Origin of the sequence: Colwellia sp. TT2012 (assembly GCF_001440345.1) — a bacterium.
In the GTDB taxonomy this organism is placed as follows: Bacteria; Pseudomonadota; Gammaproteobacteria; order Enterobacterales; family Alteromonadaceae; genus Colwellia.
This window is the reverse complement of the sequence record NZ_LJYX01000009.1, coordinates 57672-115342: the sequence shown is the minus strand read 5'-3', so window position 1 is coordinate 115342 and position 57671 is coordinate 57672. Positions and strand designations below refer to the sequence as shown.

At 37.3% G+C, this 57671-nt stretch carries 51 protein-coding genes, 1 tRNA gene and 2 pseudogenes (2 of these 54 cut by a window edge); 24 read left to right on the top strand and 30 right to left on the bottom strand.

Annotated elements, in window-relative coordinates:
* Together clpA and clpS are read right to left on the bottom strand one after the other, a co-directional pair.
* A protein-coding gene (clpA, locus tag ASU03_RS06655) for an ATP-dependent Clp protease ATP-binding subunit ClpA (RefSeq protein WP_057831103.1) crosses the window boundary here: on the bottom strand, positions 1–1797 show its 5' portion. The gene continues 459 nt to the left of window position 1, outside the view; only the first 1797 of its 2256 coding nucleotides appear in the window; its start codon is at positions 1795–1797; its stop codon lies beyond the left edge, outside the window.
* Between the two features lie 19 nt (positions 1798–1816).
* Positions 1817–2137: an ATP-dependent Clp protease adapter ClpS gene (clpS, locus tag ASU03_RS06650; RefSeq protein WP_057831102.1), complete on the bottom strand. Its 321-nt coding sequence runs from the start codon at positions 2135–2137 to the stop codon at positions 1817–1819.
* 253 nt (positions 2138–2390) lie between these two features.
* Between clpS and cspD the strand changes: the two genes are divergently transcribed.
* A complete protein-coding gene (gene cspD, locus ASU03_RS06645) occupies positions 2391–2609 on the top strand; it encodes a cold shock domain-containing protein CspD (protein ID WP_057831101.1) in 219 nt (72 codons plus the stop codon).
* A gap of 75 nt (positions 2610–2684) precedes the next feature.
* Here the strand turns inward: cspD and icd are convergent, their stop codons facing one another.
* Together icd and ASU03_RS06635 are read right to left on the bottom strand one after the other, a co-directional pair.
* Complete coding sequence (icd, locus tag ASU03_RS06640) at positions 2685–3935, bottom strand: NADP-dependent isocitrate dehydrogenase (protein WP_057831100.1); 1251 nt, start codon at positions 3933–3935, stop codon at positions 2685–2687.
* A gap of 253 nt (positions 3936–4188) precedes the next feature.
* Entirely contained in the window at positions 4189–6420 is a 2232-nt protein-coding gene (locus ASU03_RS06635) for an NADP-dependent isocitrate dehydrogenase (protein ID WP_057831099.1), read from the bottom strand.
* Between the two features lie 179 nt (positions 6421–6599).
* Here ASU03_RS06635 and ASU03_RS06630 point away from each other — a divergent pair, with 179 nt between their 5' ends.
* The 5 genes from ASU03_RS06630 to purB all read left to right on the top strand — a co-directional run bounded on the left by ASU03_RS06630 (position 6600) and on the right by purB (position 11081).
* Positions 6600–7205: a pseudouridine synthase gene (locus tag ASU03_RS06630; RefSeq protein ID WP_057831098.1), complete on the top strand. Its 606-nt coding sequence runs from the start codon at positions 6600–6602 to the stop codon at positions 7203–7205.
* A complete protein-coding gene (locus ASU03_RS06625) occupies positions 7195–7686 on the top strand; it encodes an NUDIX hydrolase (protein WP_231731511.1) in 492 nt (163 codons plus the stop codon). The genes ASU03_RS06630 and ASU03_RS06625 overlap by 11 nt, the downstream gene beginning before the upstream one ends.
* Before the next feature lie 115 nt (positions 7687–7801).
* A complete protein-coding gene (mnmA, locus tag ASU03_RS06620) occupies positions 7802–8944 on the top strand; it encodes a tRNA 2-thiouridine(34) synthase MnmA (protein WP_057831096.1) in 1143 nt (380 codons plus the stop codon).
* 45 nt (positions 8945–8989) lie between these two features.
* Positions 8990–9622 carry a high frequency lysogenization protein HflD gene (hflD, locus tag ASU03_RS06615; RefSeq protein WP_057831095.1) on the top strand — a complete coding sequence of 211 codons (633 nt, stop codon included), beginning with the start codon at positions 8990–8992 and terminating at the stop codon, positions 9620–9622.
* Between the two features lie 88 nt (positions 9623–9710).
* On the top strand, positions 9711–11081 hold the full coding sequence (gene purB / locus ASU03_RS06610; RefSeq protein WP_057831094.1) for an adenylosuccinate lyase: 1371 nt from the start codon (positions 9711–9713) through the stop codon (positions 11079–11081).
* Between the two features lie 264 nt (positions 11082–11345).
* Here purB and ASU03_RS06600 read toward each other — a convergent pair whose 3' ends face one another.
* A complete protein-coding gene (locus ASU03_RS06600) occupies positions 11346–11753 on the bottom strand; it encodes a DUF4826 family protein (protein ID WP_057180764.1) in 408 nt (135 codons plus the stop codon).
* 231 nt (positions 11754–11984) lie between these two features.
* Between ASU03_RS06600 and ASU03_RS06595 the strand changes: the two genes are divergently transcribed.
* The gene (locus ASU03_RS06595; protein WP_057831092.1) at positions 11985–13019 is read left to right on the top strand and encodes a Leu/Phe/Val dehydrogenase; all 1035 of its coding nucleotides are present in this window, start codon (positions 11985–11987) and stop codon (positions 13017–13019) included.
* 100 nt (positions 13020–13119) lie between these two features.
* Positions 13120–13977, top strand: a complete 858-nt coding sequence (locus tag ASU03_RS06590; protein ID WP_057831091.1) for a hypothetical protein — start codon at positions 13120–13122, stop codon at positions 13975–13977.
* A gap of 60 nt (positions 13978–14037) precedes the next feature.
* Here the strand turns inward: ASU03_RS06590 and ASU03_RS06585 are convergent, their stop codons facing one another.
* The 5 genes from ASU03_RS06585 to thrS form a co-directional block, all read right to left on the bottom strand.
* Positions 14038–15141 (bottom strand): phosphoribosylaminoimidazolesuccinocarboxamide synthase, encoded by a 1104-nt coding sequence (locus ASU03_RS06585; protein WP_057831090.1) that lies wholly within the window; start codon positions 15139–15141, stop codon positions 14038–14040.
* A 216-nt stretch (positions 15142–15357) separates the two neighbouring features.
* Positions 15358–15717, bottom strand: a complete 360-nt coding sequence (gene rplT, locus ASU03_RS06580; RefSeq protein WP_057831089.1) for a 50S ribosomal protein L20 — start codon at positions 15715–15717, stop codon at positions 15358–15360.
* A gap of 16 nt (positions 15718–15733) precedes the next feature.
* Positions 15734–15928: a 50S ribosomal protein L35 gene (gene rpmI, locus ASU03_RS06575; RefSeq protein ID WP_019029135.1), complete on the bottom strand. Its 195-nt coding sequence runs from the start codon at positions 15926–15928 to the stop codon at positions 15734–15736.
* 190 nt (positions 15929–16118) lie between these two features.
* Positions 16119–16676 carry a translation initiation factor IF-3 gene (gene infC, locus ASU03_RS06570; protein WP_057831088.1) on the bottom strand — a complete coding sequence of 186 codons (558 nt, stop codon included), beginning with the start codon at positions 16674–16676 and terminating at the stop codon, positions 16119–16121.
* Between the two features lie 120 nt (positions 16677–16796).
* Positions 16797–18710, bottom strand: coding sequence for a threonine--tRNA ligase (gene thrS, locus ASU03_RS06565; RefSeq protein WP_057831087.1), 1914 nt, complete (start codon positions 18708–18710; stop codon positions 16797–16799).
* Between the two features lie 612 nt (positions 18711–19322).
* On the opposite strand from thrS, the gene ASU03_RS06560 reads away from it, so the two are divergent.
* Positions 19323–20051: a hypothetical protein gene (locus tag ASU03_RS06560; RefSeq protein ID WP_057831086.1), complete on the top strand. Its 729-nt coding sequence runs from the start codon at positions 19323–19325 to the stop codon at positions 20049–20051.
* 48 nt (positions 20052–20099) lie between these two features.
* Here ASU03_RS06560 and ASU03_RS06555 read toward each other — a convergent pair whose 3' ends face one another.
* On the bottom strand, positions 20100–21791 hold the full coding sequence (locus ASU03_RS06555; protein WP_057831085.1) for an NAD(P)/FAD-dependent oxidoreductase: 1692 nt from the start codon (positions 21789–21791) through the stop codon (positions 20100–20102).
* 146 nt (positions 21792–21937) lie between these two features.
* Between ASU03_RS06555 and fdxA the strand changes: the two genes are divergently transcribed.
* From fdxA to ASU03_RS21085, 6 genes and pseudogenes are all read left to right on the top strand, one after another.
* On the top strand, positions 21938–22273 hold the full coding sequence (gene fdxA, locus ASU03_RS06550) for a ferredoxin FdxA (RefSeq protein WP_057180754.1): 336 nt from the start codon (positions 21938–21940) through the stop codon (positions 22271–22273).
* An 80-nt stretch (positions 22274–22353) separates the two neighbouring features.
* Positions 22354–23274 carry a fructosamine kinase family protein gene (locus tag ASU03_RS06545; RefSeq protein WP_057831084.1) on the top strand — a complete coding sequence of 307 codons (921 nt, stop codon included), beginning with the start codon at positions 22354–22356 and terminating at the stop codon, positions 23272–23274.
* A gap of 134 nt (positions 23275–23408) precedes the next feature.
* On the top strand, positions 23409–23615 hold the full coding sequence (locus ASU03_RS06540) for a CPXCG motif-containing cysteine-rich protein (RefSeq protein WP_057831161.1): 207 nt from the start codon (positions 23409–23411) through the stop codon (positions 23613–23615).
* 177 nt (positions 23616–23792) lie between these two features.
* Positions 23793–25160, top strand: a complete 1368-nt coding sequence (locus tag ASU03_RS06535; RefSeq protein WP_057831083.1) for an MATE family efflux transporter — start codon at positions 23793–23795, stop codon at positions 25158–25160.
* A 164-nt stretch (positions 25161–25324) separates the two neighbouring features.
* Positions 25325–25401 (top strand) — tRNA-Val (locus tag ASU03_RS06530).
* 302 nt (positions 25402–25703) lie between these two features.
* A pseudogene (locus tag ASU03_RS21085) lies at positions 25704–25850 on the top strand (IS630 family transposase); the annotation flags it as partial.
* Between the two features lie 113 nt (positions 25851–25963).
* Here ASU03_RS21085 and ASU03_RS21080 read toward each other — a convergent pair.
* The 5 genes and pseudogenes from ASU03_RS21080 to ASU03_RS20630 all read right to left on the bottom strand — a co-directional run bounded on the left by ASU03_RS21080 (position 25964) and on the right by ASU03_RS20630 (position 27484).
* Positions 25964–26122, bottom strand: coding sequence for a hypothetical protein (locus ASU03_RS21080; RefSeq protein ID WP_197410269.1), 159 nt, complete (start codon positions 26120–26122; stop codon positions 25964–25966).
* A gap of 13 nt (positions 26123–26135) precedes the next feature.
* Positions 26136–26855, bottom strand: coding sequence for a zeta toxin family protein (locus tag ASU03_RS06525; RefSeq protein ID WP_057831082.1), 720 nt, complete (start codon positions 26853–26855; stop codon positions 26136–26138).
* Between the two features lie 74 nt (positions 26856–26929).
* Positions 26930–27076: a hypothetical protein gene (locus ASU03_RS20635; protein WP_157465836.1), complete on the bottom strand. Its 147-nt coding sequence runs from the start codon at positions 27074–27076 to the stop codon at positions 26930–26932.
* Positions 27077–27091: 15 nt separating this feature from the next.
* Positions 27092–27325, bottom strand: a pseudogene (locus ASU03_RS06520) (DUF6979 family protein); the annotation flags it as partial.
* A 12-nt stretch (positions 27326–27337) separates the two neighbouring features.
* Complete coding sequence (locus ASU03_RS20630; protein ID WP_157465835.1) at positions 27338–27484, bottom strand: hypothetical protein; 147 nt, start codon at positions 27482–27484, stop codon at positions 27338–27340.
* 146 nt (positions 27485–27630) lie between these two features.
* On the opposite strand from ASU03_RS20630, the gene ASU03_RS06515 reads away from it, so the two are divergent.
* The 7 genes from ASU03_RS06515 (at position 27631) to dndE (ending at position 36123) form a co-directional block, all read left to right on the top strand.
* Positions 27631–27948: a hypothetical protein gene (locus ASU03_RS06515; RefSeq protein ID WP_057831080.1), complete on the top strand. Its 318-nt coding sequence runs from the start codon at positions 27631–27633 to the stop codon at positions 27946–27948.
* Complete coding sequence (locus ASU03_RS06510) at positions 27945–28130, top strand: DNA-binding protein (RefSeq protein ID WP_057831079.1); 186 nt, start codon at positions 27945–27947, stop codon at positions 28128–28130. Before ASU03_RS06515 ends, ASU03_RS06510 begins: the two co-directional genes overlap by 4 nt.
* Positions 28130–30214 (top strand): DNA phosphorothioation-associated putative methyltransferase, encoded by a 2085-nt coding sequence (locus ASU03_RS06505; RefSeq protein ID WP_057831078.1) that lies wholly within the window; start codon positions 28130–28132, stop codon positions 30212–30214. The genes ASU03_RS06510 and ASU03_RS06505 overlap by 1 nt, the downstream gene beginning before the upstream one ends.
* 174 nt (positions 30215–30388) lie before the next feature.
* Entirely contained in the window at positions 30389–31477 is a 1089-nt protein-coding gene (dndB, locus tag ASU03_RS06500) for a DNA sulfur modification protein DndB (protein ID WP_057831077.1), read from the top strand.
* Positions 31478–31479: 2 nt separating this feature from the next.
* Positions 31480–33750 (top strand): DNA phosphorothioation system sulfurtransferase DndC, encoded by a 2271-nt coding sequence (locus ASU03_RS06495; protein ID WP_231731510.1) that lies wholly within the window; start codon positions 31480–31482, stop codon positions 33748–33750.
* Between the two features lies 1 nt (position 33751).
* Positions 33752–35773 (top strand): DNA sulfur modification protein DndD, encoded by a 2022-nt coding sequence (gene dndD / locus ASU03_RS06490; RefSeq protein ID WP_057831076.1) that lies wholly within the window; start codon positions 33752–33754, stop codon positions 35771–35773.
* A complete protein-coding gene (gene dndE / locus ASU03_RS06485; protein ID WP_057831075.1) occupies positions 35773–36123 on the top strand; it encodes a DNA sulfur modification protein DndE in 351 nt (116 codons plus the stop codon). Before dndD ends, dndE begins: the two co-directional genes overlap by 1 nt.
* 49 nt (positions 36124–36172) lie before the next feature.
* Here the strand turns inward: dndE and ASU03_RS06480 are convergent, their stop codons facing one another.
* The 7 genes from ASU03_RS06480 to dptF all read right to left on the bottom strand — a co-directional run bounded on the left by ASU03_RS06480 (position 36173) and on the right by dptF (position 49773).
* A complete protein-coding gene (locus ASU03_RS06480) occupies positions 36173–37174 on the bottom strand; it encodes an O-methyltransferase (protein WP_057831074.1) in 1002 nt (333 codons plus the stop codon).
* A 1-nt stretch (position 37175) separates the two neighbouring features.
* Positions 37176–38438 (bottom strand): ATP-binding protein, encoded by a 1263-nt coding sequence (locus ASU03_RS06475; protein ID WP_057831073.1) that lies wholly within the window; start codon positions 38436–38438, stop codon positions 37176–37178.
* 73 nt (positions 38439–38511) lie between these two features.
* Complete coding sequence (locus ASU03_RS06470) at positions 38512–39381, bottom strand: phosphorothioated DNA-binding restriction endonuclease (RefSeq protein WP_057831072.1); 870 nt, start codon at positions 39379–39381, stop codon at positions 38512–38514.
* Complete coding sequence (locus ASU03_RS06465; RefSeq protein ID WP_057831071.1) at positions 39371–39622, bottom strand: hypothetical protein; 252 nt, start codon at positions 39620–39622, stop codon at positions 39371–39373. Before ASU03_RS06465 ends, ASU03_RS06470 begins: the two co-directional genes overlap by 11 nt.
* The gene (gene dptH / locus ASU03_RS06460) at positions 39619–46845 is read right to left on the bottom strand and encodes a DNA phosphorothioation-dependent restriction protein DptH (protein WP_197411211.1); all 7227 of its coding nucleotides are present in this window, start codon (positions 46843–46845) and stop codon (positions 39619–39621) included. Before dptH ends, ASU03_RS06465 begins: the two co-directional genes overlap by 4 nt.
* Positions 46826–48178: a DNA phosphorothioation-dependent restriction protein DptG gene (gene dptG / locus ASU03_RS06455; protein WP_057831069.1), complete on the bottom strand. Its 1353-nt coding sequence runs from the start codon at positions 48176–48178 to the stop codon at positions 46826–46828. The genes dptH and dptG overlap by 20 nt, the downstream gene beginning before the upstream one ends.
* Positions 48179–48180: 2 nt before the next feature.
* On the bottom strand, positions 48181–49773 hold the full coding sequence (gene dptF / locus ASU03_RS06450; RefSeq protein WP_057831068.1) for a DNA phosphorothioation-dependent restriction protein DptF: 1593 nt from the start codon (positions 49771–49773) through the stop codon (positions 48181–48183).
* Positions 49774–50824: 1051 nt separating this feature from the next.
* Between dptF and ASU03_RS06445 the strand changes: the two genes are divergently transcribed.
* Positions 50825–51052 carry a YeeE/YedE thiosulfate transporter family protein gene (locus ASU03_RS06445; protein WP_082627179.1) on the top strand — a complete coding sequence of 76 codons (228 nt, stop codon included), beginning with the start codon at positions 50825–50827 and terminating at the stop codon, positions 51050–51052.
* Between the two features lie 215 nt (positions 51053–51267).
* Here the strand turns inward: ASU03_RS06445 and ASU03_RS06440 are convergent, their stop codons facing one another.
* The 5 genes from ASU03_RS06440 to ASU03_RS06425 form a co-directional block, all read right to left on the bottom strand.
* A complete protein-coding gene (locus tag ASU03_RS06440) occupies positions 51268–52053 on the bottom strand; it encodes a hydroxyacylglutathione hydrolase (protein WP_057831066.1) in 786 nt (261 codons plus the stop codon).
* A 653-nt stretch (positions 52054–52706) separates the two neighbouring features.
* Positions 52707–53681, bottom strand: coding sequence for a transposase (locus ASU03_RS06435; protein WP_057831065.1), 975 nt, complete (start codon positions 53679–53681; stop codon positions 52707–52709).
* A gap of 189 nt (positions 53682–53870) precedes the next feature.
* Entirely contained in the window at positions 53871–54764 is an 894-nt protein-coding gene (locus ASU03_RS06430; RefSeq protein WP_231731509.1) for a tyrosine-type recombinase/integrase, read from the bottom strand.
* A 35-nt stretch (positions 54765–54799) separates the two neighbouring features.
* On the bottom strand, positions 54800–54964 hold the full coding sequence (locus tag ASU03_RS21400) for a hypothetical protein (protein ID WP_231731508.1): 165 nt from the start codon (positions 54962–54964) through the stop codon (positions 54800–54802).
* A gap of 48 nt (positions 54965–55012) precedes the next feature.
* Entirely contained in the window at positions 55013–55444 is a 432-nt protein-coding gene (locus tag ASU03_RS06425; protein WP_197411210.1) for a helix-turn-helix domain-containing protein, read from the bottom strand.
* 255 nt (positions 55445–55699) lie between these two features.
* Here ASU03_RS06425 and ttcA point away from each other — a divergent pair, with 255 nt between their 5' ends.
* On the top strand, positions 55700–56644 hold the full coding sequence (gene ttcA, locus ASU03_RS06420) for a tRNA 2-thiocytidine(32) synthetase TtcA (RefSeq protein WP_057831064.1): 945 nt from the start codon (positions 55700–55702) through the stop codon (positions 56642–56644).
* Between the two features lie 109 nt (positions 56645–56753).
* Here the strand turns inward: ttcA and ASU03_RS06415 are convergent, their stop codons facing one another.
* The gene (locus tag ASU03_RS06415; protein WP_057831063.1) at positions 56754–57644 is read right to left on the bottom strand and encodes a glucosaminidase domain-containing protein; all 891 of its coding nucleotides are present in this window, start codon (positions 57642–57644) and stop codon (positions 56754–56756) included.
* Between the two features lie 25 nt (positions 57645–57669).
* A protein-coding gene (locus tag ASU03_RS06410) for a hypothetical protein (RefSeq protein WP_057831062.1) crosses the window boundary here: on the bottom strand, positions 57670–57671 show a 2-nt sliver of it. The gene runs 826 nt beyond the window's last position; just 2 of its 828 coding nucleotides fall inside the window; its start codon lies off the right edge, out of view; its stop codon straddles the right edge of the window (only 2 of its three bases are visible, at positions 57670–57671).

The following is a 57671-nucleotide window of genomic DNA, read 5'->3' as shown; positions in this document are numbered from 1 at the left end:
CACTAAAATAATATTTCTAAAGTCAGCTTTTCTACCATTATTATCCGTTAAAGTGCCATGGTCCATGACTTGTAGCAAAATGTTGTATACATCTTCATGTGCTTTTTCAATCTCATCTAACAAGACAACGGCATATGGATGTTTTAACACAGCATCGGTAAGTAGACCACCCTGTTCATAACCAACGTACCCAGGAGGCGCTCCAATAAGGCGGCTAACGGCATGTTTCTCCATATATTCCGACATATCAAAACGGAGCAATTCAACGCCTAAAATTTTAGCCAATTGTTGAGTTACTTCTGTCTTCCCCACTCCAGTAGGACCAGCAAAGAGGAAAGAGCCAACGGGCTTTTCTTCACTGCCTAGGCCAGCTCGAGATAAACGAATAACGGATGAAAGTTCACTAATAGCTTGGTCTTGACCAAAAACAACAAGCTTCAAGTCACGATCAAGATTTTTAAGACTATCCTTTTCAGTGAGTGATACTGATTTTTCAGGAATTCTAGCCATTTTAGCGACAATGCTTTCAATATCAGTATTATCAATGACTTTTTTCCGCTTATTAGCCGGAACAAGTTGCTGCTTGGCTCCCGCTTCATCAATGACATCAATGGCCTTGTCTGGCAAAAATCTTTCGTTAATATATTTAGCAGATAGTTCCGCAGCAGCCTGTAGCGCTTTATTGGTATAACGAATACCATGATGGTTTTCATACTTCTCTTTTAGGCCGTGCAGTATTTTAGTGGTATCGGCAACGCTAGGCTCGCTAATATCAATTTTTTGGAAGCGACGAGCTAATGCGCGATCTTTTTCAAAAATACTTTGATATTCTTGATAAGTAGTAGAGCCTAAACAGCGAACCTTACCAGCAGAAAGTAGCGGTTTGAGCAGATTAGAGGCATCCATCATGCCACCAGAGGCTGCTCCCGCACCTATAATAGTATGGATTTCATCAATAAACAGTACCGCATTTTTCTCTGCTTCAAGTTCTTTCAATAAAGATTTAAAGCGTTTCTCGAAGTCGCCACGGTATTTAGTACCGGCTAATAAAGCGCCCATATCAAGAGAGTAAATGGTCGCATCGGCTAAAAACTCAGGCACCTGTTTATTGACAATCATATTGGCTAAACCTTCAGCAATGGCGGTTTTACCAACACCTGCTTCACCAACCAAAAGAGGGTTATTTTTTCGCCTTCGACTCAATACTTGTAATGTACGTTCAAGCTCCTCATCACGACCGATTAAAGGGTCTATATTGCCTTTGCGAGCTTCTTCGTTAAGGTTAACTGAAAAGTTTTCAATAGTACGGGGTTCATCTTCACTTTGTGGTTCACCATCGAATGCTTGGGTGGAACTTTCATCAATTTTCGCGATGCCGTGAGAGATATAATTAACAATATCAAGGCGACTAATATCTGATTTTTTCAAAATATAAGCGGCTTGCGATTCTTGTTCGCTGAAAATAGCGACTAATACATTCGAGCCACTGACTTCATTTTTACCCGAGGATTGCACATGAAAAACAGCTCGTTGGAGCACACGTTGAAATCCTAACGTTGGCTGGGTTTCACGTTCTTCTTCCCCTACAGGGATCATTGGCGTTGTTTCGCCAATAAAGTCTAATAAGCTTTTACGAAGTTTAGCCAAATCAGCACCGCAAGCTCCAAGTGCTTCAATCGCTGAGGGGTTATCTAATAATGCCAGCAGTAAATGTTCTACTGTCATAAATTCGTGGCGAGATTCTTTAGCTTGGCGAAAAGCTAAATTAAGTGATATTTCTAAGTCTTTGTTTAGCATAACTACTCCAACTTTTACTTTAGGCTTTTTTCATCACACACTTTAATGGGTGCTGATGTTCAAAAGCGTACTGGACAACATGTTCTACTTTTGTTTCTGCTATCTCTGCAGTATATATGCCGCAAAGACCCTTTCCTTGATTGTGAATGGTTAACATAATATCTGTTGCTTGTTCTGCTGTTTTGTTAAAAAAATTACACAATACATCTACAACAAAGTCCATCGGGGTATAGTCATCATTAAGTAAAAAAACATGGTATTTAGCCGGTTCTTCTATTTGCTCTTTAACTGCCTCTTCAACAATGGTTTGGGTATCAAATAACTCTTTCCTGTTGCTCATATATTTATCTTAGTCTCTGCTTTTCACTTTTGCTGTAACTTTTTGTGGAATTAAGCCTAAAAAACGGTAATAAAACATCTTTTTAACTTGACAAATTCCATAACTTATCTACGATTCTATAGGTGACTAATATGTAGTCGCTTAGTTTGTGGTCTATGCACTAATTTATCCTTTGCTTATCCCTCTGGGATATACGCTGCAAGGATAAGTTAAACATAATTAAATACTAAAGGATATAGAAGGAAGTTGAAGTATGGCACACGGTACAGTTAAATGGTTTAATAATGCAAAAGGTTTTGGCTTTATTCGTCCAGATAGTGGTGGAGAAGATATTTTCGCGCACTATTCAACAATCGACATGGATGGGTATCGAACATTAAAAGCCGGACAAGACGTCAATTACGAACTAAATGAAGGCGCTAAAGGTCTCCACGCAGCTAGCATTAAATTAGCTGAAGACGAAATAGAATAAAAAGCCTTAGCGCTAAAGTAACATAAAAAAACACAGCTATTTAGCTGTGTTTTTTTATTCTCTTACAGCCTTCAGCTACATATGTTCAATAATACAATCACCAAATGCTGAACAAGAAACTAAAGTGGCATCATCCATCAATCGCTCAAAATCGTATGTTACTGTTTTCGCTTTAATGGCTCCCGACATCCCTTTAAGGAGTAGATCAGCCGCATCAAGCCAGCCCATATGTCTTAACATCATTTCAGCGGAAAGAATCACTGAGCCAGGGTTTACTTTGTTTTTACCGGCGTATTTTGGCGCTGTGCCATGAGTGGCTTCAAACACCGCAACTTCATCGCCCAAATTTGCCCCGGGAGCAATACCTATACCACCAACCTGAGCCGCAAGAGCATCTGATAAGTAATCACCATTCAAATTTAAAGTAGCAATTACACTATACTCTGCTGGTCGTAATAATATTTGCTGTAACATAGCATCGGCTATAACATCTTTAATGATGATATCTCGACCTGTATTAGGGTTTATAAGGGTGCACCAAGGACCACCATCGATTAAGCTTGCGCCGAATTCTTCTCGCGCCAGTTCATAACCCCATTCTTTAAACGCGCCCTCGGTAAACTTCATAATATTACCTTTATGAACCAGAGTTACCGAATCTTTATCATTATCAATTGCATATTGAATTGCTTGTCTGACCAGACGTTGAGTGCCTTCTTTAGATACTGGCTTTATACCAATACCACAATTTTCAGTAAAACGAATATTACTAGCGCCCATTTCATTAATCAGAAATTCAATCATGGCTTTAGCCTTATCACTCCCGGCTTTAAATTCAATACCGGCATAAATATCTTCAGTGTTTTCTCTAAAGATAACCATATCGACTTCAGCCGGTCTTTTTACCGGGCTTGGCACACCGGTAAACCATCGTACTGGACGTTGACAAACATAAAGGTCAAGCATTTGTCTTATGGCGACATTTAAAGAGCTCATGCCACCCCCTACAGGTGTTGTCAGCGGTCCTTTTATGGAAACCTTATATTCCTGTAGTATGGCAAGTGTCTCATCTGGCAGCCACGTTTCACTATCATACATTTTGGTCGCTTTCTCACCAGCATAGACTTCCAGCCATACTATCTTCCTATCGCCACCGTAAGCTTTAGCGACAGCAGCATTTACAACTTTTAACATAGGTGGTGTCACATCCACACCTATACCATCGCCTTCGATGAACGGGATTATCGGATTATTTGGCACTATTAACTTACCGTCAATAAAAGTTATTTTATCTCCAGCGGTTGGAATGGTGATTAGATTCGTCATAAAGTTAGCTCCACATTAAGCAAGAATGAAAATGTTGCACTACTAAACTAAATCAAAAAAGTTCAAGTCACTAATCACTTTTGGATTATATCCGTTATCACTAAAATGAATAAATAGCCTTTAGACCAAAGTCTAATAAGGAATATCGGTAAAAAAAAACAAAAAAAAGCTAAGTATTACTACTTAGCTTTTTATTTCGGTACGCTTGGTAAGCAGCTTAACTCTTTGTTTACCCTAAATTTTGCTAACTATTTTATAACAGTGCCGATAAAATAGTATTAAAGGTCTCACTAGGACGCATTGCTTTTTCGACCAGCTGAGTATCCGCAAAATAATAACCATTGAGATCAACCGCTGGACCTTGAACGGCATTTAACTCAGCAATAATCTTTTCTTCCTGCTTGGTCAGCGCTTGCGCTATACCGGTAAAGTTGTCTTTAAGCTCAGTATCCGTTGTTTGCTCTGCTAGTGCTTGCGCCCAAAACATGGCAAGGTAAAAATGGCTACCGCGGTTATCTAATTCACCCACTTTACGTGATGGTGATTTGTTGGTAGCTAAAAACTTACCCGTGGCTGCATCTAGTGTATCAGCTAATATTTGTGCTTTAGCATTACCCGTCGTTACCGCAACATGCTCTAGTGAGGCAGCAAGTGCTAAAAATTCACCTAAAGAGTCCCAACGTAAATGGTTTTCTTTTTCGAATTGTTGTACATGTTTAGGTGCAGAGCCACCAGCACCCGTTTCGAATAAACCACCACCATTCATTAATGGCACGATCGAAAGCATTTTGGCACTAGTACCAAGCTCAAGAATTGGAAATAAATCCGTTAAATAATCACGTAATACATTACCGGTAACAGATATTGCATCTTCACCTTTAGCAATACGGGCAAGGGTATATTGACAGGCTTTTACTGGCTCAAGAATTTGGATATCTAAACCGCTAGTATCATGGTCAGCTAAATAAGTATTAACTTTTTTGATCATTTGTGCATCATGGCCGCGATCTTCATCTAACCAAAATACCGTCGGAATTCCCGTTGCTCTAGCACGAGTTACCGCTAATTTAACCCAGTCTTGAATAGGGGCATCTTTAACCTGACACATTCTGAAAATATCACCTTGAGCAACATTTTGTTCAAGCAGTGTTTCACCCTTATCATTTACAACACGAACAACACCGGTACCTGACATGGTGAACGTTTTATCGTGTGAACCATATTCTTCCGCTTTTTGCGCCATTAAACCAACATTAGGTACTGTACCCATTGTTGTTGGATCGAAAGCACCATTTTCACGACAAAAATCAACTACAGCCGAGAAAACACCCGCATAGTTACGGTCGGGGATCATAAATTTAGTGTCTTTTTGCTTTCCATCAGGTCCCCACATCATACCTGAGGCACGAATTGCTGCCGGCATTGACGCATCAATAATGACATCACTTGGCACATGTAAGTTGGTAATGCCTTTATCTGAGTCAACCATGGCTATTTCTGGGCGAGTAGCATAAACAGCTTGTATGTCTGCTTCAATTTCTGCTTTTTGCTCAGCCGGTAAACGGGCGATTTTAGCGTAAACATCACCAATACCGTTATCAGCGTCAACACCTAACTGTTCAAAAGTAGCCGCATGTTTAGCAAAGACATCTTTATAGAATACTTTTACTGCGTGGCCAAACATGATTGGGTCTGAAACTTTCATCATGGTTGCTTTTAAATGTAATGAAAGTAAAACATCTTCTTCTTTGGCTTTATTTATTTCCGTTTCAAAGAATTCGACCAATGCAGATTTACTCATCACTGAAGTATCAATAATTTCTTTATCCAGTAATGGCAACTTTGATTTTAATAAAGTCACCTCACCGTTTTCAGCAACAAATTCAATATTTACCTCGGTTGCACCAGCAAGTGTTACTGACTTTTCACTGCCATAAAAATCACCTGAGCTCATATGAGCCACATGAGATTTTGACTCGCTAGACCAAACGCCCATTGAGTGAGGGTTATTACGCACGTATTGCTTAACAGAAGCCGGAGCACGACGATCAGAGTTACCTTCACGTAATACCGGATTAACCGCTGAGCCTAATACTTTAGCGTAAGTTAACTTAATCGACTCTTCCGCTTCATTTTGTGGCTCAGCCGGGTAATTAGGTAAGTCGAAACCTTTTGTTTGTAATTCTTTAATAGCCAATTCTAACTGGGGAATAGATGCTGAAACATTTGGCAATTTGATAATATTTGCTTCTGGTTTTTTCGCTAATTCACCTAACTCAGCCAATGCATCATCAACACGTTGCTCTTCAGTTAAGTATTTTGGAAAGTTAGCTAAGATACGAGCCGCTAGTGAGATATCACGTGTTTCAACATTAATGCCTGAAGAAGCGGTATAAGCTTGAATGATTGGCAATAAAGAATACGTTGCTAAGGCAGGCGCTTCGTCGGTAATAGTATAAATGATTTTTGAGTTATCAGTGCTCATTGAGATTCCTACGTTAATTAGCTAAACGCTCGAGTGTTCGTATAAAAATTCACTAAAAATTAATTAAAATTCACTCAAGCTAAAATTTATTTTTCGCGCGCATAGTATAGTAATTCAAAGCGTATTAATATAGCCAAGCAGAAAGCCATCACATATTTTTAAGGATATTTAGTCTAAAAATGAAGCAGAGCAAAGGCTATACAAGACATAGCGCTAAAAACCAACAGAAGGTACGACCACTTAGCGAAAAGCGAATAATTGTGCTTTTCAATAAACCCTTTGATGTGTTATGCCAATTTACCGATGAGCATAATCGCAAAACCTTAAAAGATTTTATCACTATACCTAATGTATATGCAGCAGGACGACTTGATAGAGACAGTGAGGGTTTATTGTTATTAACCAATGATGGTAAGTTACAGCATCAAATAGCCAATCCGGTTAAAAAAACAGAGAAAACTTATTGGGTGCAAGTTGAAGGTGCGCCAACAGAGCAAGATTTAGTAAAACTACGACAAGGCGTTGAATTAAAAGATGGTATGACTAAACCAGCTAAAGTGGCCATTATGCTGGCACCTAAAATTTGGCCACGTATTCCCCCGATAAGGGAACGTGCCAATATTGCCACCACCTGGCTGGAAATCACCATAACTGAAGGTCGTAATAGGCAAGTTAGACGCATGACGGCAAACATTGGTTTTCCTACCTTGCGACTCATTAGATATCGCATTGGCAATTGGACCTTAGATAATATAGCCAATGGGGATTTTAAAGTTGAAGAGTAACGCCGATATATCAACGAGCAATGAGCACGGCTCAAGCCAATTTAAGCCCAATACCACAGTTGCCGCGGTTATTCATCACCAAGGTAAATTCTTATTTGTTGAAGAGTATGAAAATAACCAAGTCGTTTTTAATCAGCCTGCTGGGCACTTAGAGGCGAATGAGAGCCTTACAACCGCCATAAAAAGAGAAATACTTGAAGAAACGGGCTTAACATTAACGCCTGATTATCTGTGCGGCATTTATTATTTTCATCGACCAGATCTGCAACTGTATTTTTTACGTTTTTGTTTTGTCATCGAATTGGATCAATATTTAACCGGCCAGCCACAAGATAGCGAAATAATAGCCACTCATTGGCTTACCCTTGAGCAAATAAAAGCAAAAGGTCTGCAATTGCGTAGTTCCATGGTATTAGAGTGCATTGAAGATTACTTAGCGGGTAATAAAATCCCCTTATCACAACTAAAATCTAATCTTTAATCTATATCCTGTTAGTTGTGCGTGTTATAATTTTGCGCCTCTTATTTTAGTACACTTATTTTTAGTTATAGATAGTTAGTACGCTTAATTTTTAAAGTCTATTGGTCAAACAAACATGTTAACAGCTACAAATAATAAAGCCCCAGAGCAAACAAAAGTCATTGTCGGTATGTCTGGTGGTGTCGACTCATCGGTCTCTGCTTACTTGCTTAAGGAGCAAGGTTATCAAGTAGAAGGTTTGTTTATGAAAAACTGGGAAGAAGATGATACTGATGAGTATTGTGCTGCTGCTCAAGACTTAGAAGATGCCCAAGCTATTTGTGACAAACTAGATATTAAATTACACACCATCAATTTTGCTACCGAATATTGGGATAATGTATTTGAGTATTTTCTTGCTGAATATAAAGCCGGACGTACCCCTAATCCCGATATCATGTGTAATAAAGAAATAAAATTTAAAGCTTTTTTAGAGTTTGCTTGTGAAGATTTAGGCGCCGACTATATTGCCACTGGCCATTACGTGCAACGTGAGTTTCGTGATAATGGCTGGAAGATGATACGAGGCCTCGATAGTAATAAAGATCAAAGTTACTTTCTTTACACTTTAGACGAAAAGCAATTATCTAAAACCTTGTTTCCGGTCGGCCATATTGAAAAACCGAAAGTACGCGCTATCGCCGAAAAGGCTGGCTTAGTTACCCATAATAAAAAAGATAGCACGGGTATTTGTTTTATCGGTGAGCGTAAATTCAAAGATTTTCTTGGTCAATATCTACCGGCAAAACCAGGCATTATTGAATCAGCCGAAGGCGTTGCTATCGGCCATCACGACGGCCTTATGTATCATACCCTAGGTCAACGAAAAGGCTTACGTATCGGCGGTTTAGCTGATGCAGGTGAAGCACCTTGGTACGTGGTTGAAAAAGATTTATTACGTAATGTTTTAATTGTTGGTCAAGGTCACAACCACCCTCGCCTATTTTCTAAAGGTGTCATAGCAAATCAATTACACTGGGTTGATAGAAAAGCACTCAGTAACAGTATCCAATGTACCGTTAAAACGCGTTATCGCCAAGAAGATGTCTCTTGTACGGTAACCCCTTTAACGAGTGACGTAAATGTTAGTGTAGAAAAGCAAGAATACCAAATTGATTTTAATGAAAAACAAAGCTCAGTTACCCCTGGGCAATCGGTGGTATTTTATCAAGGTGATGTCTGTTTAGGTGGTGGTATTATTGATACCCTCATTCGTTAAAATTAACATCGTTTAAGCCAATATAAGCCAAAAACTAGAGATAAAATGAAAGATCAAACCATTACTTTTGCCGCTATTTGCCAAGTTGCTTATCAAGTACAACAAGTCTCACGCTCTGGTCATATCACGGATGAAGAATTCCGTGTGTTACTGCAAAGTATTATAGAAACCTCCCCCGATAATACCTTAGCGGTTTACGGTGGCAAACTCAGTAATATTAAAAAGGGTCTAGAGTTGTTAATTCAGCATCTAGGCAGTGATAAAGAGACAACCAGTGCTAGCAAACAAAAAGATCCTGAGTTTACTCGCTATATCATTAGCTTAATAAACTTAGAAAGACGCCTTGCTAAACAACCTAAACAGCTCAATGCCTTGGGTGAACGTATCAATGCAACTGAGCGACAGCTTGCCCATTATGCAATAACAAGCGAGACCTTAATTGCTAGTTTTGCCAGTATTTATAGTGATATTATTAGTCCCTTAGGTCATAAAATTCAGGTCACTGGCGAGCCCAGTATTTTAAAGCAAAGCGCAAATCAATATAAAATTCGAGCGTTATTGTTAGCCGGTATACGTGCGGCAGTCTTATGGCGACAAACGGGCGGTAAAAGACGTCATATATTATTTAGTCGTAAAAAAATAGTTGATACCGCTAAAGGCTTACTCAACAGAATTTGATAAAAATCACCCTCTATTTAGCTCTGTAACTTAACAGCTTAGTTACAGAGCATATTAATATAACCTACATATAACCTAGGAAAAGATTATGGAACTTTCAGCATTAAGTGCAATATCACCAGTAGATGGTCGTTATGGCAGCAAAGTAAAATCATTACGCCCTATTTTTAGTGAATTTGGCCTAATTAAATACCGCGTAACCGTAGAAGTACGTTGGTTACAAAAGCTTGCTGAAACAAGTGCTATTGTTGAAGTTCCAGCATTTTCCACCGAAGCGAATGCTGCTTTAAATGCCATTATCACTGACTTCAGTGAAGAAGATGCGTTAAGCATTAAAAAAATTGAAGCGATAACCAATCATGATGTTAAAGCGGTTGAATACTTCTTAAAAGACAAAATTGCTGATAATGCTGAATTGCATGCAGTCACTGAATTTATTCACTTTGCTTGTACCTCTGAAGACATCAACAACTTATCCCATGGTTTAATGTTGAATGACTGTCGTGAAAAAGTATTATTACCAGAAATGGACAAAATTCTAGCTGCTATCAAAGGGCTAGCGGTTGAATACAAAACTATACCTATGATGTGTCGTACTCACGGACAACCTGCTTCGCCAAGCACCCTAGGTAAAGAAATGGCTAACGTATATGTACGTTTACAGCGTCAACGTGAGCAAATCGCCAAGGTGGAGTTGTTAGGTAAAATTAACGGCGCCGTAGGTAATTACAATGCTCACCTTAGCGCTTACCCTGACATTGACTGGCATGAATACGCTAATGAATTTGTTACCTCATTAGGTTTATCATTCAACCCGTTTACTACCCAAATTGAGCCACATGACTATATTGCTGAGCTATTTGATGCTATCGCTCGTTTTAATACCATTTTAATCGATTTTGATCGTGATATCTGGGGTTACATCGCTCTAGGTCACTTCAAGCAAAGAACTATTGCCGGTGAAATTGGCTCATCAACCATGCCACATAAAGTTAACCCGATTGATTTTGAAAACTCAGAAGGTAACCTAGGTATTGCTAATGCACTTTTCACTCACCTAGCACAGAAATTACCTATTTCTCGTTGGCAACGTGACCTAACTGACTCAACAGTGTTACGTAACCTAGGCGTTGGTTTTGCCCATGCGATGATCGCTTACGGCGCAACCCTAAAAGGTATTAGCAAGTTACAAGTTAACGAAGCAAATCTAGCCGCAGAATTAGACAATAACTGGGAAGTATTGGCTGAGCCAGTACAAACAGTAATGCGTCGTTACGGCATTGAAAAGCCTTATGAAAAACTAAAAGAATTAACACGCGGCAAACGTGTCAATGGCGATTCAATGCGTAAATTTATTATGACGCTTGATTTACCAGATCAAGCTAAAGCGCAGTTATGTGAAATGACTCCGGCTAGCTATATTGGCCGTGCCGTTGCTTTTATTGATGAGCTAAAATAAGTTATTTTTAAGCACTGACATTAAAAAGAAGGCGCTATGCCTTCTTTTTTGCTTCTAGCCCCATGCTCAAGGAAGTATTTATTTCCAATCTATTAGAGAAAGTATATTACTTTACTCAACATGATTTTTACCCGATTGGCTCAGTTTATATGGTGGCTGGCATGCCAAAACAACGGATGGCATGCGCGATCACTAAGGCCGCCGTCCCGGCAGAAAAAGGCAAGTGCTACCTAAATCATTAATGTTTTTTCTTTGATGTTATAACTATTTAGCTTGCCACAGAGACTCATCTTCATACAATTTATACAAGCCATCGGCGCGGCCAATTAATAACTGAGCAAAGTCATGCTGCTCTTCACTTTTTGCTTGTAAAAGATTTTCTGCCTGCATTTGCCATTTTAGCGAGAAATGTCTCAAGGCATCACGTGCATTAGTGGCAATCTCAGCACTGCTGTGATCACTTGGTAAATCACCACATAAGACCCAATAGCTTTTCCCTTCAAGGGAGGTTAATTTCCACAGTGCTAACAAAGGCACTAAGTAACGGCTATCTTCCGTTTTAACGCTATTGGTGACAATACCTTTCTCCGCTAGATACTTAGTGGCTGTTTGATATTGCTCTCTTATCCATTGCTGCTGTTGCTCTTCTGTCATCTTTACTGCTTCGTTCATTTTATCCCTCTACTTATTCAAATTCATCTTGGATTATTGATTTATAGCCGGGGGCAAGTAGGTCACCAATAATGTGCAGTTGTAGCTTTTCGCTTACAGCTAGCATCCTAATATTAAATACTTAATGTTACTCGTGACTAGCTTGGCTATTTTCTAGGTGCTATGGTTCGGTTAAAACATTACAACACATTTAAATTGCCTTTTCTAGCAAGAAAAAATGGAGATAAAAAGATGGCTTTATTTGATTTACCTGATTTTGACGATCACGAACAAGTTGTTTATTGCAGCGATAAAGCAAGTGGACTAAAGGCAATTATTGCCATCCATAGCACTAAACTTGGTGCTGCCGTCGGCGGCTGTAGAATGTGGGATTATGCTAGTGATGAAGAGGCTCTCATTGATGTTTTAAGACTATCTAAAGGCATGACTTATAAAAATGCTTTAGCGGGCTTAAGTATGGGCGGTGGTAAGTCGGTCATTATTGGTGATGCAAAAACACTTAAATCAGAAGCGCTATTTAAAGCCTTTGGTGCAGCATTAAATAACCTAAATGGCCGTTACTTAAGTGCAGAAGATGTCAATATCACCACAAGTGATATTGCTATTGCTAATACCGTCACCCCTTTTGTCACCGGCACTGAAGGGAAAAGTGGTAACCCGGCTCCCTTTACCGCCCACGGAACTTTCCTCGGCATCAAAGCGTCGGTCAAACATAAACTTAATCGTGATGATTTAACTGGCCTCAAAGTTGCCGTACAAGGCCTAGGCAGCGTTGGCTATCTTTTATGCGAACACCTCCATAATGCTGGGGCAAAACTTGTCATCACGGATATCAATCAAGCGGCTTTAGATATTGCCGCAACTCAGTTTAATGCCAAGGTGGTTGGTTTAGATGAAATTTATGATCAAGATGTCGATATATACGCCCCTTGTGCATTAGGAGCTACCATTAATGATGAAACCATCAGCCGTTTAAAAGCCGTAATTGTTGCTGGTTGTGCAAATAATCAATTAGCCGAGCCGCGCCATGACCAAGCTTTAGTAGACCATGGCATATTATACGCACCTGATTATGTTATTAATGCCGGTGGTATCATCAATGTCTCCTTTGAAGAGGATTACGATGCTAAAAAATCGACTCTAAAAGTTAAAGAAATCTATCATACCCTATTAGATATTTATGCTAAGGCGGATGCACAAAATAGACCTACCGGTATTATTGCTGATGAAATGGCCCGAAAAATAATTAAAAATGGTGGTAAATAGCTGTTAGTTTTTCAAGCTACATCCAAGTAATCAACAAAGTAATCAACAAAGTAATCAAGGCTACACTATAATTGCTACAAGCCATTCATAGGGGATAGCAATGAAAGCTTTGCTCATTTTGTTGTTACTTGTTTCAGCCCATTGTTTTGCTATAACAACAGTAACAACAACGGGAAAACAAAAACCTGATGATGCCAGTCACGATTATTTTACCGGCTTACTCCGCCTTGCCTTAATTGAAACGGCAGATGAGTATGGTTACGCGGTTTTGCAAACAGTACCCTACCCTGGCCAAGAGCGAATGTTAAAGTTATTAGCATTAGGTGCTTTTTACGATGTTGTCTGGGCTGGTAATTCAGATATTCGTCAGTCTAACCTTCATAAGGTAGCTTTTCCTTTATTCCGTGGCGGTTTAGGTTGGCGCGGTATGATAATACGTCAACAAGACAAAAATAAGTTTTCAGCTTATCATTCCGTCGAAGATTTAACTAAGTTAATTGCTTGCCAGGGTCTACACTGGCCAGATGCAGATATATTAGAGCATGCTGGTCTTGCTGTAGCACGTGTTGGCTACTTCGATGCTATGTTACATATGGTCGAGTTAAAGCGTTGTGATTATTTACCCTTAAGTATTTTTGAAGGCCAAGCTGAACTTGACCTAGTTCATAGCAGTTTTCCAAACCTTATCTTTTATCAAGACTTAATTATTCAATACCCACTTACCATGCATTTTTTTGTCAAAAATAATAATAAACAGTTAGCCAACAGGTTAACTTTAGGCTTACAACGCCTTTATGATTCCGGCGCGTATGATAATTATATGCAAAAACATCAATTAACCCAATATGCTTTTCCTTTAAGTAAATTTAAAAATTCAAGAGTAATCAAATTAGAGAACCCTAATAATAAACAAACAGAATTGGCCAAGTTTAGTTTATCTTGGCCCAGTGATAAATAACAAAAACCCAGCGACAAGCTGGGTTTTATTTTCTTGAGTAAGTATTTTTTAAATGAAAAACTAATCAATCAACTGATATTGCTCACGTAATATTGTAATTATTTCTGCTTTTGGGTTATCAGATAAGATAATTTTTTCACCGGTAATTTTCTCAGCAATATCTATATATGTTTTAGAAACGTGCATTAAGACATCTACTGGTAATTCATTATCCGCAGCAAGTGCTAAACGCTCGTTCATACGATCTTTATTGAGTAAAACATCTGCATCTGCAAAGTGATTCAATAACCACTGACGGAAACCTTCTTTGGAGTTTTCGACGACGTTACCCGCGCGGTATTGTGCACCATCCCATATACGTGATGAGTCTGGTGTGCCTACTTCATCCATATAAATCAATTTATCATTACCATCAATATCTTTCACATAACCAAATTCAAACTTAGTATCGACAAAGACTTGGTCTATGTTAGCTAACGCCGTGGAAATAACATCAAAACCTTCGGTAAGTAGTTTTTCATATAAGGCTATATCATCAACCGACTTAAAATTAAAGGCGGCAAAATTATCTTCGATATTTTTACGCGTTATATTAACATCATCAACCGCTGGCACACCGGGTATGCCTTGCAATACGCCCTTGGTTGAAGGGGTTTGTAGCAGTTTGGTTAGCTTACTATCTTTTACTAAGCCATCAGCAAGCTCAATGCCACAAAATTCACGTTCGCCTTTAACATAACTGCGCCACATAGAGCCGGTAATATACTGACGACAAATGGCTTCAATCATGACCGGTTTAGCTTTTTGTACAATCCAGACAAAGGGATGAGGTATATCTAAAATATGACTATCGGCAAGTCCTTGCGCTTTAAACAGCTTAAACCAATGATTTGAAATGGCATTCAAGGCCGCACCTTTACCGGGTACGCCGCGCATGCCATCTTTACCCGTCCAAATGCAATCAAAAGCTGAAATTCGATCGCTGATCACCATAATAGCTAAAGCTGTATCACTCGGGACATCATAGCCTTTCTCTTTAATAAGGCGCTTGCTATCAGCTTCAGTTAACCAATAAACAGAGCGTACTTTACCACTGTGTACTGGAGCATCCGTACGGATTGGCAAGTCGTTATTAACGGCTAAAACTTTATCAGCTAGGTTCATAATTAATTCTCTTATATATTCACAAATATTTTCAGCTTTTTAAAAAAACTACCACTTAACTAAAATAACTTTTATTCATCACTCTTATCCATAACCAAGCAATTTTACCATAAGTATATTTTAGTTAAATCGTAATCGCTTAAAAGTAAAAAGGACGCTATAAAGCGTCCTTTTTTCAAGCTTAACTAAACATTAGTTAAGCTTACATTCTTCTGCTTAAGCAGCTAAAGAAGCTTGCGCTTTTTCAACTAAGAAAGTGAATGCTACTTTATCGTATACTGCGATGTCAGCTAGGATCTTACGATCAATTTCAATAGCAGCCTTTTTAAGACCATTAATGAATTTGCTGTAAGATAAACCATTTATACGAGCTGCTGCGTTAATACGAGCAATCCAAAGTTGACGGAATTGACGTTTACGTTGACGACGATCGCGGTAAGCGTATTGACCTGCTTTAGTTACTGCTTGGAAAGCAACACGATAAACACGACTACGTGCACCGTAATAACCTTTAGCTTGCTTTAGAACTTTTTTGTGACGTGCACGAGCTTGTACACCACGTTTTACTCTAGCCATTTTCTATATCTCCTAATTAACCGTGACGTAAAAGTTTTTTAACTGACTTAATGTCAGCTGCGGCGATCATGCTTTTAGCACGAAGATGACGCTTAACTTTAGTACGACGCTTAGTCAGGATATGACGAAGGCCAGCTTGTTTGAACTTGTAGCCATTGGCTGTTTTTTTAAAGCGCTTTGCAGCACCTTTATTGGTTTTCATTTTAGGCATGTGAATAACTCCGCATTTATACCCTTCTAGAAGAAGTGGTATATGCCAAATATTAAGTAGCGAGGGCGAAAGTGATTTTCTTTAGTTAACTAAAGTCGGTCACTTTACTTGCAAGCCTTTACTACCAGCGTAAAGATAAAGTTGGTGAATAGAAAATCCGAAAATCTCCTATTACTTGTCAAACCAAGTTTTATCTATTTTTAGGGGCTAAGACCATCACCATTTGACGCCCTTCCGCACGACGCGGGAAGAACTCAAGCACAGTAAGCTCAGCTAAATCGTTTTTAACACGAGTTAACAAATCTAAACCGAGTTGTTGGTGGGCCATTTCACGGCCACGGAAACGTAATGTAACCTTGACCTTATCGCCGCCTTCTAAAAAGCGTTTCAGGTTGCGTAGTTTTACCTGATAATCGCCTTCATCTGTACCAGGACGGAATTTAATTTCCTTAACCTGAATTTGTTTCTGATTTTTACGTTGTTCTTTCTGCTCTTTAGCTTTTTCATAGATAAACTTGCCGTAATCCATCACACGACAAACGGGTGGCTTAGCAGTAGGGCTAATTTCAACAAGATCTACACCAGCATCATATGCTTGGTCCATTGCTTCATTTAATGTAACGATGCCACCGGCTTCTCCGTCAAATTTAATTAAACGAACTTCATTGCCTGAGATATCTGTAATTAACTCATTTAAACGATGAGCTGGCTCTTTACGCCCGCCTCGTTGTCCACCTTTAATAGCCATGTTCCTCCAAAGAACTCTTATTTAGCTGTTTATTAAATCTCTGCCTTTTAATGTCTAATTACAAAAAAGGCAGACTAGTTTATGTTTTTACTATCCGTTTAAAATTTATCGCTGCTTTAACTATGACTGACGCGTTTTCACTTCATCAGATAACTTAGCGATAAAGTCATCAACAGACATTTTCCCTAAATCTTCACCACTTCGAGTCCGAACGGAAATTTCGCCGGATTCCATTTCTTTGTCACCAATAACCAACAAATAAGGAATACGCTTCAAAGTATGTTCGCGGATTTTAAAGCCTATCTTCTCATTTCTCAAGTCTTGTTTTGCTCTAAAGCCATTTTCTTTCAGTTTTTTAACGATTTCTTTACAATAATCACCTTGTTTATCGGTAATATTCATAATTATGGCTTGAGTGGGTGATAACCATGTTGGGAATTTACCCGAATACTCTTCAATTAAAATACCAATAAAGCGCTCTAATGAACCTAAAATGGCTCGATGAATCATCACCGGAGTATATCTTTCGTTGTCTTCACCAACATAAGTGGCACCTAAACGCTCTGGCAAAGCAAAATCAAGTTGCACAGTACCACATTGCCAAGCTCGTCCTAAACAGTCCATTAAAGTAAATTCAATTTTAGGACCGTAAAAAGCACCTTCACCGGGTAAGTATTCAAATTCAATATTACTGTCGGTTAATGCTTTTGCTAAGCCCGCTTCCGCTTTATCCCAAATCTCATCACTACCAATACGACTTTCTGGACGTGTTGATAATTTAACAATAATATCTTTAAAACCAAATGAACCATAAATATCGTAAACCATCTCGATACACTTTTTCACTTCGTCTTGAACTTGCGATTCCATACAGAAAATATGGGCATCATCTTGAGTGAAACCACGTACGCGCATTAAACCGTGTAACGAGCCTGAAGGCTCATTACGATGACAACAACCAAACTCGGCAATACGTAAAGGTAAATCGCGGTATGATTTTAAACCTTGGTTAAAGATTTGTACATGACCTGGACAATTCATTGGTTTAATCGCGTATTCACGCTTTTCAGAGGTAGTGGTAAACATACCATCTTTATATTTTTCCCAATGACCGGACTTTTCCCACAAACTTCTGTCCATCATCATCGGCGCTTTTACTTCGTCATAATCGTACTCGCGTAATTTCTCACGCATAAACTTCTCTAACTCAGTATAAATAACCCAACCATCATTATGCCAAAACACCATGCCCGGCGCTTCTTCTTGCCAATGAAATAAGTCTAAGGCTTTACCAATTTTACGGTGATCACGTTTTTCCGCTTCCGCTAAACGCACGATATAGGCTTTAAGTTGCTTTTTATCTGCCCATGCTGTGCCGTAGACACGCTGCAACATTTTATTGTCGCTATTGCCACGCCAATAAGCACCGGCGAGCTTCATTAATTTAAAGTGATGACAGTGACGCATGCTCGGCACATGTGGGCCTCGACACATATCTATATATTCTTCATGATGATACAAAGCAGGCATATCATCTTGAGAGATATTTTCATCTAAAATTTCAATTTTGTAACTCTCGCCGCGCTCAGCAAAGGCATCACGAGCGGTTTGCCACGACCCCACTTTTTTCACCACTTGATAATTAGTACGGGCAAGTTCAGTCATACGCTTTTCAAGTTTAAGCAAATCATCTGTAGTAATGGTGTGCTCTAAATCGACATCATAATAAAAACCATTGTCGATAGTAGGACCAATCGCCATTTTCGTATCTGGCCATAGTTGCTTAATAGCATGCCCTAATAAATGTGCACAAGAGTGACGAATAATTTCTAAACCTTCGCTATCTTTACTGGTGATAATTTGTAAGGACGCATCTTCTGTTATCAATTCACACGCATCAACTAATTCACCATTGATACGGCCAGCAATGGTCGCTTTAGCAAGACCTGGGCCGATATCAAGCGCGACGTCCATTACAGAGACGCTATTATCAAATGAACGAGTTGAACCATCAGGGAGAGTAATTACAGGCATGTGTTTCCTTATCAGTGGCGGCGCACACAAAGCGTCGCTTGAATTTTAATAGTGTATTTAAATGATTAAGCCATGACAAAGGCATAACTTATATGTGCTCATAGTGAACATGACAGCACCTTGCTCAGGAGAATGTGCTCAGGATAATTGCTCCTGCATTATCTAATAAGGTACTTCCTGTACCGTCTGCATTCTCTATTAAGTGACATCCATGCCACGTCTGCATGTGCTTCGCTAACTTAAAAGAGCTATGAGCTCTTTTTTAATGTGCTGATTGTAAAAGCCTTGCCCTGTTAAAACAAGGATTTTCAACAAGATCTCAACACTTTTTTATCTTAAAAAAGATAAAAAAAGTCTTTGGCCATACCAATAAAAGTTTTACCGCCCTAACAGCACAGTCTATACCGGGCACTCGTGTTATTGAAAGGATTGAAACTCAGCAAAGAATTGAGTCATAAAAATGCTTTAATTGAGATTTTGCAATCGATTTCCTATAGTAGCAAACCGATTGCGGCTAAAGCGATGACCCTGCTATTAAAAGAAATCTGCATGGCACTTTACCGCTAAATCAGTAATAATCTTGTTAATGCAATTAACAACTAGTTAATTTAAATGAAAAGATTACTATTCCTTACCGCTCTTATTATGTGGCCAGCTCAACATTTTGTCCATGCATCACAACCCCCTTGGAAAATATGGAAACAGACTAGTAGCCAAAGTGTTAGTTATCGTACAGCTGCCCACACAGGTAAAACTGATAAAAAACTTATCGAAATTAGAGCCACCACGACAGTCCATTCAAGCATTGCTGGATTCTTATTATTTTTACAAGATGTCAGTAACACGCCAAATTGGTTAGTGAATGCCAGTGCAAGTGAAATTATTAAGCAATATTCAGCCAAAGAACATAGCTTTTATATAAAATTAGCAAAAATATGGCCATTTAAGCCCAGAATCTTAATACTCAATTCCCGCTATTGGCAAAACGATGATCTCAGTGTTGAAATCAACATAACCGATATAAGCGCTATGACGACTGATAAAATAAGTCCGCTAGCGCTTACCAATATAGCAGGTTATTTAAAAGTGAAAGTTCATCATGCCCATTGGAAAATTACACCTAAACTAGCAGAAGATAATGATTCACTAAAACTAACCGAACTATATATTGAGTATATTTTTACCGCCGATGGTCGGGGTGACACACCAAAATGGCTGGCGGATCATATAGCGCTTAAATCAATTTGGAAAAGTATGCGCAATATTAGGCGTCAGTTGCCCGAAGAAAAGTGGCAACAACAAGCAATTAAAGGTATTACTGAATTATCGGTAATACCTTAATAAATAGACCTTAACTAATATTCCTTCAACATTAAAAAACCATTACTTTTATTGTTCAGCGGTAATCGCTAACGCCATCGCTTCTGCGATTTTAATACCGTCAATAGCGGCAGATAAAATACCACCGGCATAACCGGCCCCTTCGCCCGCTGGATACAATCCTTGGCTATTAAGACTTTGCATGGTTTCTTTATCACGAGTAATTTGAATAGGTGATGAAGTTCGAGTTTCTACTGCCGTTAGTGTTGCCTCTGCCATGGAAAAACCCTTAATTTTCTTTTCAAAAGCAGGTAATGCTTCTCTAATGGCTGCGATGGCATAATCGGGTAACGATTCACTTAAATCGCAATAAGTAACCCCTGGTTTGTACGACGGCGTGACACTGCCGTGTTTACCGCTTTTACGCCCGGCGAGGAAATCACCCACCAGTTGTACTGGCGCGTCATAGTTTTCACCGCCAAGTTTAAAGGCTTTTTCTTCTAATTTCCGCTGAAAATCGATGCCAGCAAGAACGTGATCACGTTCACTAGCAAATTCGCCACTTTCATTCTTATTACTAAAATCTGCCGGTTCAATACCAACAACAATCGCACTATTTGCATTACGCTCATGACGAGAGTATTGACTCATACCATTAGTCACTAGGCGACCTTCTTCAGATGCAGCTGCAACAACGGTGCCGCCAGGGCACATACAAAAGCTATAAACCGAGCGACCATTACTACAGTGATGAACTAATTTATAATCGGCAGAGCCTAAAATTTCATTACCGGCATTATCACCAAAGCGTGCTTCATCAATGACCGATTGCTCATGTTCAATACGAAAACCAACGGAAAATGGCTTAGGTTTAATGTAAACACCTGCATCAAATAACATTTCAAAGGTATCACGAGCGCTATGACCAATCGCTAAAGCGATATAACTCGTTTCAATATGATCACCGCTAGAGAGAGTTACACCAGTGACTTTTTTATTTTGGTAGCCTTCAATACCTTGGGTTGTACAGGCATTACCGTCAACATCGGTAAAGTGAATTTTATCTACCCGCTGGTTAAATCGAACTTCGCCGCCGAGTGCAAAAATTTCAGCGCGCATTTTCTCAACCATAGTCACTAGTTTAAAGGTACCTATATGCGGTTTGCTGACAAAAAGGATTTCTTCCGGTGCACCTGCTTTAACAAATTCATGCAGAACTTTACGACTGTAATGCTTCGGGTCTTTAACCTGACTATAGAGCTTACCATCTGAAAAAGTTCCGGCACCACCTTCACCAAATTGCACATTAGATTCAGTATTTAAAATCTTTTTCCGCCAAAAGCCAAAGGTATCTTTGGTACGTTGTCGCACATCTTGGCCGCGCTCAAGGATAATGGGCTTAAAACCCATTTGCGCTAATAATAAGCCGACAAACAAGCCACACGGTCCCATACCGATAACAACAGGACGACTGGTAAGCTCTTTGGCAGCTTGGCTAACAAATTTATAGGCCATATCTGGCGTTTCTTTTACCTGAGTATCATCAGAAAATTGTACCAGCAGCTCTTCATTAAACGTCGTTTCCACATCTAAGGTATAAATAAGAAAAATATTATTTTTCTTACGGGCATCATAACCACGTTTAAACACAGTAAAATTGACTAACTGAACCTTTTTAATGGCTAATTTAGTTAAAATAGCTTGTTCAATTTCGTGCTCTTGATGGTCAAGGGCGAGTTTAATATTAGTTAAACGAATCATTCTTTAAGATCCAGCATAGGAAGAGTAATATTTTTCACTATTTTACCTGTACGCTATCATTTTAGAAACAAGAGATTGAAATTGCGCTCAACAAAGGTATGATCAACACCACTTTATGACCAACATTAACGATTTTAGATAACACTATGACATTTGTGGTAACCGATAACTGTATTTTATGTAAATACACTGACTGTGTAGCAGTGTGCCCTGTTGATGCTTTTTATGAAGGGCCTAATTTTTTGGTTATTAACCCCGATGATTGTATTGATTGTGATTTATGTCCGGTTGAGTGCCCTGTTGATGCTATTTTTCAAGAAGATGCTGTGCCCGAAGATCAGAAAGAATTTATTGAGCTTAATGCTGAATTATCCAAAAACTGGCCGAGAATTACCGAAGTAAAGCCTGCTTTAGCACAAGCAGAAAAATGGGATGGAGTAACCGATAAAATCCAGTATTTAGCAACACAAGCAGATGACTAATGCTAGCCCCCCTTAAGTAAGCTACAGTCGATAGGAAAGCAGCTATACTAAAAAAGATATTACAACCCTTGGGGATAACTATGTGGCATTGCATTGAACAAGCCATTAGCATTGAAACTGGGCAGCCATTTCATATTTCAGAAACGCAAGAAATTTCTATTAGTGGTACTAGAGCCTCTTCATTCACTAGTTTACTTGATAATAAAGAGCCACCATTAAATCTCTCTTTTAAAATTTCTGATGGCCAGCGTTGTTATTTTTTAAAAATAAATAGCAAAGATTATCTAGATAATTTTCAAGCCGAAGCCTATTCATTAAAGCAACTGAACACACTAACCAATATTGCCAGTCCAAGCGTAACGACCCTAGGAACCAGCTTAGATAAAAGTTTTTTAGTGCTCGATTATATCGACTTTAGTACCGCTAAACCTATGCTTTGGTACCAACTAGGTCAACAACTTGCACAAATGCATTATGAAACTCGCCATGGTCAGTTTGGTTGGCAACATGATAATTACATTGGTAGCACAATTCAGCCTAATCATTGGAGCAGTAACTGGACCACCTTCTTTGCTGACCAACGCATTGCTTGGCAATTACAATTACTGTCCGAACGTTCCATTATGCTAGGGAATATTGAACACATAGCCCAAGTTTGTCACGATGCCTTACTTCATCATCAAGTGACCCCCTGTTTAGTTCATGGTGACTTATGGCAAGGTAATACCGGTTTTACCGGTGAGCAAGCGATGATTTTTGATCCCGCTTGCTATTATGGTGACCGAGAAGTAGATATTGCTATGACAGAATTATTTGGTCATTTTCCTGACGATTTTTATCATGGCTACCAAGCAGAGTACCCGTTAGATGATGGCTATAGCCAAAGAAAGCTAGTCTATAATTTTTACCATATTCTAAATCATGCTAATATTTTTGGTGGTATCTATATAGACCAAGCCAAAGCAGCGTTATCACGAATTATGTCTCTACCCTTACACTAATAATTTAAGATATAGAGCAAAGTTTTAGTTAATAAGCACTAAAATTAACCGCTATTTTTGGTAATTTAATTAAAAATAGTCATACTTAATAAAGAAGATATAAAACCCTTTCCCCTTTTGTTATGGCAGGCTATATGATTAATAAACTCACTGAAAAACGCATTTCTTGTCCCCACTGTGGCCACCACTTACACGCGACCCTAGATGCTTCAGCGGGCGATCAAGACTATTACGATGAATGCCCATCTTGTTGCATGGAAATTCACTACCATTTACACGTCGATGAATATAGAAAAAAAATTCACTTAACCATTGATAGTGATGATGAACAAGTATTCTAACCACTCCTTAAACACGTAAATTCACTACTCACTAAACAGCTCACCTATAAACTAGTTTGACTTTATTTTAAGACATTTTTTGCCTTGTTTGCACAAGCTATCTCCTCTATCATGCTTGAATTTAACGATAGTTAATATTCGTTTCCCCCTGCCCCCTTTATTTAAGTTACCGATAACATGAACTTAGCTGACTTCCGTACCCATAGCAAAAGCTTATTAAAATTGACTTACCCCATTTTAATAGCCCAATTAATTCAAAACTTAATGGGCTTTGTTGATATTGTCATGGCGGGACGTGTTAGTGCGACTGATTTAGCCGCCGTTGCCGTGGCCAATAGTATTTGGCTGCCACTGATATTGACCATTTACGGGTTAATTATGGCTCTGGCAGCTATTGTTTCTCAGCTTGCCGGTGCCAACAAGTATAAGGATGTGGTCGAACAAACCTATCAAACAGCCTGGATAGCTGTGCTGCTCGGTATATCGTTAATCGGCCTTTACTACATTCTCACCCCTATTTTAGCGCCACTCGTTACCTTAGAGGGTAACCTTGAAGCATTGATGTTTGACTACCTAGGCTACATTGTTTGGGGCGCACCAGGCTATTGCATCTATTTAGTACTAAGAAACTACTCTGAAGGTCTGTCGTATACTAAGCCAACCATGATTATTAGTATCATTGGTTTACTGGTAAATATTCCAGCAAACTATATATTTATCTATGGTAAGTTTGGTATGCCGGCCCTTGGTGGTGCTGGATGTGGACTAGCAACCGCGTTAGTCTACTGGTCTATGTGTATCAGTATGCTTATTTATTGCTTTTATTCAAAGGTGCTAAAACAAGCCAATTTATTTAGTACTTTTTATTGGCCAGTGTTAGCTGAGATAAAAACCATCCTTGCCTTGGGTATTCCAATTGCATTGTCATTACTGTTTGAAGTCAGTCTCTTTGCCATTGTCGCTATCATATTGGTCCCTTTTGGCGCACAAGTTGTCGCCAGTCACCAAGTTGCCTTAAACTTTACTGGTCTAGTGTTTATGGTGCCGCTAAGCATTGCCATGGCGACAACCATCAAAGTAGGTTACGCCATTGGCCATGGCAATTTCAAACAAGCTCGAGACTATACCAAGTATTCGATAGTGCTTGGCCTAGCACTTGCCTGCTTTACTGCGTTAATAACCGTGCTTTTTAGAACACAAATCGCCGGTATTTATAGTACAGAGGCCCCCGTGATAGAATTAGCGGCCAGTTTAATGTTACTTGCTAGCCTTTATCAATTCTCAGATACCATTCAAGTCATTTCAGCAGGTGCCTTACGCGGTTATAAAGACACTAAGTCCATTTTATATATTACCTTTGTTTCTTATTGGGTCGTTGGTTTATCTGTGGGTTTAATGTTAGGAATAACCGATTGGATTGTCCCTAAAATGGGTCCATATGGCTTTTGGGTAGGTTTTATTATTGGTTTAACTACCGCGGCAATATTACTGGCTTGGCGCTTACACGTCATTCAACAGCGAATTAAAAAGGCCATACCCGCATAAGAATAAACCAACCCAGTAGGCTCAACTTAAAGTGATAGTGCCATATTCAATCACTTTGTTGCTTTAATCAGCAAGTAGTACTTATTTCTCAATGAATTACACAAAACCACTTGCAAGGTGATTAATCAGAAGTTAACATAGCCCTCGTTGAGTTATCAACAGCTGCTCGCTTAGCTCAGTTGGTTAGAGTACTTGCATGACATGCAAGGTGTCACAGGTTCGAGTCCCGTAGCGAGCACCAAATTAGGGTTTAATAACCCTCTAAAAGAACCCGTAAAGCCCATAACCAAAGGTTTTACGGGTTTTTTTATGTCTACGTTCCGTGACATCCGCACTTTTTAGGAGTACTTTTAGTAGTACTAGGCAAATCTATCAAGTTGCGGTACCTACCCTGAAGTTTCTTTAGCCAATGCTAGAAAAAGCGTGAACAACAACTTGCCGCGACCAATACATTAAAATCGGCTGCTGAAAGTTGGTTTGCTATTAAGAAAACGACTATTGCAGACAATACCACTAAAAGCTTATGGCGCAAGTTTGAAACTGCTAAGGCAAAACGAACTAGCCAATAGATGCTTCAGTGGTTATGACGATATTGTTGATGCCTGCTCTCTAGCATGGAATAGCTTTATATCTGATGTGTCGAGAGTAATGGAATTGTGTGATCGAGACTGGATAAAAGTGGGAACTTAATTAATGTAATTGGTATAACATCAACAAAAATTAGAAATAAATCCATTTTTTAAGATCAAAAAATCCGCTTTTAAAGTGCGGCTTTTGGTCGATAATATCTGTAACAAATAAAATCAACTACAAACTTTAGACTCTTCAATCATAGCACGTTGAACAGCAACCGTTTCTTTAATGACTTTATCAAAAAATTTACGCTTTTCTTTAGATGAAGCGTTACGTACGAATTCAGAAAAAGGTGTAGACTTAACTTTTTCTCTAGTGTTGCTAAACATGTCGTACTCTCCTTTATTCTTTAGGTTGGCTGATGCCAGCAATGGCTTCAAGCGAGGCGCGATTATACTTTTTACCGAGTATCACGTCAATGTCAGTTACATTGAAATGAGGCTTTTCCCGAGTGCCGTCAAGATTTTTTTCTATAAAAATAATATCTATTTGATTAGTAAATAGTTTTTTTAGCTCACTGACTACTCGCTGCGACTCCAAAAATTGATTAACAAATACTTCAGGGGGAACTCTACGTCCCTCTACAATCTCTCTTGCTTGTACTAAACACCAAGCCTGTTCTGGCTCTTGATATACAAAAATTATCAATACATAACGTCCTTTATTTAAAGAACGTTCAATATTAGATTTTGCTTTCTCAAAGCTAGAAAGTGTTGAATCTAACAAGAAACTCACTTTCTTCTTTAACGCTCTATCATGTATTGCTTCTACTAGAAGTGTAGCGGGTCTTTGAAATAGAGGCGAATTGAAGCCTTGGTAATCATCAAATTCTTTTCTTAATTCATCATTTTCAATATGGATCACACCCAAAGCATGCTCATTTTTAAACTGCTCAATCATACTTTTAGCCGTTTCTGTTTTACCCGCACCAGGTGAGCCTGCCATAAATACAGAAACAGCACTTTCTTCTTCGGGCAAGTGGTCAATCATCGCCTTAGCTAACTTCTTTTTCATTGCTTTAGCTTGTGCTATTGCCTTAGCTGTTATTTCTTCATCTGTCATCCGCTACCTAACTTTTACTATAAATATTAATCACTGGTGTTAAGCATTCCTGCAAGCTTAAACCACCATGATTGTTAAAATTCACCGGCATTAATAAAACCTTGCACTCTGTGCTTAAGCTCAGTATCAAGTTTGTTTTTGTGTAATAACTGAAAGTAGTCCATTAACTGACGAGAACACTCTCGCTTAAAGTATTCTTTGTTCATACTTTCTTTATGCAAAATATAAAGTCCTTATCAGGTAATTAAATAGCCTTGATGAAACAAAGCAATAACTACATTCATCTGGCTATTATGGGCTTTAGGCTCGGCATTGCTAACAACCTTACCCCATAATTCTTTTGTGGTTAGCGTAGGGCTATTTTGTAGCAAGTCAGCGGCATCGTTTGCATACGCTTTATTAGCCTTAGAGCTGGTATAATTACCCGATTTAACGCCTTTAACTTTACCCTCTTCACATAACCCCAAAAAAGCAGATCGTGGTCAGCCTTTTTTTCTAGAGCTTAACTGAGTCGGAAAAACTACAACAGCTGCTTCATCCCACGCATTACCGGGTTCAATGTCTTGCGCGATATTAAGCTTATTAACGGCGTTTAAAGCAACTAATCCGTATTTACCATAATTATCCATATTTTCTCCATTTCTGCTTAATAAGTAATGATAACCTCAAAACTATAAGGTATATTTTGATTAGCAAAACGATAACATGTTAATTTTAAAAGTAAACTTAACTCGTTAACTTAAAAGCGTTTTAAAAATATTTTAAAGGAATAAAAGTGGCTGTCTTTGATAATGTTGATAATGACGACCGATCATACTTAACTTGGGTTAATAACTTTTCCAATGGCTTTGTTGCTAATGCATTACGAGCGCCAAACTCTAATTACTTTGTTATACATCAAAGCAACTGCTCAACTATAAATGGCAGTAAAAAGGACTATACCGAAGACAGCTTTACAAAAAATGACTACATTAAGATTTGTACTCATCATTACCACGAGCTGATACATTGGGCACAAGATAACAGACTAAGAAGTAAGCCCATTAAAAACTATGGCACGTGTAAACCTCAAGCAGAGCCCTTAACAGCATGAAAGATCACCAAGAAAATACCACTTGGCTAACCAGTAAAGAAGCACAAAAACTCCTGAAAATATCAGGCTGCGAGTTAATGCACCTTAGGGTCAGTGGTAAGCTAACGTTTAAAAAACAAGGTAATGCTTATTATTACCTTGTACAACAGAATCAAGTAGACCAAACAAAGCCTATCAAATAATGAAATTTGTTGAGTACCGCGAGCAAGTTAAAGCACTAAAATACGGTAAGCAGCTGCCCACCGCTGTTTACCTGCACCGTTCAGCAATAGAAGAAGTGCTAGCAACACCTTTACTTGGTTTAGTTTTCGATAGCATCAACAATCTAAATATTACCGAGCCTTGGAATTTATTAAAGCTATATAAACGTGACTTTAAAATTACCCTGCTCAATTACCCTGATTTTGATACCTACGCCTACCCTGCACTTCACACCAGCATAACAATTGATTTAGAAGAGCAAACAAAGCGCAAAGCTAACTACCAGCAATCAGAAAACCCTCCCATACTGCACCGCAAAGAAACCTTTGTATTAGCTAACTATCCATTAATAGATGTATTCAAAGCAATAACCGCAGAAGGCGAAGCAATTGAGTTATACAAAAAGACTAAAACCATAGGTTTTAAGCAACAGTGGCAAAAACTCATCAAACGCAGAGGTTACCAGCTAAATAGCGAAGGGAGACTGCTAGCTTTAGCTGAGATAATAGAGGTTTCGAATAACATACACCCAGCGCTAACCAGTGAACCTGACACCATTGCCAGGCACTTAACCGCAATAAACAGAGACAAGCTCTCAGCACCTTTTCAAAGGCTTGCTCGGCATGGGTTTTTAGACGGTGATTACAGCATATTCGATTATGGCTGTGGTAAAGGTGACGATGCAAATGAGTTAGCAGCTCATGGCTTAAATATAAATAGCTGGGACCCTGTACATAAACCTAATAGCAATAAAATTAACAGCGATATTGTTAATTTAGGCTTTGTACTAAATGTTATTGAAGTAATAAACGAGCGCACTGAAACCCTTAACAGAGCCTGGCAGCTAAGCGATAAATTATTAGTGGTATCTGTGATGTTAGCGGGCTCTGCAAGGCTTGAACAATTTACTCGTTATAAAGACGGCGTTATTACCAAGTGGAACACCTTTCAAAAATACTATAGCCAAGCAGAAATACGCTCATACATAGAGCAAGTGCTTAAAACCAAAGCAATTGCCTTAGGCCAAGGCATATTTGCCATTTTTAAAGACAAGTCACTGGAAGAAGAGTTTTACCTTAATAGACAATATCAACTTAATGAGCAACCGGCCAATGCGCTTTGGCAACAATTAACATCCAGGCCAACAGCGAAGAAAAGCCCAGCTACTACGCAAGTAAAATCACTGTATGAAAAGCACATCGAGCTATTTAATGATTTTTGGCAACAGTGCCTAACACTTGGACGAACGCCAGCAAATGATGAGTTTGAATACAGCGACAACATTCGCCGTATAATAGGTAGCCATAAAAAAGCCTTTGAATTAATGGCTGACACCATGGGGTTAGCCAGTTTTGAAAAGGCGCAGCAACAACGTCGCAGCCATGTACTTGTTTACTTTTCCCTTAGCTTATTTGAAAAACGTAAAGCAAAATCTCACATGCCAGCAAGGTTACAACGAGACATAAAAGCGTTATTTGACTCATACAATACGGCCATAGAGCTAGCACAGTCATTACTCTTTTCAGTAGGAAAACCAGAAAACATAGCAAACGCTTGCGCCCAAGCATACAAAGCGTTTAATTGCGGCAACCTATTAGACAGTAAGTCATACTCATTCAATCAAGCTTTGCTAAATCAAATGCCTGCGGTAATTCGAGTATATGTTGGTTGCGCCATCCAACTTTACGGTGATATAGACGATATAGATGTTATTAAAGTACATATTCGCTCTGGCAAAGTAACACTACTGAAATATGATAATTTTACTAACAAAGCCCTGCCCTTACTTACCGAGCGCACTAAAATTCGCCTGCACGATTTAGACATAGATTTTTTCTTCTATGGCGATGAGTTTCCGTACCCACCGCTTTACGATAAGTCCGTTTATATGAAAAAAAACACCAAAGAGCATGCGCAACAGTTAAGATTTGAGAAAAGAATAGCCAAACAACTTCATGGTTTACCCTTAGAAAAAGAACCCGACTGGGAAGTACTTCAAAAGATATTTCAATACCAAGGTATTGAGCTGAAAGGCAATAAATTTTACACCTTGAACAAAACGTAATCAAAGAAACGTTTTGACGTTAAATAACCTATCTTAAACTGGTTTTATCCACAGTAAATGTTATTATTCCAAATTGAAATAACGGTAGTTTTATTATCATAAAACAATATAACGTAATAATTATTACGTACTACTATTAAAGTAACGTAATAATTTAACGTCAGGTACGTAACCATGAGTAACACTCAAGATTCAGGCTATTGCTTTTCATTTCCTGCTGTTCGAGGCACGCAAGCCGGTCGCCCGTTTTATATAGCTACATGCCCTCTTCGCACAATACCTAAGATATTTGTCTTTGATGAAGAAGAAGTGCCGCCAGAATTAAGAGCACAGCGTACCTTAAATAAATCGCGCATCCCAGCCATGGTCAAATATCTGGTGGAGAATCCAGATGATTACGTGTTTTCAGCATTAACGGTATCGGTAGATGCAAGTGTAATCTTTGAAGAAACCAAAGCCGACAATACGCCAAACCTTGGCACGTTGAAAATCCCCTTAGATGCGCAGATTCTTATTAATGATGGTCAACATCGACGTAAAGCCATTGAAGAAGCATTAAAAGAGCGACCTGAGCTAGGCTCAGATAACATCCCAGTATTGTTTTTTGTTGATGAAGGCCTAACCCGTAGTCAACAAATGTTTGTTGATTTAAATAAATATGCCGTAAAACCAAATACTTCGTTAGTTGATTGTTATGACAAACGAGATCCCAGTGCAGATGTTGCCCGTTATTTGGCAAATAATTTATTACCATTTAAGGGCTTTACCGAAATGGAAAAGTCTAATATTAGTTCTAAAAGTGGCAAGTTATTTACCTTAAGCAGTATAAAACAAGCAACCCGTGCCCTTATGGGCAAAGCGCCAAAAGAAACCTATACCGATGAAGAGAAAAAAGTCGCAGAAGAGTTTTGGTCATTGGTATATAAACACACGCCAGAATGGCAAATGGTCTGTAATAAAGAACTGTCCCCGTCTTTATTTAGGCTCGAGTATATTCACGCACACGGAATTGGCCTTCATTCACTAGGCGTTATGGGCCATACCCTGTTAACAGAGCAACCAGAGCAATGGCGTAATACCTTATCGAAATTAGAGAATATTGACTGGCGAAAATCGAATTCAGAATTGGCTAGCCGTTGTATCAATAAACAAGGGCGATTATCCAAAGCAACGATTAATATTCAGTTAGTAGCCAACACATTAAAAACCAAACTAGGTTTGGCGCTCTCTCCTGAAGAGCGCGCTTTAGAATTACAGGCATAAGAATGAGCAACATATTTCAAGCAGACAACCTAGCTGAAGAGCAACTCGATTATATTAATAATGAGTATTTTTCTGGGTTTAAACGATACAAAAATTGGAAAACTTTACCTCCTAAATTAAAGGAGCATTTACCCAAATATATAGCTGACAAAAATGCTTTAAAGATTAAAGTTGAAGAAAACACCCTTAAACTAAAATCGTTAATTAACATCGTGTATTCGCTATTTTCAGAAATTGCTAAGAACGATAAAGTTACCGACAGTATGCAGCAGTTAGCTGAAATTAATAAAAAACACGCTAAAGAAATAGCTTTTGGTGAACATCAGCAAAAATCTGTCGCGACTTATTTAGACCTCGTTCATGAGTCTAAGTCGGAAATTTTCACTTGCCCTAGTGATATTTATAATCATTTACAGCAGCAATACCACAGTACTCAAAATACTGAAGCGCATTTAAGGCAAGCTGAAAATACCTTAAGTTTATGCATCAATTTAATAAATCAATATATTGATGATATTAAAGGTATTCGCTATAAAAAAGTAAAGAAAACTAAAAATGAAATAGACAAAGAGGTTATAGAGAATAAAGTTCAAATAAGTGATGTAGATGAGTATAAGGATGTACGCGTTGTTTTAAACGCCCAACAATGCGAAAAACACCTCGATGAACTGATATTTCAAAATGGCAAGGTTGCTAATTATGAACCTCATTGCAGCAAAATGTTAATCGACATAATTCATCGTATGCACTCTGCCTATACGTTAGATAATCGCCCTTGGGTAATTGGTTATAGTGGTGGTAAAGATTCTTCTGCTGTTGCAACCCTTGTTTATTTATCTGTTTTAGCTATGGACAAAGCAAAGCGCACTAAAAATATCTATTTAGTTGCTTCAGATACCTTAGTAGAAACGCCAAAAGTAGTTGAGCATATAGATAACTCGTTAGCTGCGATACATAGACAAGCTAAACTTGATGGATTACCTATCACCACACATAAGGTGATGCCAGAAGCTAATCAATCCTTTTGGGCGTGTTTACTTGGTAAAGGTTACCCTGCTCCCACTAAAAGTTTTCGCTGGTGCACCGAGCGAATGAAAATCAACCCAGTAAGCGACTTCATTAAAGAGAAAATATCGCAACATGATGAAGTTATTGTCACTCTTGGCTCACGTAGTGATGAAAGTGCATCTCGTGCGCAAATCATTGCAAAACACAAGATAGACAACTCACGCTTTGCTCGCCATACCACCCTAGCAAACGCTTATATTTATACGCCTATTGATACCTGGAGTATGGATGACGTTTGGAAAATACTTAGAGCCTGTAGCTTAGAAGTAACTACCTCACCATTAGGTATAGGTAAAAAATGGGCTGACAAATACGATCTTGAATGGCAAAACCCATGGGGCACTAAAAACCTGACTCTCTGGAATCTGTATAGAGACGCATCTGACCAAGGTGAATGTCCTATGGTTATTGATGACAGCACGCCCTCTTGTGGTAACTCTCGTTTTGGTTGCTGGACATGTACGGTAGTATCTAAAGACAGAGCAATGGAAAGCCTGATCAAAAATGGTGAAAGCTGGATGCTGCCCATGCTTAAGTTTAGAGACTTACTCGCGCATACCACTATTCCAGAAAACAAAGACAAATACAGAAATTACAAAAGACGTATTGGTCGAGTTAATTTCCAAAGGGCTAAAGAAGGCGAGGATATCAGCGTTGAACGTGCTCATGTCCCTGGTCCTTATTGGTTAAAGTACCGAAAAAAATGGTTAAGAGAACTATTAGTACAAGAGAAACAGTTTAATGAAGATGGTCATAAAATTGAGCTAATCACCAAACCTGAATTACATGCTATTCGTCAAGAATGGTTAAATGATCCTAACGAGCCTGATTGGGATGACTCATTACCCGGGATTTATCGTGACGTTTACGGCAAAGATTTAAATTGGGTTTATAACGATAACTCAACCTTTGATAAACAAGGCGCTCATATTCTTACCGAATTAGGGCAAGAATATAATGTAGTTCCGCAAATGGTAATGAAGTTATTAGACTTAGAAATTTCAATGGAAGGATTAAGTCGACGTAGCGGTGTACAAAACAAAGTAGCCACCATCTTAAAACAAGACTGGGGCACATTAGAAGAAATTAAAGAGAAACAACAAGGTCAGCAAAGTAAGGCTGGATACGATGTTTTTCAAGAAGAGATAAGCTCACTCAATGACAAACTTGCCACTGTTGAACAGTTACTAAAGCAGGAGTTTTAATATGATCATCAAAAGCCTTACTTTAAATAACTTCCGTGTCTTTAATGGTGTAAACGATATAAACCTTGCACCTACCGCTAGCAATAAACCGATCGTTTTATTTGGTGGTTTAAATGGCTCAGGTAAAACGTCAATCCTTACCGGAGTTAGAGTCGCTTTATATGGCCGTGCCGCATTTGGTTTCAACATGACCTCAACTGAATATCAAGAGCAACTGTCAGCCTTAATACATAAAGGCAATGGTATTCAACATAACAATGCATCCATTGAGTTAGTTTTTACTTACAGCCAACAAGGTGTAGAAAATGAATATAAAGTTATTCGCAGTTGGAAAAAAGGTCAAAAAGACAAATTAGCCTTATACAAAAATGAGGTGAAAGAAGCCGCATTAGGGTATGAGCAATGCCAAGCATTTTTAAACGAGCTGATCCCTATTGGTATAGCTGATTTATTCTTTTTTGATGGCGAAAAAATTGCTGACTTAGCCGAAGATCAATCAGGTGCGGTATTACAAACAGCTGTCCGTCGTTTATTAGGTATTGATGTTATTGAGCGTTTAAAAAATGACTTAAACATTTTTTTGAAACCGCATCAAAGCCAATCAATGCCTGACAAGGTTAAAAATGAAATTGCCCAGCTTGAGCAACAAAGAAAAGACCATGAAAAAAGTTACGATACTTTAGTTAATGATGCTGATGAGCTAGTAAGCCCAATTAACGCCATCAACGACGACATTAAAAAAGCACAAAACGATGTCATGAGCTTAGGTGGCGCGTGGGCTAAAACAAAAGCACAAGAAGAAGCCAAAGTTAAAGAGTTACAACTGACTAAAGCTAACCTTGAAGCGAGCATGCGTAAAGAAATGGAGAGTTCTTTACCTTTTACACTAGCAACAAACACCTTAAGCGGATTGCTTAAAACGTTAGACATGGAAGCTGAAACAAAACAAAAACAAGCCTTTGTTAGTGAGTTTTCAAAGTATAAAACACAACTGCTTGCAAGTTTAACGGGTGATGCCGCAGCAAAACAAAGTGCAGAAACCGCAATCGAAGCCTGTTTAACTGACTATCAAACGGCAAATAGTACTGATGATTCAATAGCATTGCAGTTAGATTTATCAGAGCGTGAACGTGGTCAAATTGTTCATCAAATTGAAGTTTCTGCTCCTAAGTCACGTAATGAGTTTGAACAACTTAAATCGCAGCTTTCCAATGTTGAATTCGCATTAGATGGCGCGGCAATAAATATTGCCCGTGCACCGGATGAATCTCGTGTTGCCGACAAGCTTACAGATATAGCCGTATTGAATGAAGCTAAAACAAAAGCTATTTTAGCGCGTAACAATAAACTAACCGACGCTAAAACTGAAATAGAAAAAGCAGTAGAGTTAGCGAAAACCATTCAAAAAATTCACGACAAATATAAATCAGCAAGTAACGTATCTGAAGCAGTAACAAATGCTCAAAACACTAATTCATTACTGGAAAAGTTTGCCAAAGAGTTAACTGAAGTCAGAGTAAAACAGCTGGAAGCTGAGTTTATAAAAAGCTATCAGAAGCTTGCCCGTAAAGAAGATTTAAACATATCAGCGCGTATTAATACCACCAGTTTTGATGTTGAATTAATTGATGAACATAATAATACCATCAACCGTAAAGAGCTTTCCGCAGGTGAAAAGCAAATATACGCTATAGCTATTCTAGAGGCCTTAGGCAAAACATCGGGCCGTAAGCTACCTATCATTATAGATACACCATTAGGGCGCTTAGATTCGCACCACAGAGACAAATTGATCGAGGGATACTTCCCAGATGCCAGCCATCAAGTGATCATTCTATCTACCGATACCGAAGTTGATGAAAAATATTTTAACAATGGTAAATTTGCTAATAGCATTTCCCATGCTTTTGAGATTAAGTTTAATGGCGAAACTAAAGCGTCTAAAGTAGTCGAAGGCTATTTCTGGCAAAGTAAACAAAGTGCGAAAGTTGATAACGCAGTACAAATAGTGGAGGCCGTATAATGTTACCGAACCGTATGCAATTAACTAAAACCGTTGAAGAGCAACTTAAGCGTTTAAAAAGCAATACTGACATAACCCCAAACGTTTCTGCCCGTATTGCCTTTTTCCGCTCAGTTGAATCAGGTTTTACCTTCACCAAAAATGATGAAAAGAAACTCGATGGCAGTTTAGTGTTAGATAAAATCACTTGGCTCGGTGAAACACAATTGATCACCGAGCAAGTATTAAAGCTTAAATACCCAGAATTAGCCGGTAAAGCATTACAATCTGCTTGGGCAGCTCATGTCGAGGATGGCATTGCTGCGTTAAGAAATCATAGGACACTAAGCTATTTTTCATCTGGAATTTGAATTGTAGTAGATAGCTAACAATCAATTAGCTATCTACAAAAAGCTTTATTTAACCAAAGTCCGCATTAACAAAAGTTGGATAATATTTATAAATTTTAGAAAAATCCTCAACATCACTCTCTACATATATATTAGCGGGCAACCGTTTACGATCAATTGGTTTTTTTAACGGCATACATTCAAGTAAATTATTAATCTCTTTTATAGTAAAATTAGGGATTTTTATCTCACAAACTCTTTCATTCGAACTATAAAACTCTGAAGAATCAAAATCACATAAGTTATATTTTGAATGTTCACACTGCTTATAAAATACCCAGCCCCATGTTGCCATTGGAGCACCATCACTATACAAAAAATTAAATATTTGTTTAAATTGCCATTTGTCCTGTACTTCTAATGCTGAATTAATTAAGTTAAGTTTATTAGTTATTTTATTAATTAATATTTGCCTAATTATTTCTGAAACAGTTGCTGCCTTATTCAAGCCTTGTTTAGGGATTAAAATAGGAACGAAATGACTTTCAACTAGTTTGTCTAATTTTTGTTTTAATAATTCTTGGTGTGTACCTTCTGCATTTTTAAGTTCTTCTTTTAGTGTATTATGATTATAAGGTCTAACATTCAGTGACATGGCTATTATTGAACCTGAGTTATTCTCAAGATTTTCAAGAAGGATATCTATATCATCAATGACTGATTTTTTTATAGCATAGTCATAATCAAGCCAACATATATAAGGCTTGTCATACTTTAATTCTACTAGTACATCCGTTGAGAAACCAAAGCGTAAATCTATACAATCGAATGGTTTATTAAATTTATACTTTTCGGAGTATTCTTTATCGGCTTCAATACTAACCATGTCATTAATATGTAAATCTTTATGAAAAAGTTTAAAGTCAGAAAAGTATTTGGAGCCAAATCCTATATACTTATAATTAGATAAAGGCTGAAATGCCGTTAATTTGGAGAACAGATCTCTAATGATTTTTCTTTCTACTGTTTTCGCTGGCCTAATTGAATAGTTAATAACATCACCACTTGCCATGTTAAACCTCATTTTCCATAAAGTACTCAAATGTCAGACGACCAACATCTGCAGCAGTTGTTACTGTCAATGTATCTTTTGCAACTGATAATTGCTCATTTGTTACAACATAGGAAATTCGTTTAATGTCACTTCTAGGAATTGTTGGACTTGTTTCTCTAACGAATGTTTCATTAAAATCAGCATCAAAAAAACTTACTTTATCTGCACTTTCTATTGAATCATTAATAGGAGTAGAGTCAATTACACCAGTCTCAAAAGCTGTTTGTTCTTTTGTGCGGTCTTTTAGAAACTTGTCTATTATTTTAGTCTGCCTTACCATTTCAACTAAAACTGACTTATATATAGGGTTATCAATATCAACACCATTCTTTGTCGTATTCCAAGGTAATAGCGCCCCATCTTCAGAATTAAATTCAACCATTCCTCGGAAATATGCTAAATCAGTATGGTATGCTCTCATCCCCTGAGTACCCCAACCCGTTACTTTAGTTTTATTGGCCCCTTCAATGAGACGATTATTACAAAATATATTCCAACCACCAGCTTTAAGTATTCTCTCACCTATCCCACTAATAACTTTGACCTTAACTCCTTTAATTTCATATTCTTTACCTAGAATACCTAATTGCGCGGATTTTTTTATTTCTAAATCTCTACACACAACTCGCTGTCCATTAACGTTTATTTCTATCCCTTCACTGATCGCTTTATGATGGGCGTCAGCAATGAATTCTGACAAAGTAATTACATACACCATATCAGAAAATTCAATGGAAACAGTTTCATGTAAATTTTCAATATTAATTCGTACGCCATTTTCAGTAAGGTTTGGTGTGTTATCTTCTAAATAAAACTCCCAACCAGCTGTTTTTTTCCACTCTTCAGCATCAATTATTATTGAAAAGGAATCTTCTCCACATAACGAGTCAATTTCAATGATATTGCCAATTTTAAAAAATGCTCTTTTCATCCCAACACCAAACTTACCTATGGCGTTTGGTGTCATAGGTGCATCTATATCTCGTCCAAATTTGAAAGCATAATGCTCAGCAACATGTTTGCTCATACCTCCACATGTATCTTCCATTTTGAATGTACTTTCATTTACCTCTAAATTAATTTTTTTTCCTCGGCAACCACCATTACTCTTCGCTGCATCAATACAATTATCCACAAGATCCAATATTGCAGATGTCAACGATATATCACGCGTTAACATTGTCATAAAAAACTCTTTTGTAGGGTCTGCATTTACTTTCATATTTACCTTCATCTATAAGTTTGTAATTAAATTTTTATTATTTTCTTCGTAATAACTACTGATAACAAATATATTACTTAAACACCTCTTTTTGGTGCCAATTCAAATACTGCACATTTGGAAGCCAGTTATCTTTTATTGGTAAACGTATCGCCTTACCTTCAAAATCAAAAAACAAGCGTTCTACTTGAACTCCACCATTAAGGCTCTCAGAAAGTTTAATCTTAAAATCTTCAGTAATGGTATACGCACCTTTATCAAATGCCTTATGATGTACTGCACATAACGTCAAACCATTACTTACATCACATGGACCATGAAATTGCTTCCATTTGATGTGCGCGGCCTCCAGTCCCACTGAAATATCATCCATGCGCAAATCATAACCACATACAGCACATTGGTAGTTATACGCTCTTAAAACCTCACGCCTAAAATTAGGGTCTCGTTTAGTTATTTTTTTAAAAGTAAACTCCAAGCCTAGTTGTGCAGTAATTTCAGGAATAATACTTTCAGGAAAGCTATCCGTTAAAATACGTTCAAGTAACTCCATGGAAAATTTCGTATCATTTTTTAATAACGCAAAAGCATCATCACTAAACCCAGCTGTAACGCCATGCTTTATTAACTCAGATTTAGGTGGATCGGTATTACTTTTTCTTGGTAGGCACTCTTCAGCATTATCTAAGCGCCAAATACCATCGTTGAGTAAACGCCAAAAAGGATATTCAGGGTGATATACTTTTCTTGAAGGGCCAAAACGTTTTAACAAAGCATGTAAATCACGATCTACTTCATCTTCATAACTGAACATCTGTTTATGGCCTTGAACATACTTAGCCAAAACATAGGCCATCATCAATGGTTTATTAGGTGCACGTTGATCACTACGTGACCAACGTTTAACGCCAAGTACTGATTTTCTTAGCTCATCAGGTGTCACTCAATAACCCCCAAAATGCTTTATCTTTACTTTTCTGTACTTTCTTATCACCATCAACATAAAGGCTATAATGCTTATCAAGCCCTCGAATAGTTTTCATCAATTGCTCTTGACTGGCTTTATCGTCTTTGTTGAAAATGGACTTAATGTCTTGATTTTTTATTTGTGAAACGCGATGAACAATCCCGCTAAAAATGTAAGTTGAGTAATCGCTCTTAGTGTTTAACTGTAAAGCGATCATAACCGATCACCCAAAGATGCTACTTTAACCACCTTTGCCCCTTGCTCAACAAAGCCACTCGTATTCATATGCAAACCTACAGATATGCATTCACCTTTCTTCAGCTTGGCCAGCTCTTGCAACCAGGCCTTTTTAGTTGTGTTTGGTACCGCTTGCTCTAGCAATTTGGCATAACTGTCAATCTCTGTTTCTGCCGGAGCAAAAAACAATTTATGTGCGGCTTGAAACAAGCGATCTTGTTCATCCTTTTTAAGATTACTTAATGTTTGCGTGGCAAGAATTAACGATACGCCATATTTTCGCCCCTCAGTTAACATTTTCCCTAATGGGCTATCAAGCTTTTGATCTAGGTTCTGCACTTCGTCTAACACTACAGGTAGAGGATTATTTTTACTGCCATGTGCACACACATAGGAGTATAAATCCCAGAGTATAAATTCAGTTGCTAACCGCCATATATCACGGGATAGTGTTGCTAATTGTATTAATCGGGTTGTCGGTTGTTCAGCTTTGTATATACCATCCCAACCGGTACTCAAGTGCTCACAAGAGAAAATATTCGCTTTTACCATAGGGCTTAACTTATTTGCTAACGCTTCGCCATGTTTACCTGCATCCATTAGGTCTTTTAACATCCGTTCAAAGTTAAAGTCTACGCCATATAATTCGATGCCATCTTCAATAACATCGATTAATGTAGGAAGTTGCTGGTCTCCTATATTTGGATATACAGATTTAAATACTGAAGCGACTCTAGAAGCTACGTCATGCGCTTTATCTGTTAACTTGATACCAGCTATTGTCTGAGCTTGTTTATTGAAAGGATTTAAATCTAAAGGCTTATGTGCAACTAAATCAGTTTGAGGCTTAACTTTATCTTTAAATTCGGGCTCTAAATGTTCAGGTAAAAAACCGTTGGTATAATCTACCACCATAGAATTTAGCTGCTGTTTAGCCATTTCCATTAATAGACCTTGGATGCAATAGGTTTTTCCTTGTCCTGAGCGACCAAAGATAATTAAGTGCCTATTGGCTAAATCTTTATTTCCATATTCCCAATAAATTGGTTTTTGATTATCAAGTGCTTGGCCAATCAAAATTCTACAGCTTTCTATGTTTTTTTCTTGTGGGGAATTTGATGTAGCTAAATTATCCATTTGAGTTTCAATCACTGTAGGGATTTCTACTGTTTCAACTTTAGCAAAGGGTGTAATATCAATCGTAGTAATATTTTGGTCAAAACATCGTTTTAATACATGCTCATGGATACACACCTTATCGTTAATATAAGCATATGCTTCTGCTTTATTCGATGTGACCTGTTGGGATTCTCTGCAAATATCCGATAAACCTGTATATTCAATTTCATATTTAGAAATCAGGTTTTGTATAAAGTAATACTGCTTTCCATAATCACTAGCATGCGCCTTTAGCAATGAAATATAAAAGTATTTGTTGAATTCTTTATCTAAGTGTCTATTCAGATATGATTGAATTTTTTCACCTTCGATAATTCTTTCTTCATTATCGATAAAGCTAATTGCTAAGGTTATTGCTTCCTCAATATCTATTTCAAGAAAAGCGTTATCAACATGAGAGAAATGTGTTTCATCAATACGTACAATCTCACCTTCTGTTTGCAGCTTATCTAAATAAAATGCCGCATGGCCAAGCGTTTGGCTTCGTATTTTAGTCGCTATGTATTTTTTCGATAATGGCTCTAAAGATTGTTTAAATAAATCAATTAACACTGTTTTTTGAGATGCTAGGCTGAAATCGCTAACTAAGCTGACAGTATCAGCTCCGGATCTGCCATTAAAATAAATACCGACGGGCTCACCGAATGCTCTAACAATATGCCTGACGATAAAGTAATCATCCGATAAGCCAAGTTGTTGGTATATATCTACAGATAAATTTACCGACTCTCTGCCGGCATGCTTATACTCATTCAATTTTGACAGCACTAAATCCAGTATCCGCTTTTTCTCATCCTCACTAATATTGAGATATGTAATATGGCGATAAGTACCACGGCCACTCTGATATACATATTCTTTATCTGCTGCGTAACCTAGGCTATTTTCTGGCCTATCGGAATAAAACTGTCCAGTTATAATGTTCTTTGCATTGGCATGATTTTGAATGATTTTCCAAACATCACCATTTGGAAAATCTAACAATGCATTGGTTATTCCTGGAACCTTTGATAATAAAAGTGGCTTAACTTCTTCCTCTATACGCTCTAAAACGCCTTCTTCTATCCAAATAGCGATTTGATTCTCAGCAACGGCTAACTCAACATTCATATTTTCATGCAAGTACCAAGATAGATCTTCAATATTCGCAGGAGATTTATTCCATACCCAAAACTCCTCAAATATGGCTTTATTAAGTGTTGGTGAAGTAACTTTTTTAATTTCATTTTCCTTAAGGCCACAGCAAACTTCTAGAAATGAATAGAAATTGTTATCTGTATTAAAGTGTTTTCTTAAACTAGGGAAAAGAGGGATTCTGAGTTCACTTAAATTACTCTTAGTTATCGCCCAAACAACTTTTGGAGATATACTCAATTTTGCAATGAAATTCTTCTTAGCTGTTGATTCTATTTGTCTAATTCTTTCTCTACTGACATCATAACTTTGACCAATTTCTTCAAGAGTTTCACTATCGCAATTTACGCCTAATCTTCGAGATAAAATATCATTTTCTCTGGTTTCATCTTGTAAGAAGTAATTTTGCAGATCATTCACTAAATGCTCTTCAAGTTCATCTAATGGTAAGTCAAAGTTTTCTATTTGTTGATGGCTGTTTTCCTGGTGATTTATTGAAAATGATCCTTGCCCTAAATGGTTAGTGAATTCAAAAAATCTATTCACTTTAGTTTTACCAAAACCATTGATATTTTCAAGTGACGGTACTCCTATTTCCATTACTTGGTTTACCGTTATATCTTCGCCAAACTCTTTAAGCAATGTATTAACCAAGGCTCTATATTCGCTGGTAACATTAATAGTATCTAACTTTGCTGAATTATCATTTGTTGATGGTTGTTCAATACTAACGTCTGGCTTATCCGTTGTTAGTGCATCTTTCAAACAATAAAAAGATATAACATCTGAGGCTTCAAAGTGTTCACTACTATTAAAGTCACTCTCAGTTAATGACAGAATATCTACAATAGATATGTCTCTCTGATAAAAACCTAATAATTTTTCTACGAATACTTTTAAGTGTTCGGGGTAGTCAAATAAAGTAATAGGACCCTCTTCTATTTTTTTATTTGGTGTATTATCAGCGATATTTGTTGTTTCGCTATCAACATCGATAGAAGAATTTTTACCGTTGTTAGCTACAGTCGTTTCAACTTGGTTTATAAATGTTGTTAGCTCACTATTAAGTAGATTCAATTTACTTATTTCAGGGTAAGCGGTCTTGTCTTGAAATTTAAGCGATAATTTTTCTATGGACTCCTCATGAAGCATTTTAACTAACCCTTGAGGTAAGCGAAGTTTTAGAATTTTTTCTTCTTCGTCAAGGTCACTCTCAATACGAGATCGCTCCATGCCTTCATTTACCGCAAGAGCAATACCTTCGGGGTAATTTGAAAGGTCACAAATTTCATAATCACCTTGGAGTAAAACATCAGCTTTAAGGCGTAAATTTGAAAAATAGTGTTCAGGAAATACACCGTATAGCTCGAACTTATCTACTTGCGTTAATATCTGCTGAATAAAGAGAGACCGATATATTTTTCCTTTAAAGGTTTGAGGCTCAAGCAGACGCTTCATATGATCAGCCAGTGCTTTCGCTTGTTTTACTGCCTTGGTAAAATCAGTTCCTTTTTCTCTAGTTTTTACTTCTAGAGGAAGTAGTACTAATTGCTCCCCCTTAATGCCTACAAAAAGAATATCATCTGACAATGCGCCCTTTGATTTATTATGTAACCGTGCGGCAAAATCATTATCTTTAATTTCTAAACCAAGGTTTCCTGTAACTCTGAGCATTTCTCCAACAGATAACGGTACCCAAATAATATCACTTGTTAAAAGAACACTTGATAGGAACTTATAAGCAGCAACAATACCTTGTTTTTCTTTGATCTGTTTTTTTGTATTAGCGGATTTATTCTTACCGGCCTCTTTAACAATACTCAATAACCATTGCCCGTTTAAAGCATTAAACGAATTAATTAACTCATCTGACTGGCTTTGTAATAAGTCTTTATATAGCCCTACACGTGATGATACTGTAATAGCATCATATGCAACTGAATTAGTGTATTGGTCGGCATAGTGAATTAAGATAGTGTCTTTGGTATCAAAGAATTCAAGGGTTACCTTGGGGTCAATAATGCAGGTCCAAAGACTTGATTCATAGGATTTAGACAATTTGTCTCGAAAGGTGTCTTTTACTGCTAAAACAGGAACTAGGTCCTTGTTATATCTTGCAGATTTATCCCTATAAGCCAAAAGTAGCTGATTATAAAGTGAAGCAATACTTACAATATGATTATCAAACTCTATATTTTTTTGACCAAAACCAGTGTAAAAACTTCCATTTTCTAAATATGAAGCTTCACCAGACAATATCCCCTGACAAATAATCCCTGATTTGGCACTGCCTACATTTGTGGTTCTGAGGGTGACTTCTTCATCATTTTTAAAGAAGCTTAAATGCGCATAATCGTACTCATTAAACTCTCTTACTTTATGAAAAGTAACATTTTTTCTAATTTTAAATATTAGATCATCTAAAGCTGCTTCTTTATCTGAACTATTTAAACGAACTAATTCCCTTAGAGCATCAATTTTTCTTGTTTCTGAAAATCGTTCAAAAACAGTAAGATGATAAGCTTCATCGTAAACATTAACCTGAATTTTTTTGACTTTATTTTTTGATTTTTTATAATAATTTAAGATACCCTTAAAAATATGGGTATTATTCTGATTATTAATTGAATTAATAATCAGCGGAGCATCGGCACTTTGCTGGAACAACATATCAAAGCATGATAAAAAATCTTGTATTTTTTCATGTACTAGCGTTGGAATAAAACTACTACCTGATTCCTTTTGCGGGACGACTTCAAGCCAAAGTCTATTGTGACTTATCGGCTGTGTAGTAACATAATTTTCTTCTTCATCAAATAAAACAGGTAGAAGACCGCCCGCATGAAATTTTTCAACTGTGGTCGGTGGGATTTGTGTAAATGAATTAGATTTATCTTCAATTCTTAGTTTTGCAAACTCTAAAGCATATGCCAGACAAACCGGATGAAAAGGAGTAAAAAATTCTTGTGAATTTTTTTTGATCATACCAACCTGTAATAAATTTCGATGATGTTGACTTAATGCTTGTTGTGGAATAGCTTCTAATTCGGTCTTAATACTAGAAAGTACACTCTCTAAAAGCTCAAGTAACTTAGGAGGCCAATTAGTTATAGATAGTAATGTTTCTTGCTCTGTTAGCCATGCATAAAGATCTTTGTATGCTTTCGATACTTCTGGAAATTGATTTTTCAAGTCATCTAAATATATTGTATTTGAAGAAATGTCATCAAAATAAACAACACCTTCACTTATAAATTTATACTCATCAATACAGAGCTCTTTTGCTTTAACTGAAAGTTCTTTCTCTCGCCCATTAATAATAATCCGTGAGTTTGATGGTTTATATTTGGATGATCTTTCAATCTCAAATACATCCATATTACGATGAAGATCAAATAAGCTAGGGAGCTTGATGCTCTCGAGCAGTTTTGTACCTGTAATAGTAATAGGTAAGCTTGATCCATTTGAGATTAACTCAAAATCGCCTAGAATATCTTCTTCATCTAATTCACTAAAATCAATTGCCCCTATAGCTTCACAATGAATTTTTGTACAAGTATTCGTTACAACATGGCTGTCTGACTTTTCTGGGTCTAAGGCTATTTTCCCTTGAATATTTTCAAGTATTATTTTACCTTTGTTTCTTTTAATTTCTACTTCAAGTTTTTCAAAATAGTTACCAATATAAAACGTTTCTTTTTCTACAAAACAGCAATTAAACAGGAAGCATTCAGGACCAGAAGGTCTTTTAAGTTTCAGCTGTACGAAGATTGGTTTGCCATCAAAGGGGATTTTCACATTTAATGTGGAATGCAAATCATGATTAGAAGTACTCATAATAATTTGGTTTGCCTTTAAATCTCCATGAGACGTTATTTGATCTAACTTAAGTAAAGGCTCTCCTCTTGTCATTCGGATCTTCAGTTCGATAGTGCCAGGCGTAACTTCTCCGACTAGAGATATACTCTTCCTGGCTGCGCCCGTTTCAGAAAGCCTTTTCCATTGTTCTAACTTCTCCCCATTTAACTCAATATTAACTAAGTCAAGCTTCCTATCTTTATTAAGCTCTATCTCATTTTCAATTTCAGCGAAGGTTTTATTTTTATATTCATTTTTATTTTTTCCAATAAATTGGTCTTTAATAAACCTTTCGCTTAACCCTATATCTTCTAATTGCCTTTGTAACTCTGTTGGGTCGTCACCAAAATCATGAACTCTTGCAGCTATTTTTTTTGATAAATTAGAATTTTTATCTAGCTCTTTTTTTAATTCTTTCTCATTGTCAATATCAAACAATCTTGGTTCATGGAAAAGACCGTGTTCTTTAAGATCTATCGTTTTATTCTGGATAGATTTATATAACGATTCATAACCAAATATACTTAAGTTTTGCTCTCTAATATTAATTTCATTGGAAGAAATCAGATAATTAAAAATGAGTTCATCTTTAAGACCCAATCCTAATTTTTTTAATGCTTTATTCACGTACAGCGGTGTATAAACACTGCCTTTTGCACTTACATCTGTGCATGTTGATGTTATTGTTTCTAGTGAACTATTGTGAATAACGAAAAGAATAGCATTATCGATTTCATTGATAGCGTCCCTGATACTAGCGATATAATCTTCGTGATTAGAATGGCTGTCTTGTTGACCTAAGTGATGGAGCATAACAATGATTTTTTTCCCATTGTCTGCTTCTATATACTCTAATTCTGAATCGCCAATAGTTATGGATTTAAAGTTGATTTTTTTAAATCCATTATATAACTGAATTGATTGATCTGGGTTTGAACTAATAAAATGATACTTAGTATCTATAGAATTGGTCGTTGTTATAAATTGACAAAACAACCTCGCTAAAAATTCTTCAAATGGTTGTTTTGACATAAACTGCATCTCCACTGTCGCTTAATTTTTCAATATTCCCTACATTTTCGTAGAACTTTAATAGTGCTTTTTTAGATTTTATATCTAAACAAATCCCTCTTTGTTTGAATCCTTCAATAACATCATCAATTAGTAGCTGGTCATCTTCCGCTCCACCTATAACTAGATTAGTCAGTAGTAGTATGGTACTTGAATTCAATACGAAGTATTTCCCTGCGGATTTTCGGTCACTAATAAAGCCAGCAGCAAAGATTTTTTCGAATATCTCGACCACTTTTTTATTAGCCGTTTTACGAGAACCTTTTTTTGAATGTTGTAGTGATTCTTCAAACATTTGTTTTTGAAACGTCGCGCCTTTGTTTAAAGCTCCTTGAAGCGAATTATCATATTGATACACTTCACCAAATAAATTGGCTAGTTCATTATTAAATTCATTTATTTTACGAGTAAATTCTTCATCTTCATTTAGAGGGATTTCCCAGCTAGGTAACTCTGAAATGCGATTGAAGTACCCTAGGTTTGGAAAAACACCTAGAGCTAGTCCTCGAGTTTTACTAAATAAGTAGTCATATCCATACTGATTACATTCATGTCTCTCTCTGCTAGCGCGTTCTGTTTCTAAAATAAAGTAAAGCGGCTTGGCCGATGGTGTTTTAAATCGATTACCAGAAACACATAGGTGAATAGTAAGTTGAGTTAGATATAGGAATGTATAGAGATTTAAGAAGCTGTCTAATTCGTTTAAAAAATAGCTAGGTGTTTCAGCAAGAGTTTTAAGGTCTATGGAAAATATATCACCTAAAAATGGCAAATAAGTATTTCTTTTACTATTAAAAGGTTTGAACTGGCAAAGCTCATGCATCTTTTCTATTAACAAAGACTCAAGGGGGTTATTACCAACAAGCTGTGGTTTACTATTTAAGGGAGAATTTATTAGACCTTGAATAACATTAATCATCGTTTTTGTTCTGCCTACTGGAGCCTCTTGATTGCTAACAAGATATGCCAACGGAGTAATACTATTTATAGCTTTAGAGGATAAATACAACTCATCAATTAATCCAACTAGCTCCTTAGTATCCCGGCTACTACCAAAAGAGGCTTTAATTTTTTCTCTTAAACTTTCTCCATCAATATCACCAATTGTTAACTGATATAAGTCTTCGATTAAAACTTGGTTAACTTGGTCCCAATCTAGTTTATGATCTTTAAGTGTTTGTGGTCCAATTGGAAAATATCTATCTGCAACATTGTGATATGCAGAGTCACTATTATTTTCTATACACTTTTTTACAAGTTCAATAGAAGAGTTGATTGTTTTAAGGTAATTCATTTTTATGCCTCTACTGTATATCTACGTCTGCTTTTATTGACGACTATAGTCTTTTTATTACTAATCACTTTCATAGATTCAGTGTCTATTGTTCTTGCTACTATATGGCCAATCAACTCATCGAATTTTGCGATAACTTCTAGGTTTTGACGGTTGGGTCTAAAGCCATTTGATATAGAAATGGCTTGAATCATAGTATTGAGATCAATGTTAAATATATAAACGGGTCCATTATTTATAATTAGTGGTATTGGTATAACGTCTGTAGATATTAATTGATGATTTTCAACCCAATCTACATCTGCTTCTATGCTCAACTTATTACAAATTGAGAAGTCTTTAAGCTGCCGACTTACAATAAAACCATCGACTTTATAGGGTAATAATCTATTGGCATAATCTAACGCTGAATTAACGAGTAATTTTTCAACAATGCTAAAATAGTTGTCTTCATCATTTTCGGAAAGTTCATCTTTTTCAAATATATCAATTAAACATAAATAATTATCCAGAGCTTTTTGAAGATCTGACTTTTTGTAAGAATGGGCTAATTGTGAACTTAATCCCTCATCACTTAATAGGAAAGAACCTCGAATCACACCTTGAGGAGATAGAGAAATACTCGTTAATGAATATAGTGAATCAATATCTTTTTTCACTTCTTTCGAAAGCGTATGAGTTGCACACTCTAGGTAAAATGAATCAATTTCACGATTACGTGAATTAATAGGATCTACTTTTGCAAAGATATGACTAAACTCATTATCAAATTTGGAGAAGATATTACCAATAATTCCGTCGTCATTTTCTCTTGTTAAAATTTGATAAATGAAATCAACAAAAGTTCTTGGAATTAAGAATTGCTCCTCCAGTAACCTTGCTAAACCAAATAGTTCTATTAATTTATTTTGAAAAGATTTCAATGATAAAACATCGAAATTCTTTGCTACATGAGAAGTTGATTTATTCTCTAATTGATAATATGCCCAAAACGGATTAGTTGGAGTTTTTTCAGTTAATTTTTGTAAAAATTTTGAGATAAAGTCTGAAGTTATTTTTTGTGAAGAAAACAACAACCGTGGGTAACACTCAAAATCAAAGAAGGTTACGTTATTAGACTTAAAAGCTTTTTCATGCCGCGTTTCGAAGTATTTTTCAAATGATTTTTTTATATCATTATGGCGTTCACTACCTTGTTTAATAAACTTTTGTAGCATGCCGATGTTAATACCAATAGCTAGTGGCTTATCATTTGATTTAAACTCATCAAATTTGTCATCTAAGCAATCTATAGCTGATTTATGCTGACTTTTACTGTGAGTTGCATCTAAATGAAAATCAATGGTATCACTAAATTTTTTATACAATTGCGTAAGAATTTCCGACTTACCGTCACCAGAACTTCCGCAGAGACAAATGATATCATTGTCTTTGGCTTTGCTAAGAGCTTGCTCAAAGTCGAGCTGAATATCTGGTGTAATGTATAAATGATCTTTAAGTTTTTGCAGATCATCTACAGTATTTTCAGTACGTAGCGTCGATACAGAATATTTCGAAGCCCTGGATAAAACGCCTAAAGCTTTTCGTAGGTTCAACCTTATCTCCTTATAAAGGTAATCCTATAACTCGATGATAAATGAGTAGGAAAACCTGAAATTATACAAATATATAGTGTAGTTCTGCTCGTAATGTCAACGATGCTGACATTATTTATTTAACATTGAGTGATTTTGAATGTGCAGCTTTTGGGTGTGATGACTTAAGCTATCGTCGCTGATATTACTAGTTAGAATCTTATTTTTTTGCAGATTGTGGGGGATGTACAAGATGCCTTCCTTAACGTTGACAATAGTTTATTTCCTATAATACGTGATTAAGGTGAAGGATTTGTTACATATTGTCAACATTTTCCATTAAATCAAAGGGTTTTAATGGTTTATATCCATATATCGGCTAGATTATCACCCAATATAACAGCGTAACTCATAGATTAAATTTCATATTGAGACAGTTATATTTAAGAAAAATTTGTACCTGAGCTAATATTAAGGGAAATAACCAACCCCGATTTCAGTACGTCACGTACCCAACTAGCAAAATTCAATAAGCATTCTTCGCTAGACTTTACTTGTTCATTACAACTTCGTACTTCGTTATTCCAAGCTTGAGTGAACAAGTATTATGCTAAATGATGTGCTTTTATTGCTACTCCCTCTGACAATAGTATTTCTTCTAGGCTACCTTACCCAAACTACTGGGCTCTGCATGGTTAGTGAAGTAAATGAACTAAAACAGGGTAACCCTGCTTTCTTATTAGCGATTATCCTCAGTGGTACACTTTCTGGGGTTACTGCGCTTTAAGCATTTGATTTCGATATTGCCATTCACTTTAAAATTTATAGTGCCAGTACTTGGATTGCTGTAGGAGGGCTGGATTGTTGGTTGGTCTCTGCTCGAAAATTTATAACTCAACGTTAAACCAAAGCAACTATCGCTTCCCGCTGAGATTGAGTATTCAATATTGCTCGTTATTTCAATTACTTTAAGCATTCGGGTATTGCTCGGTGATTCACAAAAAAAGAAGCTGTGGTTTGGCATAATGGACATAGGAGTATTAGCTGGATTTCTATTTTTAATAGAGCCTAGCTGGCCGCCAAGTGGCGGACTTGTCGATTTAGGTTAGCCTTGCCTAATGTTAAGCAAAACACTTTACATTTTGTTGCTGGAGTATTTATGGGCTTAGGTGCCTCATTGTCAATGGGCGGTAACGATTCACAGTTATTGTTAGCATTACCCGCCTTTTCACCCGCCGGCTTTGTCGCGGTTAGCGCTATGCTAGTTGGTATTGCTATAGGACTAAAGGGGCAGAGATAACGCTGGCACGATGATAAGACTCTTGGATTAACCCCTTATATATAAGCGCCTACAACATACATCTTACTAATTATATCCTACTACGTGTCCGAGTTTAAAAGTGACCCTCTAAAGCGAGACCAAATGACTAAGCCAGATACCATACGTTTCTGTTAGGTTAAAAACACTCCTCATGCCTACGCTAAATACGTGATACATCTTTAGCGATAACTTGATTACCAGTTATCTCTTAATGCTCTTAAACTGACGAAAACAGCTTCATTATCTATTTGCTGATTTGCATATTTATCTTTTAAAGTATCAATGATTTCGTCATTGTCTAATCTGAAAAAAGGGTTCATTTTTTTCTCAACCGACATCGTTGTTACGGTTCGTTGTTCAGGGGTTTGCTCACTGACAATTTTTAATAATTCTTTGGCAAAGCTATTGCTTGGCTCTAACGATAAAGAAAAATTGAGATTGTTAACAATATAGTCATGGCCAGGATAGATGGCGGTATCGTCGGGTAAAACCGCAAGTTGTTTTACAAAGGTATGATACATTTTGTGGACATCGCCACCATGACTACAATTACCAGCACTTGCGTTAAATAAAGTATCACCACAAAACAGCACTGGTTTACCTATCTCTGACAACAAACAAATATGCGCTAAGGTGTGACCAGGAGTATCAAGAATACGCAAACGCACCGTGGTACCAACTTCAACAATATCACCGGCACTTAAGCCAATATCTACATTAGGAATACTCTTTATTGCGTTCACATGAGCGTGAATTTTTGCCCCGGTAGCAGCGACAACGCCTGGGTTACCGTCAATATGGTCAAAGTGTTCATGGGTGTTAATAATCTTAGTGATTTTACAACCGAGCCTTTCTGCCGCCTTCAAACACTTAGTTACGTCCAATGGATCTAAGACGATGGTTTCATTGGTTTGTTCACAAATGATAAGGTGACAATAATTTCTTAAATTATTATCCATATAAATTCTAACAATTTTCATAAATGAATATTTCCGTTAATTTTAAAAAAGGCTAACTTGGCTAGTTACTTTAACTCAGTCACATTAGAGCTAAGGTCTATCAATTTAAATGACATACATTAAGTTAATTAGAGTTGATATATGTTCGCTTCTGCTTAGCGGACCAAGAAGTCTTTAACGCTGATCTATTTTTTATTGGTGTTGATTATAAGCTAGGGCTCACTTTTACCACCATAGCCGACAAAATTTATTCGCTGAAATCATTCAACATTAGGCTCACTCTCGAATTATAAGCAGACATAAATATATGAGATAAAATGAGGACTCTCTTTCCATAGATAACACCAGGTCTTAATTTTAAGAGCCTACCCTCCCCACAACAGCTTTAGACTTAATCAGATAGTAACAAAAATCAACAAAGCTTAATCTTGTTAAAACTCATTAAATATAGAACATAAATATAGAAGAAATATAGAAGACATCCCTCTTAAAATAATCACCATAAATTGCCACAAGCCATTTAAATTTCGTCAGTAAAGTCACCTAATAATCGGTTTTTTCATGTGAATTGAAATTAATACTTGAGAAGTTATAAAAATAAGATCATTGGTGAATTTTAGGCATGCTTAAGCTTTAATACACAATCTGTTAGCTTAATTGGTTATGAAGTGGTACTAAGCGAATAGCTTTTGACAAACGGATACTGCCGCGCGTTTTTTAAGGTGTTGATGCTGACAAAACTCCGTTAAGGCTTCAGGATGACCTACCGCACCATGAAAGACCTTTCTAAATTGTGTGGTTAAGGTAAGCCAGTTTTCTGTACTGATATTTAATCGCGTTAATATGTTGGGCCGGTTATTGTCAATGTAACCTCGTTTATCTTCTCTAATGCAACGACCCGTTAACTCTACTAGCTCAATATACTCTTTTAGTTCAAACATCAAACCTTTAGGCGAATTTTGTCGGGGGTTACCGACAAAAGGACAAAGTTGCTTGGGCTGTTGTGCTTTTTTAGCAGCACATATACGCTGTTGAATACTGGTGTAAAGTGAATTTTCAGGGGTTGTCGCTATGTTGGCTCTTATTGGGTTTAAATCAATATACGCCATACAGGCCATAACGGCGGCTTCATCTAATAAGGCTTGGGATTTAAAACGACCTTCCCAGAATCTGCCTGTGCATTTATCTTCTTTGTTGGCTTGTACGGCAATGCTTTCATTTAGAATACGCATAAACCAGCTGATATCGATTAATCGCGCTCGATACACTTGTGCGGTTTCTTCCACTATTTGTTGCAGAGGCTTAATCAGTTTCCCACCACGCAAGTATTGTTGCGTGATTAATGTGCCTTTAAATAATTGATGCCAACGGGTGATGACTTCATGCATTGACCATGCTTTGGCTTGTTCAACATCAACACACAACACAATATGGGTATGATTACTCATTACCTCATAAGCACATACATCAATAGCAAACGTTTGGCTTAACGCTAATAGCTTATCCTTAACCCAACAGCGCCTGTGCTCAAAGCTTTGCCCTATTAGCTTATCTTCGCCACATAAAAAAGCACGGCGAACACAACGGGAGATACAGTGGTAATAACAGGTATCAATTAAACTCACTTGCTGTTGCCATAATAACCTCAACTGGTTTTATTGGTGATTAAATAAGCATAGTTGAGGTTACTATTTATTTCCATTGAGAGGGGTGTCTGCTATTTATTCTTCTACTATTTATTTTAGCTTTTGTATATGTATTTTCTCATGCACACGCTATTGCACTTTATTGTGCGCATGGCAAACATGAGCATAAGTAACTCAATTTAAGTGTGCATGCTAGCTATCTGGTTGGGTATCCATCATTTTTTTATACATAGCTTCAAATGCTACTTGCATTTCGGGACTTTGTTCCGCTCTAGGTTCTCGTAGCTTTTTCAATAACTCTGCTTGTCGGTAGTCTTGTACTTCACCATAGCTATAAAATGTTGTTAAAACTCCTTCATGGCCTAGGTTTTGACTCCATGCCTTAAACTCTTCGGGGGATTGGCAAATATTTTGCCCTAGTGCTGAAAGCGTATTGCGGAAGCTATGCGGGTTATAATACGGCAAACTAACATTTTCAAAAGCTTGTTTAAATATTTTACGTATCGGGCTAGTTGTTAGCCAGTGTTCACGAAGTAAACCACAAGCTTTAAACCTCCTGTCATCGCCAACTACCATTTTAGTTTTAGGAAATAACGGATCATCGGGGCTAAATAATAATTCTTGGGTTAAATATACAATCCATGTTTTTACAATATTTAACGGTAATTCCCCCACAGGAAAAAAGTAAGTATTAAACGTTTTACTAAATTTTGTTTTAACTTCTCTGGCATCTTGAAATAAGCTTTCTTCATGTAAATTAACATGCTTAATTTTAATTGATGCTATAGCGCTATCTCTTGCCCCTGTTAACAAAGTAAAAGCAATTAACGCCCGATTCCGTTTTTCAATATCGGTGCGTTTTGGCATATTTTCTAAAACATGAATTATTTGTTCAATACTCGGTACTGGTTTTTTACGTTTAGCGTTGGCTACGCGAGTATCTTTTTCTGATAGATTAAAGTATTCGGTTTCACTGTAATTAATCCGTGATTTATATCCCGTTTGCATTGCCAGCCATTGAAAGAACGTTTTTAAATGACGCAACGTAGTATTTAATGTTGCCTTGCTTAATGGCTTGTTGGTCACTTCATTCTTTTGGTTCGTTAAATGCTTTTTAAAACCTACCGCTTGTTGATGATGAAACGATTTGAAGTCTTTAATTGTTCGAAGCGATTTATGGCTTTTGCTACGCCATCAATTGATGATTCATCTTGTCGTTTAGCTTCTTGTAAAAAGATGTAATATTTGCGGTTAATTCTTACGTTATTTGGGTTGTGCTTATTCATTGTTTGACCTCATTACTTTAAAGTACAATTCAGGAAGGGTTTAGCTATCTAACCTATGTGTTTTTGTTGTAACGGTAATATCACCGCAAGATCACGCTGAATTGACGTTATATTTTTCAAACTGAAGTATTTATTCATCTGTGAATTACACACAGAACAAGCGGCAACAACTCGGCCTTTGGTGTTAGTTTCTTCGATGAATTGAAGCGTGTTTTGATCGGGTAATCGCGGCTCTCGACACTTGAAACAATAAAGCTCAGACGGTTTACATTTACGTTTATTTACCTGCCGTTGTTGTTTTAAAAACAGCTTTAACTCTGTGCCTAAAATAAGTAACGGGCGTTTATCATCACAAACGGGTAAGCCTTTAATTATCCAATTCCTTACCGTTCTTTTATGCACTTCTAAAAGCAAAGCGGCCTCCTCCACCGTATAACTACGGTGGATTTTGCACTTGTTAGGGTTATGGGTTCGTTTCATAAATTACCCCTTACTTTTTGCTTTTAGCAATACTGAAGTGGCATAGTAAATTTGGCCACCTCATTAGAGGTGCTATCACGCTGTTCATCCAGCCAATCATGCTTATTATAAATTGGCTTGTTTATTACCTGCTATTTACCTGCGCCTAATGCCCTTATTTTCTAGCCGTTTCAGGCGCTAGCATTAATCCTCTTGGTATTATTTATCAAGCTGCTATAATTCGCGCCGTCAATTTCAATCAAAAAAGTATCCTACATGACTGCAATATCGCCAACGTTAACCACGGCTGAACTAACACCTTCACAAAAGGTACAATTTACTAAATTAGAAAAAAAGCTTAGACATCATGTTGGTAAAGCAATTGCCCAATACAATATGATTGAAGACGGCGATAAGGTCATGGTTTGTTTGTCCGGCGGCAAAGACAGTTATGCCATGCTCAGCATATTAATGCTGTTAAAAGAATCAGCGCCTATTCATTTTGACCTCATTGCCGTTAATTTAGACCAAAAGCAACCGGGCTTTCCTGAGCATATTTTGCCGGAGTACTTAGATAAACTCGGCATTGAATATCATATTGTTGAAGAAAACACCTACAGCATTGTTAAAGAAAAAGTACCTGAAGGTAAAACCACTTGCAGCTTATGCTCTCGCTTACGCCGAGCTATTTTATATAAAACAGCAAAAAAGCTTGGTGCCACTAAAATCGCGCTAGGACATCATAGAGATGACATGCTTGAAACGCTAATGCTGAATATGTTTTATGGTGGTAAGATGAAGGCAATGCCGGCTAAGCTGGTCTCTGATAATGGCGAACATGTAGTTATACGCCCATTAGCTTTCTGTAAAGAAAGTGAGCTGATTCAATACAGTGAGTTGAAAAAATTCCCGATTATTCCATGCAACTTATGTGGCTCTCAGCCGAACATGCAGAGGCAAAATATTAAACGCATGTTAAACGATTGGCATGAACAGTTTCCGGGCCGAATAGAGTCTATGTTTACCGCAATACAAAACGTAGTACCTTCTCACTTGTGTGACGGTAATTTGTTTGATTTTAAAAGTATCAATAGTAGTTCCGGTATTATTAATGGCGGTGACACCGCGTTTGATCAAGTAACTATTGAAACGCCAAAAGATTTATCGACTAAAGATTATCTTACCGATGCTCAGCAACTCAATGTTGTTGAAGTAAAATAATAGCAAGCGGATAAATATCAGTTATACCAAGGTAATTAAGATAATAAAAAGCCCAATATCATAGCTATTGGGCTTTTTATGTTGTGCCTTATCTAAACCGTTATTTACGCTAATCTGCTAAAGCCGTTTGTTGACCACCAGGCTCAACAAAATAACGCTGGTTATGGCGTAACATATCGGTGATGTCTAACACATAATCAGCGCCACGCTCTGAATAAGGTAATAAGCCTGTTGCTAATATTTCAGCATCAAGCGGCTGTTCTTGCCCTCTCAATTCAGCTCTTATCGTTCTAAAAACATGATAAGCATTATGCTTATTGATATTATTAAAATAGCCCGAAACCGCAGCATCAACACTTTCAAAGGCTGCTACTTCATGTTGGGCACCCGCATTACGGCCAGCGGGCACCATGCCACAACCCGGTCGGTAACACCAAATACCAAAAAAGTTTAAGCCGATACGAGCAAAACGCGATGTTCCCCAAGCAGATTCATTAGCAGCTTGTACCAAAACAAGTGAGGTAGGAATAATATCAACACGCATTAACAAATCATCTATCTGCTGAAAAGTTGAAGCGTCTTTATTTATACGATAAGCCTTAACTAACGTGTGCAATTTAACTTGCTCTGCATCTGTTAGCCCTAATCCTAATGATATCTGCTCATGCCAATATTCGAGCTTGGCTCTATCTTTGGCTAACTGCTTATTTTTAGCTTCAATTGCCGGGCGGATAAAATCAAAAAATTGACGTTTTTTAGTGGTTATATCATATATAGCGCCAAAGTCAGGTAAATCGACCTTATGTAGCGGTTTTTCAATGACTTTTACTGCCGAAACTACCGGTACTACAACCACTTCCGGCACTACAACCACTGCCGGTACTACTTCTTCCTCAGTAACTATCACTACGGGCTTAGGCACTAGAAAAGTAAAAGGTGCGAGTATCATGACAACTAACGCAAGACATAAGATAAAGCGAACAAATAATATGCTTATCATAAAAACTCCTTATTTATGATAAAAATT

Excerpts from the sequence above, each read along its gene's own strand:
- rpmI (WP_019029135.1), bottom strand. The coding sequence starts at position 15,928 with ATGCCTAAAATGAAAACCAATAAAGGTGCTGCAAAGCGCTTTAAAAAA.
- ASU03_RS06590 (WP_057831091.1), top strand. The coding sequence starts at position 13,120 with ATGAAAGCTTTGCTCATTTTGTTGTTACTTGTTTCAGCCCATTGTTTT.
- ASU03_RS06525 (WP_057831082.1), bottom strand. The coding sequence starts at position 26,855 with ATGACAGATGAAGAAATAACAGCTAAGGCAATAGCACAAGCTAAAGCA.
- ASU03_RS06540 (WP_057831161.1), top strand. The coding sequence starts at position 23,409 with ATGATTAATAAACTCACTGAAAAACGCATTTCTTGTCCCCACTGTGGC.
- hflD (WP_057831095.1), top strand. The coding sequence starts at position 8,990 with ATGAAAGATCAAACCATTACTTTTGCCGCTATTTGCCAAGTTGCTTAT.
- ASU03_RS06555 (WP_057831085.1), bottom strand. The coding sequence starts at position 21,791 with ATGATTCGTTTAACTAATATTAAACTCGCCCTTGACCATCAAGAGCAC.
- ASU03_RS06635 (WP_057831099.1), bottom strand. The coding sequence starts at position 6,420 with ATGAGCACTGATAACTCAAAAATCATTTATACTATTACCGACGAAGCG.
- ttcA (WP_057831064.1), top strand. The coding sequence starts at position 55,700 with ATGACTGCAATATCGCCAACGTTAACCACGGCTGAACTAACACCTTCA.
- ASU03_RS06585 (WP_057831090.1), bottom strand. The coding sequence starts at position 15,141 with ATGAACCTAGCTGATAAAGTTTTAGCCGTTAATAACGACTTGCCAATC.
- cspD (WP_057831101.1), top strand. The coding sequence starts at position 2,391 with ATGGCACACGGTACAGTTAAATGGTTTAATAATGCAAAAGGTTTTGGC.
- ASU03_RS06545 (WP_057831084.1), top strand. The coding sequence starts at position 22,354 with ATGTGGCATTGCATTGAACAAGCCATTAGCATTGAAACTGGGCAGCCA.
- rplT (WP_057831089.1), bottom strand. The coding sequence starts at position 15,717 with ATGGCTAGAGTAAAACGTGGTGTACAAGCTCGTGCACGTCACAAAAAA.
- ASU03_RS06480 (WP_057831074.1), bottom strand. The coding sequence starts at position 37,174 with ATGGCAAGTGGTGATGTTATTAACTATTCAATTAGGCCAGCGAAAACA.
- thrS (WP_057831087.1), bottom strand. The coding sequence starts at position 18,710 with ATGCCTGTAATTACTCTCCCTGATGGTTCAACTCGTTCATTTGATAAT.
- ASU03_RS06505 (WP_057831078.1), top strand. The coding sequence starts at position 28,130 with ATGAAATTTGTTGAGTACCGCGAGCAAGTTAAAGCACTAAAATACGGT.
- ASU03_RS21400 (WP_231731508.1), bottom strand. The coding sequence starts at position 54,964 with ATGAATAAGCACAACCCAAATAACGTAAGAATTAACCGCAAATATTAC.
- icd (WP_057831100.1), bottom strand. The coding sequence starts at position 3,935 with ATGACGAATCTAATCACCATTCCAACCGCTGGAGATAAAATAACTTTT.
- ASU03_RS06465 (WP_057831071.1), bottom strand. The coding sequence starts at position 39,622 with ATGATCGCTTTACAGTTAAACACTAAGAGCGATTACTCAACTTACATT.
- ASU03_RS06510 (WP_057831079.1), top strand. The coding sequence starts at position 27,945 with ATGAAAGATCACCAAGAAAATACCACTTGGCTAACCAGTAAAGAAGCA.
- ASU03_RS06560 (WP_057831086.1), top strand. The coding sequence starts at position 19,323 with ATGAAAAGATTACTATTCCTTACCGCTCTTATTATGTGGCCAGCTCAA.
- ASU03_RS06595 (WP_057831092.1), top strand. The coding sequence starts at position 11,985 with ATGGCTTTATTTGATTTACCTGATTTTGACGATCACGAACAAGTTGTT.
- ASU03_RS21080 (WP_197410269.1), bottom strand. The coding sequence starts at position 26,122 with ATGTTTAGCAACACTAGAGAAAAAGTTAAGTCTACACCTTTTTCTGAA.
- ASU03_RS06475 (WP_057831073.1), bottom strand. The coding sequence starts at position 38,438 with ATGAAAGTAAATGCAGACCCTACAAAAGAGTTTTTTATGACAATGTTA.
- dptH (WP_197411211.1), bottom strand. The coding sequence starts at position 46,845 with ATGTCAAAACAACCATTTGAAGAATTTTTAGCGAGGTTGTTTTGTCAA.
- mnmA (WP_057831096.1), top strand. The coding sequence starts at position 7,802 with ATGTTAACAGCTACAAATAATAAAGCCCCAGAGCAAACAAAAGTCATT.
- ASU03_RS06440 (WP_057831066.1), bottom strand. The coding sequence starts at position 52,053 with ATGAAAATTGTTAGAATTTATATGGATAATAATTTAAGAAATTATTGT.
- ASU03_RS06495 (WP_231731510.1), top strand. The coding sequence starts at position 31,480 with ATGAGCAACATATTTCAAGCAGACAACCTAGCTGAAGAGCAACTCGAT.
- ASU03_RS20630 (WP_157465835.1), bottom strand. The coding sequence starts at position 27,484 with ATGGATAATTATGGTAAATACGGATTAGTTGCTTTAAACGCCGTTAAT.
- dndB (WP_057831077.1), top strand. The coding sequence starts at position 30,389 with ATGAGTAACACTCAAGATTCAGGCTATTGCTTTTCATTTCCTGCTGTT.
- dptG (WP_057831069.1), bottom strand. The coding sequence starts at position 48,178 with ATGAATTACCTTAAAACAATCAACTCTTCTATTGAACTTGTAAAAAAG.
- ASU03_RS06415 (WP_057831063.1), bottom strand. The coding sequence starts at position 57,644 with ATGATAAGCATATTATTTGTTCGCTTTATCTTATGTCTTGCGTTAGTT.
- dndE (WP_057831075.1), top strand. The coding sequence starts at position 35,773 with ATGTTACCGAACCGTATGCAATTAACTAAAACCGTTGAAGAGCAACTT.
- clpS (WP_057831102.1), bottom strand. The coding sequence starts at position 2,137 with ATGAGCAACAGGAAAGAGTTATTTGATACCCAAACCATTGTTGAAGAG.
- infC (WP_057831088.1), bottom strand. The coding sequence starts at position 16,676 with ATGGCTATTAAAGGTGGACAACGAGGCGGGCGTAAAGAGCCAGCTCAT.
- purB (WP_057831094.1), top strand. The coding sequence starts at position 9,711 with ATGGAACTTTCAGCATTAAGTGCAATATCACCAGTAGATGGTCGTTAT.
- ASU03_RS06535 (WP_057831083.1), top strand. The coding sequence starts at position 23,793 with ATGAACTTAGCTGACTTCCGTACCCATAGCAAAAGCTTATTAAAATTG.
- fdxA (WP_057180754.1), top strand. The coding sequence starts at position 21,938 with ATGACATTTGTGGTAACCGATAACTGTATTTTATGTAAATACACTGAC.
- dndD (WP_057831076.1), top strand. The coding sequence starts at position 33,752 with ATGATCATCAAAAGCCTTACTTTAAATAACTTCCGTGTCTTTAATGGT.
- ASU03_RS06630 (WP_057831098.1), top strand. The coding sequence starts at position 6,600 with ATGAAGCAGAGCAAAGGCTATACAAGACATAGCGCTAAAAACCAACAG.
- ASU03_RS06425 (WP_197411210.1), bottom strand. The coding sequence starts at position 55,444 with ATGAAACGAACCCATAACCCTAACAAGTGCAAAATCCACCGTAGTTAT.
- ASU03_RS06600 (WP_057180764.1), bottom strand. The coding sequence starts at position 11,753 with ATGAACGAAGCAGTAAAGATGACAGAAGAGCAACAGCAGCAATGGATA.